Below are 57,671 nucleotides of genomic sequence, written 5' to 3' on the forward strand. Positions count from 1 at the left end.
TGCTGCGGCGCGCTCTGGCGCACGCGGCACGCTGCGCAGGGGACGCGCGGCAGGCAGCGGCGCCACCTGCGCGGGGCTGGCCGGCGCCGCCGTCTCCTTCTTCAGGGCGAAAGCCTGGCGGAACTGCAATGTCGCAAAGCCGTTCTGGCAGAACGAGGGCACTTCCGCATAGCCGGCCAGCAGCATGCCGTCGTCGGCCAGCAGGGCCGACAGGTTGTGGATCGCCGCGCGCGTGGTCGGCTTGTCAAAATAGATCAGCAGGTTGCGGCAAAAGATGACGTCGTAGTGGCGGCTGTAGCTGGCGGKATCGAACTGCAGCAGATTGCCCTGCCTGAAGGTGACTTGCTCGCGCAGGGAATCGATGATGCGGTAGGCGTCGTCGGCCACGTGCGTGAAATAGCGTTCGCGGAAGGCCACGTCCTGCGCGCGGAAAGCGTTGCGGCCATACACGCCCGCCTGCGCCCGCTCGATGCAGCCGGGGCTCAGGTCGTAGGCGTCGATGCTGAACGCCTGTTTCGGCACGCCGCCGTCGCGCAGCGCCATGGCCATCGAATACGGTTCCTCGCCGCCCGCGCACGGGATCGACAGGATGCGCGTGGCGCGCCCGCGCGCCCAGCGTTCCTGCACCAGTTCGACGGTGGCGTAGAACGCCTGCGGATCGCGGAACAGCCACGATTCGGGCACCACCACCAGCTCGATCAGTTGCGTCATTTCCGCCGGCGTGAGGGCCTGCAGATAGGTTTCGCTATCGCTAAAGCCCGTTTGCTCCATGCGCTGGTTGACGGCCCGCTCGGCCACGGATTTGGAGACGGACAGGCCGGTCGCGCGGCGCAGCAGCGCTTGCGCCGTCATGCCGCGCCCGCGTCCTGGAACAGCAGCGCGCGCACGTCCGGCGGCAGCAGGTGTTCCAGCTCGACCAGCTGCACGATGCCGTCGGCGTCGCTGGCCACCTGGCCCAGGAAGGGCGCCGTCGCCACGCCGCTGTCCTCAAGCTGGAGCGGGTCGATGTCGGCGATGCCGCGCACCTGCGAGGCCAGCAAGCCCAGCGCATGCATGGCGCCGTCCGGCGCGCGGTAGTCGACGATGACGATGCGCGTGTCGAACTGCGCCGCGGCGGGCGGCAGTCCGGCCAGGCGCGACAGGTCGATCACGGGCACGGGCGTGCCGTGCAAGTCCATCAGGCCGGCCACGTAGTCTGGCGTGAGCGGCAACTGTTTCAGCTCCAGCAGCGGCAGCACGCGCACGATGCGGGCCAGTGGCAGGCCATAGCGGTCGCGTCCGATGTGAAAGAGCAGCACTTTCATGGGATCAGATGGTGACGGCGAAGGTCGACACGCTCGACTGCAGGTCGCCCGCCGCATATTGCAGCTGGTGCACCGCCTCGCTGGTGGCTTTCAATGACTCCACCGTTTGCTGCGTGGCATCGTTGAGCTGCATCATGGTGTCGGAGATTTGCGAGGCGCCGATGGCCTGCGATTGCATGCCTTGCAGCACGGCATCGAATTGCGGCGTGAGTTTCTGCACCTGGTCCATGACGGACGACAGTTGCTCGGCCACCTGGCGCACTTCGCCCACGCTGCGGCGAATTTCTTCCGAGAATTTATCCATGCCCATCACGCTGGCCGAGACGGCCGATTGCATTTCCTTGAGCATTTGCTCGATATCCCAGGTGGAGACGGAAGTCTGGTCGGCCAGGCGGCGGATTTCCGTCGCCACCACGGAAAAGCCGCGGCCCGCCTCGCCCGCTTTTTCCGCCTCGATGGCGGCGTTCAGCGACAGGATGTTGGTCTGGTCGGCCACCTTGGTGATGGTGATCAGCACGCTATTGATATTGCTGGCCTTTTCCGACAGGGCCGCCAGCTTGGCGTTGATGGAATCGGTGGCCGAGACCATGTGCTGCATGGTCGAATCCATGCGCTTGAGGTTGTTCTGCGCTTCGGCCGTCGCATTCGTCGTGTAGTCGGCCACGGCGGTGGCGTCTTCCATGGTTTTGAGCAACTGGCTCGTGTTGGCCGAGATTTCCTTGGTGGTGCTGAGAATTTCCACGCTCGTTTGCGCCTGCTCGATGCCCGTGGCTTCCTGCTGGCGCGCCGAGGCGGCGATTTCCGTGGCGGACGTGGTGACCTGGATACCGGCCTTTTGCACATTGTTGAGCAGGCTGCGCAGGTTTTCGAACATCTTCGCCAGACCATTGCCCAGCTGGCCGATGGCATCGCTGCCCGTGATGCTGACCTTGCCCGTCAGGTCGCCCGAGGCCGCCTTGGAGACCACTTCCAGCAGCGAATCGACCTTGGCGCGCAGCGTGTTGGTAGCGGCCAGTTCGTTGGCCTGGTTGTCCTGGATGGTTTGCGCCATGCGGTTGAATTCTTCCGTGACCTTGCCCAGCTCGTCGCGCGAGAGGATGGCGGCGCGCGCGCCTTGTTCGCCGCCGGCGATGCGCCCGACGGCGTCCGTCAGGCTGTTCAGCGGGCCGAGGATGGCACGGCCCAGCAGGTAGGAAATGCCCAGCGCCAGCACCACGCACAGCAGGCCGCCCAGGGCCAGGGTCAGCATCATGGTTTCCTGCAATTTTGCCGTGGTGGCCGTGCGCTCGGCCAGCAAGCGGGTTTCCTCGGCGGCCACCTCGTCGAGCAGCTTGTTCGCTTGCGCCACGGCCGGGTAGCCGGTCGGCGGCATGGTGCGCGCCACCGCTTCCGTGGCGCCCGGGGCATTGCCCAGCGCGCGCCGTTTCTCGATCAGGGGATTGATCCACTCCTTGACCCAGGTGCTGGTCAGCGCGTCGATCTTGCGGAAGCGTTCCGACTGCACCTTGTTGTCGACCGTCATGGCAATGGCTTTTTGCGTGTGCTGGCTCAGCACGCCTGTTTCATCGGTTTCCGGCGTCAGCGACGCTTCGTTGCCGGTCAGGATGAAACCGCGCGCTTCCACCTGGATTTGCAGGATGGAGTTATGGATCTTGTCGATCTCGACCAGCACTTCCATCGTGTGGCGGTCCCATGCATTGGCCTCGGACAGCCGCGAAAAGCTGTTGTAGGCCACGCCCAGCAGGATCAGGATGATGGCCACGATGGAGCCGAAGCCCAGGTACAGTTTATTCTTGATACTCAGGTCTTTGAACATGGGAGGGCTCCGGAAGCGGGAAGGTCAGCACAATTGCACTCTAGCATTTTGCCATGCGGACAGCAAAATGGGGTGCGTGCAGGGTCGTAAATCGCGGCCGAGTGCGTTTCAAACGCAAAAAAGCCGCCCGTGGGCGGCTTGGCTTGGCGCGGGAGGCGGTGCCTCCCGGCAACTAGTTACTTCTGGCCCCGTTTTTCGCGGGCGATGGCGGCGATGCGCATGCGCAAGGCGTTCAGCTTGATGAAGCCGCCGGCGTCGGCCTGGTTGTAGGCGCCGCCGTCTTCGTCGAAGGTGGCGATGTTCATGTCGAACAGCGAATCGGTTTTCGAATCGCGCGACACGACAATCACATTGCCCTTGTACAGCTTGATGCGTACCCAGCCGTTCACGGTTTGCTGCGTGTGGTCGATCAGGGTTTGCAGGGCAACGCGTTCGGGCGCCCACCAGTAGCCGTTGTAGATCATCGATGCGTAGCGCGGCATCAGGTCATCTTTCAGGTGGGCCACTTCGCGGTCCAGGGTGATCGATTCGATGGCGCGGTGGGCTTTCAGCATGATGGTGCCGCCCGGGGTTTCATAGCAGCCGCGCGACTTCATGCCGACGTAGCGGTTTTCCACCAGGTCCAGGCGTCCCACGCCATGCTTGCCGCCAACCTTGTTCAGTTCGGCCAGCACGGTGGCGGGCGACATGCGCACGCCGTTGATGGCGACGATGTCGCCTTTTTCGTATTCGATGTCCAGGTATTCCGCTTCGTCCGGCGCCTTTTCAGGGCTGACGGTCCAGCGCCACATGGTTTCTTCCGCTTCGGCGCTCGGGTTCTCCAGGTGGCGGCCTTCAAAGCTGATGTGCAGCAAGTTGGCGTCCATCGAGTACGGCGCGCCGCCGTTCTTGTGCTTCATGTCGATTTCGATGCCGGCGTCTTCCGCGTACTTCAGCAGTTTTTCGCGCGACAGCAGATCCCACTCGCGCCATGGGGCGATGATCTTCACGCCTGGTTTCAGGGCGTAGGCGCCCAGTTCGAAACGCACCTGGTCGTTGCCCTTGCCGGTGGCGCCGTGCGAGATGGCGTCGGCGCCCGTGGCGTTGGCGATTTCGATCAGGCGCTTGGCGATCAGCGGACGGGCGATCGAGGTGCCCAGCAGGTATTCGCCTTCATACACGGTGTTGGCGCGGAACATCGGGAAGACGAAATCGCGCACGAATTCTTCGCGCACGTCTTCGATATGGATGTTTTCCGGCTTGATGCCGAATTTGATGGCCTTGGCGCGCGCCGGTTCCAGTTCTTCGCCCTGGCCCAGGTCGGCCGTGAAGGTGACGATTTCGCACTGGTAGTTATCTTGCAGCCATTTCAGGATGACGGAGGTGTCGAGTCCGCCGGAATAGGCCAGGACTACTTTTTTAATGTCGCTCATATTGCTTCCAGTTGTCGTTGTCGATATATGTATTGCGATGCTGCCAGGTTTTCTGCAATGTCTGGCGAATCAGGTGATTTTACCGAGTAACAGGTACTCGATCAGCGCTTTTTGCACGTGCAAGCGGTTTTCCGCTTCATCCCACACCACCGATTGCGGGCCGTCGATCACTTCGGCGGCCACTTCCTCGCCGCGGTGGGCGGGCAGGCAGTGCATGAACAGGGCGTCGGGCGCGGCGCGGGCCATCTTCGCGCCATCGACGATCCAGCCGTCGAAGGCGGCGATACGGGCCGCGTTTTCCGCTTCGTAGCCCATGCTGGTCCACACGTCCGTGTTGACCAGGTGCGCGCCCTCGCAGGCGTCGGACGGGTTGGCAAAGAAGGTGTAGCGCTCCGTCTTGACTTGCGCCAGGTCGATGTCGTAGCCCTTCGGCGTCGAGACGTTGACGTGGAAGCCGAACACTTCGGCCGCCTGCAGCCACGAGTACAGCATGTTGTTGGCGTCGCCGATCCAGGCGACGACCTTGCCGGCGATTGAGCCGCGGTGTTCGATATAGGTGAAGATGTCGGCAAAGACCTGGCACGGGTGGTGTTCATTGGTCAGGCCATTGATCACCGGCACGCGCGAATTGGCGGCGAAACGCTCGATGATTTCCTGGCCGAAGGTACGCACCATGATGATGTCGCACATGCGCGACATGACCTGGCCCGCGTCTTCCACCGGCTCGCCGCGGCCCAGCTGGGAATCGCGCGTGTTCAGGTAGATGGCGGCGCCGCCCAGCTGGTGCATGCCGGCCTCGAACGACAAGCGCGTGCGGGTGGAGTTCTTTTCAAAGACCATCACCAGGGTGCGGTCGATCAGTGGATGGTAGATTTCGTAATTCTTGAACTTGCGCTTGATCAGATGGGCGCGTTCGATCACATATTCATACTCTTCCAACGTGAAATCGGAGAACTGGAGGTAGTGCTTGATCGGTTTTTTTGTCGACATAATGACCACTTGAAGATGCGCAGGCCGCCGGCGGCGTGCCTTTCCCGCCGGGTTGCATCAGCGTACAACATCTCGTCTGATGACTGCCTCGCCCGGCGCGCTGCTGTGTTGATCGGTGCCCGCGCCGGTTTGTCGTGCGGGTCGATGCGGTTTGCCAAGTTGTAAATCATGCAATGGCAGGGACTTCAGCCATTCAATTATAAGGGTTTTGCTTTTAGATTGGAAAGACTGCCCGGACGGGTACTTGTGTAGACAAGTATCCGCTTCCAGTCACAGTCTGGCCGGCATCAATAGATGCTGGCCGGGCTGGCCGCATCGATCTGCGGCGCCACCAGGGGCAAGTCCAGCGTGAAATGCGTGCCGGCGGGGCTGCTGGCCACGTGGATGGTGCCGCCCAGCAGGGCCGTGACGATGTTGTAGCTGATCGACAGACCCAGGCCGCTGCCGCCCTGGCCCAGCTTGGTGGTAAAGAAGGGGTCGAAGATGCGCGACAAATGCTGTTCGGCGATGCCGCCGCCATTGTCGGCGAAGACGATGCGCACGCGCGCGCCATCGAGCGTGGCGGACAAACGCATGCAGCCCTTGCCCGCGCCGCCATCGTTGGGAGCGAGGGGAAAGGCGTGCAGCAGGGCGTTGTTGATCAGGTTGGTGATCACCTGGCCGAACGGGCCCGGATAGCTGTCCATGGCGATGCCGAAGTCGATGTCCGTTTCGATGCGGTGGCCCGAGCTGCGGATGCGGTTCATGACGGTGGCGATGATTTCATTGCTCACCTGTTGCAGGTCGAACTGGCGCCGCTGTTCGGTGGTGCGGTCGACGGCCACCTGCTTGAAGCTGTTGACGAGGTCGGCCGCGCTGTGCAGGCCGCGCATGACCAGCGCCGATGCCTTGCCCGCATCGTCGATATAGGCGGCCAGGTCCGAGCGCCGCAGGCCGGGGCCGTTCATCAAGCGTTCCACGTCTTCCGTCTTTTGCAGCATGGTGCTGGCGATCAGCAGGCTGTTGCCGATCGGGGTGTTGAGTTCATGCGCCACGCCGGCCATCAGCGAACCGAGGGCGGCCAGTTTTTCCTGCGATACCAGTTGCGCCTGGGCGTCTTGCAGTTGCCGGTAGGCGCTGGCATTGTCGAGCGCGATGGCGCCATACGCGCACAGGGTGCGGAAGATCAGGCGTTCGCGTTCGCCGTAGGCATGGGCATGGCAAGCCTGCACCGTCATCACGCCCAGCACGCGCTCGCCCACCGTCAAGGGCACATACAGCACGCTCTGGTTATGCAGGGTGCCGGGCACGGTGTAGGCGTGGCGCTTGGGCGGCACCTGGTCGATATACACTTCGCGCCGGCCCAGCAGGCAGCGCACGGAATAGGCGCGTGGGTTGCTCAGTGGAATGGCGTTGTCGGACAGGGGGCGGCCCGCTTCCATGCCGTGCGCGCGGCGCAGCGCCGTGCCCGCCGCATCGAGCATGTAGACGGCGAAGGTGTTGACTGGCAGCAAGGCATGCACATGGCGGTCGAGTACCTGGAACACCGCGCTGGCGTCGAGGTGGGTGGTGATTTCCTGGCCGATGGCCGACAGCCGTTCCAGCGTGTCGCTGGTCTGCTGCAAGACTTCGGCGCGGCGTGCTTCGGAGGCGGCCAGTTCGCGGTGGTGATAGCCTTCCGAGCGCGCATGTTCCGTCTGGTGGTAAACCTGCATGGCGGTGGCGCGGTTGCTCGCCTGCTGGGTGTGGCTTTTTTCGCGCGCCACGCCCGCCGCGAGGGCGATATCGTAGGCGCGCGCATAGTCGCCCGCATGCGCGTACTCGCGCGCCAGCGCATCGAGCAGTTCGCCCGGCGGCACATAGCCTTCGATGGAGTCGGCCACCTGCAGTGCCTGGTGCAGGAAATGCAGGGCGGGATTGCGTTCCTGCATGCCTGCCGGTGGCGGCAAGTCGTGGCGCGCGTGCAGCATGGCCAGGACGCGCAGCGCGGCTACCTGATGCATGGCGTCGCCCTGCGCGGTGGCCAGCTGGCAAGCCCGTTCGGCCGCCTGCAGCGCTTCGTCCGGGCGGTCCAGATAAGACAGCGCGTGGGCGCTGCCGCGCTGCGCCATGCTGCGGAAATCGGCCTGGCCCAGCGCTTCGGCGCGCTGCGCCAGGCGGCTGAAGGCGTCGAGCGCCGTGTCGTAGTCGCCCTTGTCCAGGCTCAGTTCGCCCAGGTGGAACAGGGCGTTGGCATAGGTGCGCGCGCCCGCCACGGGGGTCAGGATGTGCAGCGCTTCGCGCAACAGTGTTTCGGCGTCGGCCAGGCGCCCCAGCTTGCGCATGGTCTCGGCCGTATGCGTCTGGCAGGCGCCGATGCTGCGCGGCCAGCCGGTGGGGCGCGCCAGGTCCAGCGCGCACTGCATCCATTCGAGGGCCGATTCGTTGTCGTTAAGGCTGGCGAAACAGTCGCCGATATTGATGGCGGCCGTGATCGCGCCGCGCAGCTGGCCGCTTTCCAGCGCCGCCTCGTAGCTTTGCATGTAGTGGCCGGCGGCCGCGCCCAGGTCGCGCGAGGTGTGCGCCAGCAAGCCGCGAAAGTCGTGCACCCAGGCGGCCAGCGGCGCGGGCAGCTTGCCGCTGGCACCCTCAAGCTGGAAGTGGCCGCCCCATCGGAGCTGGGCGGCCGGCGCATCGTGCAAGACGGCCCAGCGTGCCGTGGCCGCGTCGGCCAGGCCGGCGCGTATCGCATCGCCGGCGCTACGTGCTTGCTGCGCCGCGGCCAGCAGTTCGGCATCGCAGCGGGTATGGTCGCCCCGGTCGACGGCGATCGAGGACAGCAGCCAGTGGGCGTCGGCGCAGCCGGCGCCGTCGCCATGCGCGCACAGGATGGCGTGCGCCGCCATGGCCAGGCTTTCGGCCGCATCGAGTGCGCCTTGCAGCCAGGCCACTTCGGCCTGCACCAGTTGCAGGCGCGCTTGGGCGCTGGCCAAGGCGGGGGGCGGCAGTTGGGCGTGGGGCAACAAGGCTGCCGCTTCGGCCGCATGGTGCAGCGCCTGTGCGCAGTTGCGCTGGCGCAAATGCCATGCCAGCAACAGCAGCAGCGGTACGCGCCCGGCGCCGCGCAACGGCAGCAATGCGCTTTCCCACTGCGCTACGTCATGTTCGAGCGCGAACATTTCCATTCAAGCATTCTCCCCGCAAACAGTGGCGCCAGCCTGCGACCGCACAGGCCATGCGTCATCGCATTGTAAGCTGCATTCAGGGGAATTGTTCAGTCCGCAGGGCAGAATTGTGCGTCCCGCCCGGCCGCCACGACAGGGCGTTTCCCCGGCCGTGCTACGGCCGGCCGCAGGCGTCTAGCGTGAAACGAGGCGGATGCTGGCGCTGCCGTTCGCGGCGCTGGCGCTGCGCAGGTCGGCAGGCATGCGCAAGCCGGGCAGGAACTGGGCGTCGTCGATCACCAGACGCTCGCCTGTATTGCTGAAGACGAAGCTCGAGCCTTGCCGGGTGATGAAGTGGCCGGGGCCGGTGGGGTAGATTTCCACGCTGGGCTTTTCCTGCCATTCGCGGTCATCGATCAGGCGGCCAAAAAAATGGCTGTCCTGCTGGTGTACTTCCAGCCGTTGTCCATTCGACAGGCGGTATTGCTGCTCGATGTCGAAGGCGTCCTGTGCCGTGACGTGATAGTAGGTGCCGGAGGTGACGCGCACGCTGTCCGCGGCTTGCGGCGCCATCGCGGTTTGGGCCTGGGCCGTGCCGCCGGCAAGGGCGAAGATAGCGGCGAGGAGGGGGAGTAAGCGTTTGGTATGCATGACATTCACCTTCGATCAGGATGGCTGGATGGGTGGAAGTTAGATCGTGTGGTCGCTGGCAGGTTTCCGGCAGGGACTGGTGTCAAGTTAGCAAGCGCGCCTCTCCAGCGCCAGCGACAGGCGACGGGGGGCATGTTTTGCGCGCTGAAACGCTGAAAACGCTGGATGAACGGTATTGGGATTAAAATCGAAAAGCAAGCTCGGCCGCAAAATTAAATTTTGCCGGCCGAGGCTTTGTTGTTGCTTTATTCGTGCCGCGGCGTATGGTCAATACAGCGTTTGCGCCGATTCGTGCAGCAGCTGGCCATACAGGGTATGGCGCATCTTGGCGATCTTGCCTTCCGACAATGCTTGCAGGATGGCGCATTGCGGCTCGATCAGGTGGCGGCAGTTATAGAACTTGCAGCCGCCGAGATACGGCTGGAATTCGCGGAAGGCGCGCTCCAGCATGCCTTCGGACAGGTGGTACAGGCCGAATTCCTGGAAGCCTGGCGAATCGATGATGGAGCTGTTCGGGCCCAGTTCATCGAGCTTGTACAGGCGCGTAAAGGTCGTCGTGTGTTTGCCCGTGTCGAGCGCGGCCGAGATTTCGCGCACGGCGATATCGGCGTCCGGCACCAGCAGGTTGATCAAGGACGACTTGCCCATGCCCGACTGGCCGATCAGGATCGACGACTGGCCCGCCAGCAGCGGCGCCAGGGTGGCCACGGCGTGCTCCGGTTCGGCGCGCGCCGACACTTCATCGACGGGATAGCCCATCGAGGAATACGGCAGCAGGCGTTCGCGGGCGCGCTCCAGCGAAGCGGTCACGTCCGTTTTGTTCAGGATGATGCGCGCCTCGATGCCGGCCGCGTCGGCCGCCACCAGCGAGCGCGAGATCAGGTCGTCGGCAAAGCCCGGTTCCGTCGCCACGACGATGAACAGCTGCGTCAAATTGGCGGCCAGCAGCTTCGATTTGTACTGGTCCGAGCGGTACAGCAGGGTCTTGCGTTCCTCGATGCGGTCAATGACGGCCTGGTCGTTTGACGTGCGCGTCAGGTGCACGACATCGCCCACGGCCACATTGGTTTTCTTGCCGCGCGTGACGCATTGCAGCTTGGCGCCCTCCACGTCGGCCAGGTAATGGCGGCCGTGGGCGGCGATGATGACGCCCGTCAACTTGCCTTCGCTCATGGAGCCACCTGGCTGCTCTGATAAATGAGGTCGGCCTTGGCGGCGCAGATGAAGTCGTTTTCGGACAGGCCGCCGGCGCCCTGGTTGACCGAGTGCGTGTCGTAGCGCACGGCGCAGGTTTTGTAAGTAATGATGAGCTCCGGATGGTGGTCTTGCGTATGGGTCATATAGGCCAGGGCGTTCACGAACGCCAGGGTCTGGTAGTAATTCTTGAAGCCGAAGTCGCGGCACAGCTTGCCATTTTGTACTGTCCATTGCGGCAGCAGCGCGTGCAGGGTGGCGACGCCGGTGTCGCCCAGCGCGTGCTGGCGTGGCGCGCAGGACAGTTGGGCCAGCTCTTGCAGTGTGGATGGCGTACTCATGCTGTAGCTCCTTTCAGGTGGCGGATGCGCACGCTGGCCGGCGGGTGGCTATCGTAAAAGGCCGAGTGCAGCGGGTCGGGCGTCAGGGTCGACGCATTGTCTTCATACATTTTCACGAGCGCCGAGACCAGGTCGTCCGCATGCGTGTGCGTGGCGGCAAAGGCGTCGGCTTCGAATTCGTGCTTGCGCGAGCTGAGCGAGGTCAACGGTCCCAGCAGGAAGGTGAAGACGGGCAAGGCCAACATGAACAGCAGCAGGGTCAGCGCGTCCGTCGGCTGGCCCGTGAGCGCCAGCGCGACGGGATCGACGCCGAGGCCCGCGTAGAACCACGGCTGCGTCTTCAAATAGCCCAGCAGCGCCAGAAAGCCCAGCGAGATGACGAACATCATGGCGATGCGCTTGACGATGTGCTTGAGCTTGAAGTGGCCCAGTTCATGCGCCAGCACGGCTTCGATTTCCTGCGGCGCCAGGCGCGACAGCAGGGTGTCGAAGAAAACGATGCGCTTGTTGGCGCCAAAGCCCGAGAAATACGCATTGCCGTGGGCGCTGCGCTTCGAACCGTCCATGACGAACAAGCCTTTCGAGGCGAAGCCCACGCGCTGCATCAAGCCTTCGATGCGGCTTTTCAGCGCTTCGTCGGCCAGCGGCGTGAATTTGTTGAACAGCGGGTGAACAAAGTTAGGGATGATGATCATCATCAGCAAGGAAAACGCGCTCCAGACGAGCCAGGCATAGAACCACCACAGGTCGCCACTTTTCGCCATCAGGACAAGAATGACCCAGAGCAGCGGCAGGCCAAGTACGGCCGTGATGCCTATATTCTTGAGAAAGTCAGTGAAAAACAGGCTCTTGCTCATCATGTTGAAGCCAAAACGTTGCTCGAGCACAAACTGCTGGTAGTAATCGAAGGGCAGGTCGATCAGGCCGGAAATGACGGCAAAGGCGGCGATCAGGCCGATCTGGTACAGCATGGGCGAACCCGCTCCCATCCATTCATTCAAGTGCAGCGCCAGCCATTGAAAGCCGCCCAGCAGGGTAAAACCGATCAGCACGGCATAGTTGACCAGCAGGGTCAGCAGGCCGAACTTGGTCTTCGCCACCGTGTAGTCGGCCGCCTTCTGGTGCGCGGCCAGCGGGATTTTTTCCGCGAATTCCGCAGGCACGGCGGCGCGGTGCGCCAGCACGTGGCGGATCTGCCGCGAAGCGAGCCAGAAGCGCACGGCCAGGGTCAAAACGAGGACGGATACAAACAAAATCGAAAACGCGAGTGAATACATTCTGTGCCTGTGAGAAAATGGCTGATTATTTAGTTTGATTAGGCCAAGAGAGAATTATGTCACAAGCGACCGACTTAACTGCATCCACCCCCGCACCCTTTGTCCCGGCACGTCCAAACGAGATGAACCTGGTCTGGGTCGACATGGAAATGACGGGCCTGGAGCCCGATACCGACCGCATCATCGAGGTGGCGGTGGTGGTGACGGACATGCACTTGAACCTGCTGGCCGAAGGCCCCGTGTTCGTGATTCACCAGTCGGATGAAACCCTGAACAAGATGGATGCCTGGAACAAGGGCACGCACGGCCGTTCGGGCCTGATCGACAAGGTGAAAGCGTCGACCGTGACGGAAGCCCAGGCGGAAGCGGAACTGATCGCCTTCCTGAAGAAATACGTGCCTGCTGGTAAGTCGCCCATGTGCGGCAACACCATTGGCCAGGACCGCCGCTTCATGGTGCGCGGCATGCCGAAGCTGGAAGCGTTCTTCCACTATCGCAATGTTGATGTATCGACATTGAAAGAGCTGTGCAAGCGCTGGAAGCCGGAAATCGCCACCGGTTTCAAGAAGCACCAGAAGCACACGGCCCTGGCCGATATCCTCGAGTCGATCGAAGAACTCAAGTACTACCGCGAGCATTTCATTAAATTGTAATGCGGGTGTCGGCTTACGCGCGTTGCGCTAAGCCGACACATCCGCCGGATCGAAAGCGAGGGCGGACCAAGCCCCATCCTCATCCTGCCACTCCAGCGCAAACGGCCCCGTTTGCCGTAAAGCCGTGATCCAGCGCACTTCGCCCGGCTGGCGGAAATATTCCACGCACTCGCCGAATGTCTGCTGCAGCCGGCACAGCACCAATCCCTCGCCCGCCACGGCGCACCATTGCTCATTGACGTCGATCAAGGCCACGGCCGGGTCGCCATAGAATTCGCCCAGGCTGGCGTGACGCCCATCGGCGGCCGTCACTGTGGCATGTTCGTATTCGTGCTGGACAATATAGTCGGCGCTGTGCGCCAGTTCCTGTGTCGTCATGCTGTCTCCACGGTAGGCCAGACGGTTTCCTGGTCGGCGCGCGCCTCGGCGATCAGCCATTCGCAAAACGCATGCACGAGGGGCCGCGTTTCCGCCTGAGGCGAGCGCAGCAGATAATAGCAGTGGGGGCCGCGCACGGCGTGTTCGAACACGCGCACCAGGCGGCCCGAGCGCAGGTCGTCGCCGATCAGGGGACTGGCGGCAATGGCCACGCCCTGGCCGCTGGCGGCCGCGTCCAGGCACAGATAGGTGTGCGAAAAGCGCGCGCCGCTGTTGCCGCTATTGCCGCTGTAATGCACGCCGCAGCTGTGCAGCCAGCGCGTCCAGTCGATTTCGCCGGGCAGGTGCACTTCCGGCTCGTCGTGCAGCAGCGGATAGCGCAGCAGGTCGGCCGGTTGGCGCAGGCTGGCCGCGTTGGCGCGAAAACTTGGGCTGCAGACGGCGGAAAACCATTCTTCCATCAATAAATCCACTTTCAGGCCCGGATAGCGGCCCGGACCCAGGCGGATGGCCACGTCGACGCCATCGCGCGCCAGGTCGACCGGGTGCATCGACGCCAGCACGCGCAGTTCGATCTGCGGATAGCGGTCGCGCAGCCGGCCCAGGCGCGGCATCAGCCAGCGCGAGACGAGCGAGCTGGTGGCCGTCACGGTGACGACCTTGTCGTCGCCCTGGCGCCGCGCCTGCTCGGAGACGTCGGCCAGCTGGTTGAGGATGGGCCCCAGCGAAGCCGCATAGCGCTGGCCGGCGCTGGTGAGCACCACCCCGCGCGGCATGCGCTGGAACAGCACGATGCCGAGCCACGCTTCCAGCTGTTTCACGTGATGGCCGATGGCGCCGGCCGAGACGTGCAATTCTTCGCCCGCGCGCTGGAAACCTTCATGGCGCGCGGCCGCCTCGAAGGCGTGCAGGGCGGCGAGCGGTGGCAAGGGACGTGACATGGCGTTCTTAAGAGAAGTGAGCCTCAGTAATACTCGGCCTATCCGTGAAGAATATTGGTTTGTTTCATTTTGCGCAAGCGAATATGATGCCGTCACTGCGTGAAGTAACCCGCAATAGGATTTACGCATGGATATTTCCCGGCCTGGCTGGGCATTTATATTTACAACGTTACAACGCCTGGGAAAACCGTCGCGAGCGGCAGTGATTTGTGGCTGAGAAGCGCAACCGTACTTCAGTACGGTGAGCATCGCCGGCCGCAAAGCGCGACGCGCAGCAGGTTTGCCCAGGCGTACTCAAAGAGGTTTAGTCATGTCTGATCGCCGCGCCGTTGCGCTGGTGTTGCTGTCGGCCGCCGGTTTCGGCAGTTCCGCAGTGTTTGCCAAGGCGGCTTATGCGTCCGGGGTCAACCCGTCGACCATGCTGGCCTTGCGTTTCGTCATTGCCGCCATGCTGTTGCTGCCGCTCGTGTGGCTCGGTGGCTGGCGCTTGCCGCGCGGCCGCCTGCTGGCCGGCTATATGCTGATGGGCCTGATGTACACGGCCCAGTCGCAAGGCTATTTCAATGCCCTCATGTATGCCAGCAGCGGCCTGTGCGGCATGTTGCTGTACGTGTATCCCGTGCTGGTCACCATCCTCGCGCTGGCGCTGGGCTGGGAAAAGCTGGACCGGCGCATGCTGGTGCTGATGGCGCTGGCCATCGCCGGCATGGCCATCACCCTGGGCGGCAAGCTGCAGGGCCAGCCCATCGGCATCGCCCTGGCCTTGATGGCCGCCGGCGTGTACGCCGTGTACATCCTGTTTGGCAACAGCCTGTCGAAAAGCCGCGAGAATATTCATCCATTGGCCGCTTGCGTGGTGATTCTGGGCACGGCGGGCCTGTCGAATAGCGCGATCGCCTTGTGGCAGGGCGTCTCCTTGCCTGGCACGGCGACGGGCTGGCTGGCCGTCAGCGCCATCGCCCTGTTCTCGACGGCCTTCGCGATCGCCGCCTTCTTTGCCGGCGTGGCGCAGATCGGCGCGGCCAAGGCGTCCATCATTTCCACGTTCGAGCCCGTCATCACGATGGCGTTCGGTGTGACCTTGCTGAAGGAATCCGTCAGCGGCACCCAATTGCTCGGTGGCGCCATGGTGCTGGCCGCCGTGGTCTTGCTGGCGCAGCGGCCCGCCGCCAAGCCGGTTTCCATGCCGGGCGTGCAAGCCAGCGCCTGACCCTGTTTTTCCCGAACGGATCGGCTGTCTCGATCGGTCTCCTTTGCGCCGCGACGGGTTTCCTGTCGCGGCGCTTTTTTATGCGCGCACAAATAAGACTTGATTGCGAATGATTCTCATTTATAATTAACGTCAATTTCCCCACCACCAGCCAGCCCATGCCAGCCAGTGTTCGCCTTGAAAGGAGACACCGTGTTGAGCACGTTCCCCATTTGCAATACCGAGCTGGTCGCCAGTGAATTTGCCCGCCTGCGCCGCGAAAAGAAGGCCCGCCACCGCGACATCGCCGAGGAACTGGGCATAGCCGAAGGCGAGCTGATCGCCGCGCATGCGGGCCTGTCGCTGGCCGATGGCGCCTTGCTGGGCGCCGAGCGCCTGCAGGCCGATTGGCCCGCCATCGTCCAGGCGCTGGAACCGCTGGGCGAAGTCATGGCGCTGACGCGCAATGCCTCGTGCGTGCATGAAAAGACGGGCGTCTACCGCAAGGCCAGCCACAACAACCACGTGGGCCTGGTGCTCGGCGGCGACATCGACTTGCGCGTGTTTTACCGCCAGTGGGCGCATGGCTTTGCCGTCCGCGAGATGGGGGAGAAGGAAGTGCAGCGCAGCCTGCAATTTTTTGATGCGGCGGGCCACGCCGTGCACAAGATTTTCCTCAAGCCGCAAAGCGACGTTGCCGCCTACGACGCGCTGGTGACGCATTTTGCCGACGCGGACCAGGCGGCAGGCATCGCCGTGACGGCGCCGGCGCCGCCGCCGGCGGAACTGCCCGATGCGCAGATCGACGTGGCCGGTTTTCGCGCTGCCTGGGCCGACTTGCGCGACACGCATGAATTTTTTACCGTGCTGAAAAAATATGCGGTCTCGCGCCTGCAGGGCCTGCGCCTGGCCGAGGCGCGCTTCGTGCAGCAGATCGACAAATCCTGCGTGCTCGACCTGCTCAACGATGCCGCGCTGGAAAAAGTGGCGATCATGGCCTTCGTCGGCAATGCCGGCATGATCCAGATCCATTCCGGCCCCGTGCACAAGATCGCCGTGATGGGGCCGTGGATCAATGTGCTCGACCAGCGCTTCAACCTGCATTTGCGCGAAGACCATATCGCCAGCGCCTGGGTGGTGAAAAAGCCCACTGTCGACGGCCTGGTGACGTCCGTCGAACTGTTCGACGCGAAGGGCGACACCATCGTCATGTTCTTCGGCGAACGCAAGCCGGGCACGCATGAATTGTGCGAATGGCGCCATATCGTCGACAGGGTGGCGCAGGAGGGCGAACTATGCGCCGCATGATCGCCGCCAGCGTGGCGCGCCGCATCGCGCTGAAAAAAATGGGGGCCGGAGCATTGGCCCTGGCCGCACCGATGCAGGTGCTGGCGGCAGTGAACGACGCGGCCAGGCCCGTGGCCAAGGCGCGGCGCATCGTCAGCGTGGGCGGCGCCCTGACGGAAATCGTGTATGCGCTCGAGGCGCAGGGCGAACTGGTGGGCGTCGATACCACTTCGCTGTACCCGGCCGTGGCGCAACAGCTGCCGCAGGTGGGCTATGCGCGCACCCTGTCGGCCGAGGGCGTGCTGTCGCTGGCTCCCACGCAGCTGATCGCCACCGAGGAAGCGGGGCCGCAAGTGGTGCTGCGCCAGGTGCGCGACGCGGGCGTGCCGGTGGCGGTGCTCAGCGCGAACAACCAATTCGAAGGCTTGCTGGAACGCGTAAAACAGGTGGGCCGGATCACGGGACGTGCCGACCCCGCCGCGCGCCTGGCGCAGGCCTTGCAGCAACAGTGGGACGGCGCCCTGGCCAGGATCCGGCAGCGCCAGCGTGCGCCCGTGCGCGTGCTGTTCATCCTCGCCCATGCGCCGAACCAGGTGATGGTGGGCGGGCACGGGACGGGCGCCGATGCCATGCTCGCGTATGCGGGCGCCGTCAACGTGATGGGCGGGCAGGGTGGATTCGCTGGCTACAAGCCGCTCACGCCGGAAGCCGTGATCGCCGCGCGGCCGGACATCGTGCTCGTCACCGATCAGGGCTTGAAAGCTTCGGGCGGCGTGGACGGCATCTTGAAATTGCCGGGCCTGGCGCAGACACCGGCCGGGCGCAAGCAGCGCATCGTCTCGCAGGAAGCCATGCTGCTACTGGGCTTTGGCCCGCGCATGCCGCAGGCGCTGGCGGAACTCGACGCCGCGTTCACCAAGGCCATGGCCGCATGAACGTGGCCTCCCTGGTCTCCGCCGCGCCCTGGCGCTGGCCTCGCTGGGGCACCGGCGGGCTGCTGGCCGCCGCTTTGGCTGGCGGCTTGATCATCGCCGTGCAGGCGGGCGCCGTGCCCGTGACCCTGGCCGACTGGCTGGCGCCGTTTCAAGCGGGCGACGAGGCGCTGTCCGGCGGCGCGTACGTGCTGTGGCATATCCGTTTGCCGCGCGCGCTGTTCGCCGCCCTGATCGGCGCCGCGCTGGCGCTGGCCGGCGGCCTGACGCAAGGGCTGTTTCGCAATCCGCTGGCCGACCCGGGACTGCTGGGCGTGAGCAGTGGCGCCGCCTGCGCGGGCGCGGCCACCATCGTCTTCGCGGCCAGCCTGCACGTGGCGCCCGAACTGCGCGTGTGGCTGCTGCCGGGGGCCGCGTTCGCCGGCGCCATGCTCATCTGCGTGCTGCTCGACCGGGTCGCCCGCTGGGCCACACCGGGTTCCATCGTCGGCCTGCTGCTGACGGGCGTGGCGCTGAACGCCATCACGGTGGCCGTCATGGGCTTGTGCATCTACCTGGCCAGCGACGACCAGTTGCGCACGCTGACTTTCTGGACATTGGGTTCGCTGTCGGCCGGCAGCTGGCGCCAGGTGGCGGCTTTGCTGCTGGTGCTGGCGGGCGCGCTGTGGGCCACGCGTTATCTGATGCGTTCCTTGAACGCGCTGGCGCTGGGCGAGGCGCAGGCGCTGCACGTGGGCGTCGACGTGGGCCGGCTGCGCACGCAGGTCATCGTGCTGGTGGCCGTGCTGACGGGGTTTGCCGTCGCCTGGTGCGGCGGTATCGGTTTCATCGGCCTGATCGCGCCGCATCTGGTGCGCACCTGGCTGGGGGCGGACCAGCGCAAGGTATTGCCGCTGGCGATGCTGATGGGGGGCTTGCTGCTGCTGTTGGCCGACACCCTGGCGCGTACGGTCGCCATTCCCGCCGAAGTCCCCGTCGGGATTTTTACGGCCTTGCTGGGCGGGCCATTTTTCCTGATGCTGTTGCGGCGCTTCCGCCACGGCAGCGCCTGAAAGGATGCGCATGACGCCTCTGCTGGAACTGTCCTTCGCCACTACCCAACTGGGCCAGCAGTATTTCGGCCCGTTCAATGTGCGGGTGGCGCCCGGCGAGCGCATCGCCATCCTCGGTCCCAGCGGCGCGGGCAAGTCGACCCTGCTCAAACTGATGGCGCGCGAACTGCAGCCGCAGGCGGGCCAGGTGGCGTTTGCGGGCCGTCCGCTGGCGCAGTGGCCGCTGGCCGAACTGGCCCTGCGCCGCGCCGTGCTGCCGCAAGGCTCGAACGTGGCCTTTGGCCTGCTGTCGGACCTGGTGATCGGCCTGGGAAGGGTGGCGCGCCTGGTCGACCCGCAGCTGGAGCGCATCGTGCAGGAAGCGGCCGCCTTGGCGCATGCCGCGCATTTGCTGGGGCGGCGCCTGGACACCCTGTCCGGCGGCGAACAGGCCAGGGTGCAGCTGGCGCGCATCTTCGCGCAGATGTGGGATGTCGAAGATGGCTTGATACTCGTCGACGAACCGCTGGCGGCGCTCGATCCGGGCCTGCAGTTCGAGCTGCTCGATAGCCTGCAGCGGTTTTGCGCCGCGCGCGGCCACGCCGTCGTCGCCATCCTGCACGACATCAACCACGCCTTGCTGGGCTTCGAGCGGCTGCTGCTGGTGCGTTCCGGCCAGCTGGTGGGCGATATCGCCAGCGATGCCGGCGCCGTGCCCGCGCTGGCATCGCTGTATGGCATCGCCCTGACGATGGCAACCAGCAGCGATGGCGACGTGTGCGTCATCCCCGCCAGAAGCGCGGTACGCAGGGCCGCCTGAATCCACTCACCACACGTCCGCCGCGCGCGGGCGCGCCATCTGGCCGCTGCCCAGCAGCCACACCATCAGGGCATCGGCCTGTTCGCGCGTGGCCGCCACTTCCTGCACGATACCAAAGGCTTTCATGGCGCCGGCCGCCAGCGCCTGCAGGCGCGCGCGCTGCTCCGCGTCCGTCTCGACCGACACCAGTCCACGGCAAATGGCGGCCAGCGCCACCTTGTTATGCTTGAGCCACAGGCCGCGCCGCTTGCGGTCGATGTGCGCTTCGTCGCCGCGTTCCGCTTCGAACAGCAGGACGAACGGCTCGCCATGGCGCAGCAGGGCGTCCATGTCGTTTTCCCACAGCGGGGCATAGCCGGTGACGGCCGTTTCAGGGCGAAAGCGCACGATGGGAAAGTCGCTGACGTCGTGGATGGAGAAATGTGCGGGATTCGGTTTCATTGGCTGCTTCCTTGCGAGGTGATTGAAAATGCTTGCCAGCCGCCGCCCAGCGCCTTGTAGACCTGGACCAGCGACAGCGAGGCGGTGGCGCGGCTGTCGATCAGCGCCGCTTCGTTGTTCAACAAGGTGTTTTGCACGTGCAGCACGTTGATCAAGTCCGTGCCGCCCTGGCGGTACTGCAGTTCCGCGCTGCCCAGCGCCCGCCGTCCCTGCCTGACGGCTGCATCGAGGCTGGCCTGGCGGCGGGCGTTGGCCTGGTAGCCCGAGAGCGCGTCTTCCACCTCGTGCCAGGCGGCCAGCACCGTCTGGCGGTAGGCGATGGCCGCTTCCTGCTGCTGCGCCTCGCGCAATTGCAGGCTGGCGCGCAGGCGGCCGCTATCGAACAGGGGCACGCTGAAGCCGGGGCCGAAGGCAAAGCGTTTGGCATCCCAGCCGATGTCGGACAACTGCATCGTTTGCAGGCCGATGCTGCCCGACAGCGTGATGCGCGGATAAAAATCGCCTTGCGCCACGCCGATGGCGGCCGTGGCCGCATGCAGCTGCGCTTCGGCACGGCGGATGTCGGGACGCCGTTCGGCCAGGCCGCTTGGCACGCCCAGCTGCACCTGCATGGCCACGGCCGGAATGTCCTGGTTCACTGCCAGTTCCGCCTGCAAGGCTTGCGGCGGCAGCGCCAGCAAGAGGGCGAGGGCATTGCCCAGGCGCGCTTCGCGCTGCTCCAGCGGCGGCAGGCGCGCTTCGATGGTGGCCACGTGGGCCGCCGCCTCGGCTTCGTCGAGCTGTGTCGCCACGCCTTCGCGCAGGCGGATGCGGGTCAGGTCCAGCGTATGGCGGGCGATATCGAGCAGCTGCCGCGTGATAGCCAGGGTCTGCTGCGCACCGCGCAGTTCGATGTAGTCGCGCGCCGTCTCGGCCAGCACGGCCAGCAGCACGCCGCGCTGCGTTTCCAGGGCTACGTCGACGTGTGCGTCGGCCGCTTCCACTTCACGGCGCACGCGGCCCCACAGGTCCAGCTCCCAGGCCGCGTCAAGATTGGATTGCCACAGGCTGTAGGTGGACTGGCCGTTGTGGCGCGACGGGTCGCTCAAGCCTTGCTCGCTGTTGCGCGCGCGGCCATAGCCGCCATTCGCGCCCAGCGACGGTCCTTGCGCGGCGCCCGCCACGCCGCGCGCGGCGCGGCTTTGTTCGAGCCGGCTGCCAGCCGCCAGCACGTCGAGGTTGGCGCTGGCGGCGCGCCGCAGCAAGGAGGACAAGGTCGTATCGCCGAAGCTGTCCCACCAGCGCTGCTCGATGGCGGCGTCCTGCTGCGCGGCGAAACGGGCATGCTGCGCCTCGCGCCATTGCTGCCCCAACGGCGCTTGCGGACGCTGGAAGTCGCTGCCCACGCTGGCGCAGCCGGCCAGGCCCAGGGCCGTGAAAAGTATCAGTGCTTTCATCGCGCGCTCACCTGTTGCACTTCTGGACGGCGCATGGCCGCAGCTGTACTAATGCGCACTTCGGCCGACATGCCCACGCGCAGGCGGCTGCCGTCATCCTGGCCCGCATCGAGCGCGATCCTGACGGGGATGCGCTGCACCACCTTGGTGAAGTTGCCGGTGGCGTTTTCCGGCGCGATGGCGGCAAAGGTCACGCCCGTGGCGGGCGCGATGCTGTGCACCGTGCCGCGCAGGAGCATGCCCGGATAGGCGTCGACGGCGATGCTGGCGCGCTGGCCCTGGCGCACGTGGGTCAGCTGGGTTTCCTGCAGGTTGGCGATGACGAAGCTGCGGTTCAGGGGCACCACGGCCATCAGGCTGGCGCCGGGCGCCACCAGGGCGCCGACGCGCGCGGCGCGGCGTCCGACGATGCCGTCGATGGGGGCGCGCAGCTGCGTATGCGACAGATCAAGTTCGGCCCGTTGCAGGCTGGCGCGGGCGCGCAGCAGGGCCGCCTCGGCCGCGCCTTGCTGCGCCTGCAAAATGTCCGTCTGCTTGCGGGTGGCGACGAGGGCGGCACGGTTTTGCGCCAGGCGCGCCCGGCTCACGTCGAAGCGCGATTGCGCCTGCTGCGCGTTTTGCACGCTGCCGGCGCCCTGGCCTGCCAGGTGGGTTGAGCGGGCCAGTTCCTGCTGCGCCAGTTTGTCTTCCGCCTGGTTGGCCTCGACCAGGGTCGTGGCTTGCTCGATCACCGATTGCTGGCGCTGCAAGGTGGCGCGGGCATTCGCCAGCTGCGCTTCGGCGCCGGCTACCTCGGCGCGGGCCGAGGCGGCGGCGGCCTGGTAGTCGCGCTCGTCGATGCGCGCCAGCAGCTGACCCGCCTTGACAGCCTGGTTGTCTTCCACCAGCACTTCGCGCACGATGCCGCCCACCTTGGGCGAGAGCACGGTGTAGTCGGCGCTGACGAAGGCGTCGTCGGTACTTTGTTCGTCGCCCCGGGCGCACAGCAGTTGCCAGGCGCAAAAGGCGAGGGCGCAGGCCAGCAGGGCCAGGCCGAGGAGGAAGGCGCGTGAGCGCAGGATGGGTGTTTGCATGGTGAAGCTCTTTCGTAAAAATAAACTCAGGCGGCGCGCGGCGGATAGACGCGCGTCGGCAGGGTGGGAATGATCACAATCATGGCCAGCGCGATGGCCGCCACGGTGAGATACAGATCGGACGAGGTCAGGGTGACGACTTGCGCATGCATGCGCTGCGCAAGTCCTGTCATATCCACGCCGGCCGGCAGGTTGCCCAGGCGTTCGCTGAGCACCGTCGAATGAAAATGGTTACGGCGCGTGATCAGCGCATCGAGCACACCAGTGGCGACGACGGCCGACATGCCCTTGATGGTGTTGAACCAGGCCGAGGCGAAAGGGCCGTCCTGCGGCGCCAGGCCCGTGGTGGCCAGCAGCAGCAAGGGGATCACGGCCATCGGTTGCGCAAAGATCTGCACCGCCTGCAGCAGGTAGAAATGCGTGCGTATCCAGTCGGGCGACATGCGCGCGCCGAGCACGCAGGACAGGGCCAGCAGGGCCAGGCCGGTGGCCAGCACCCAGCGGCAGTCGACGGCGCGGATATTGCACAGGGCCGCCACCAGCGGCAGCGCGACCAACTGCGGCAGCGCCACCATCAGCATCACGGGCGCCGTTTGCAGCGGACGGTAGGCGTGCACCTGCGCCAGATAGGACGAGGGGATCAGGATCACGGCCAGCAGCACGAACAGCACGCCGCCCAGGGTCAGCAGGGCGTGGCTCAGGTTGCGCCGCGACAGCAGCTGCAGCTTGAAGAACGGCAGCGGATGCGACCATTCATTGACAAAGAACAGCGCCAGCAGCAACAGGCCGCCGCCCAGCAGCACGCAGATCAGCGGGGAGGCGAACCATGCCAGGCGTTCGCCCTGCAGCATGCCGACCACCAGCATGCTGATGGCGGGCAGGCCCAGCAGCAGGCCGCGCCAGTCGAACTGGCGGAAACGCTCGAGACGCAGCGGGTCTTGCGGCAAGCCCCACGACACCATCAGCAGCGCGGCGATGCTGCCCGGGACGACTTGCCAGAACGCCCATTGCCAGCCCAGGTACTCGGTCCAGAAGGCGGCCAGCGGCGTGCCCAGGCTGGGGCCGAAAGTGGCGCTCAGCGCATAGCCGCCCAGACCATACAGCTTGATGTTCGGCGGCAGGAAGCGCAGCGCCACCGTCATCAACATGGGCGGCAAGGCGCCGCCGGCCGCGCCCTGCACCACGCGCAGGAACATCAGCACGGACAGGTTTGGCGCGAACGGGCACAGTACGCCGGCGGCCATGCAGACGAGGATGGCGGCGAGGGTGACGCGGCGCAGCGAGAAGGTGACGGAGCACCACGGCGCGAAGGCCATGGCCGACACCGAAGCGGCCGCATACAGGGCGACGAGCCAGCTGGCGTCGTCGCGCGCGATGCCCATGGCGCCGCGGATGTCGGCCAGCGCGACCTTGGTGATGTTTTCATTCAGGCCCGATACCAGCACGGCCAGCAGCACGCCGGCCAGGCCTGTGGCCAGGCGCAGGTCGAATGCGGGCGGGGCGGGTGGCGCCAGCGGTGAAGGGGGAGACGGCGCCATCGTCGGGATGACGCCGGGAAGCAATACAGCGGACACAGGGAACTCCGTGGATGAGAATCAGTCCACGCAGTATAGGTAGCCGTTAATCTTGTGAAAATTGATAATTGATGAAGTCTCAATTGCGTCTGGCGCAATGGTGGCTGTGCTCGGACGCTAAGCGCCCGGTGCGCTGCCGCACAGCGACTTGATCGTCGCGCGCAGCCAGCGGTGTGCGTGGTCGTGATCGAGGCGCGGGTGCCAGGCCTGGAATACATCGACGTTGTCGACGGGAATGGGCAGCTGGAAGGTGCGCAGCTTCAAGCCCAGGCGCTCGACGATGGGCAGCAGGGGCGTGGGCATCAGGGGCAGCAGCAGGCGCGAATCGGCCACGGCGAAGATGGCGGACTGAAAATTGGGCGTGATCAGCGAAACCCGGCGCATGTAGCCCCGCTCGGCCAGGGCCGTGTCGAAGGGGCCGCGCGCCAGGCCGCGCCGCGATACGCTGATATGTTCGTATTCGGTAAAGCTGTCCAGGTTCATGGGGCCGTCGAAGATCGGGTGGTCGCTGCGGGCGATGCCGACAAAGCCGCTGCTAAACAGCAGCTGCAGCTTGATGTCGGGCGCAAAGGCGCGCCGCGCGCTGATGTACAGGTCGATGCGGCCCGCGTGCAGGGCGTCGTTTTCCGTGGCGCCATCGCCTTCGGGTACGAAGCGCAGCACCGTGTTCGGCGCATGGCTGGCCAGCAGGTCGCGCAGCTTGCCGCCGTAGGCGCCGACAAATACGTCGTTGGCGCACAGGCTGAAAGTGCGTTCCAGCGTGCGCAGATCGATTTCACGGCCGGATGTGAAGACGGCGTGCGCCTGCTCCACCACGCCGCGCACCTGCTCGCGCAATTCCATCGCGCGCGGGGTGGGTGCCAGGCCGCGCCCGGAGCGCACGAAGACGGGGTCGCCGATGGCCTCGCGGATGCGCGCCAGGGTGCGGCTCATGGCTGGCGCGCTCAGGTTCATGCGCCGCGCGGCGGCCACGGCGCTGCCTTCCTCGAGCAGGATATCGAGGGCGACGAGCAGGTTCAGGTCGGGGAGTTTCATGCGCCGATTATAGCCCGGAGGCCAATGCCGACGCTGCGCCGGCAGGACGCCGGCGCAGAGAGAGATGCTATTGCGGTGTTACTCGGCTGCCGGCTCGGCGCCGCAGCATTTCTTGTACTTCTTGCCGCTGCCGCAAGGGCAGTCGTCGTTGCGGCCCACTTTCGGCTCTTCGCGTTTCATGGTTTGCACCGGTGCCTTGCGGCGCGGTACCCAGAAACGGTGGATGGCCGGCAGGTTCGCTTCCAGTTCCTGCGCCAGCTTGTGCGCCTTGACCGGGTCTTCCACCAGTTTCAGCTCTTCTTCCTTGATTTCGTCGGCGCCCAGCAGGTAGATCGGCTGCATCAGCGCGGCCACTTCGGAATCCCAGATTTCATTCCACGAACCGGGGCGCAGTTCCATGCCGTCCCAGAAGCCCCAGCACCAGGCTTCAGCGTCGATCAGGGTCTGGCCTTCGTAGTCGTGTTCGACGAACAGGGCTTCGAATTCCTTCGGCGCGACTTCAAACGTCACCAGCACTTCGTTCATGAAGCGCATGATCAGGTTGACGATGCGCTCTTCTTCCTTGCTGTTCTTGAATTTCGGCGCATCTTCGGCATTTTCGCCCCACACGCGCGGCAACCATTCGGCCGGCATGATCGGTTCCGGACCGATGGCGACGGCCGTCAGATAGCCGTGCAGCATATCCATGGTCATGGCGTCTTCGGAGCAGCGCTCCGACAACAGGAATTGGTCTAATTCGTCGAATTCTTTTTCTGATAATGGCTGTTCGAGTGACATGGCTTGCTCTTTGATGAAATGTAAGGCGCCAGTATACGCCTTGCCGCGCCTTGCCGCCGAAGTGTTTGCACCGGCGGCCCGCGCGCGCCTTACAATGTCGTTCATGCACAATGAAAACCAGCCGCACGAGGACGACCGGCCCGTCCATCCCTTTTCCGCACTGAGTCCCGATTGCGTGCTCGACGCCCTCGACAGCGTGGGCTTGCGCGGCGATGGCCGCCTGCTGGCGCTGAACAGCTATGAAAACCGCGTCTACCAGGTGGGCATCGAAGATAGCGCGCCCCTGGTGGCGAAGTTTTACCGCCCCGCGCGCTGGACCGACACGGCCATCCTGGAAGAGCACGCGTTCGTGTCCGAGCTGGTCGAGCGAGAAATCCAGGTGGTGCCGGCGCTGGCCATCAATGGCAGCACCCTGCACCAGTACCAGGGCTTCCGCTTTGCCGTCTTTCCCCGCCACGGCGGACGCGCGCCCGAGCTGGACGACCCGGCGACCCTGGAATGGATAGGGCGCTTCATCGGCCGCATCCACGCCGTCGGCGCGCTGTCCGCCTACAAGGAACGCCCGGCGCTCGACCACCAGACGTTTGGCGTCGAACCGCGCGAGTTCTTGCTGGAGGGTAATTTCCTGCCGCCCGAACTGCTGGCCGCGTATGCCAGCGTGGCGCAGCAGGCGCTCGATGGCGTCAAGCGCTGCTATGACCGCGCGGGCGACGTGGCCGTGCTGCGCACGCATGGCGATTGTCATGGCGGTAACGTGCTGTGGACGGACGCCGGGCCCCATTTCGTCGACTTCGACGATAGCCGCATGGGACCGGCCATCCAGGACCTGTGGATGATGCTGTCGGGCGAACGCGGCGACCAGGTACGCCAGATGAGCGACATCCTGGCCGGCTATGAAGATTTCTGCGATTTCGACCCGCGCCAGCTGTACCTGGTCGAAGCGCTGCGCACCCTGCGCCTGATCCATTATTCGGCCTGGCTGGCGCGCCGCTGGGACGATCCCGCCTTCCCCGTCGCCTTCCCGTGGTTTAACACGCAGCGCTATTGGCAGGACCGCATCCTGGAACTCAGGGAGCAGGTGGCGCTGATGGACGAGGCGCCTCTATGGCCAATTTAAGCGCGCGATAAAACGCCCATGGTGGCGGTGATGCCGTTCAGTTAAGCTGTCCGACGCATTGAAAGGCAAAGGTGTCAGGCGTAAAAACGTAAAAATGGCGGGCCGGAGACGCGAGCCCGAGAAAATGCCGATGGCGGCGTTGCAGCTCCTCGCCGTACATGCGTACTGTCTTCGTCGCTGCGCCTTGCCCTCGACATTTTTCAGGCTCGCTTGGCCCGGTACACCTGTGCGGGCGACTGGGTCTTTCATCCGTTTTGCAGGTCTACTGGTCGCGTAGGGGCGCTATCTGAACGGCATTACCATGGCGGCGTTGCATTGCCTAGGAGCACTATTTGTACTGCCTTCGGCAATGCGCCTTGCCCTGAGCATTTTCTCGGACGCTTAAATCCCTGGCAAATCCTGAAAAGAGCGGTAAAACAGGCTCTTCTTGTCGCGCTGATTTGTGCATGCCTGTTCGATAATGGTGCTAATAAATTCCTATAAGCAATGGAATTCACCCGAATAAGCGAGAAATCATGCAAGCACAGCAAAATCAGCGCCAGGCCGCCTCCCTCACCGTCGCGTATTGCGCCGACGACGAGTTCGACCAGGACAGCATCGTGTCGCTGCATGATTTCAAGGACCTGGAGCGCAAGGTCGAGGCGCCGGCCCCTGCGCCTGCCGCCGCTCCTGTCGCTCCCGCCACCGCGATGCCGGAAGCGCAAGCCGAGCCGGCAGTCGAAGCCGATAGCAAGGCATCGGCCGCCGAACGCCAGAAAATGGAATTGAAAGCCATCCACGAGGCGATCGCCCGCGTGGAAGCGGAAGCGAAGGCCACCTGCGCCGCCGAAAGCCGCGCGCTGGCCGAGGCGCGCGTGCGCTCGCTGGCCGAGGACCGCGCCGCCATCGACGCGGCCGCGGCCGCCGCCGCGCAGCAAAATGCGCAGGCGGCCGAGGAAGCGATCGCCGCCAACCGCGAACGTCTCGACACCATGCGCGCCGCCGCGCAGGCCAGCGTGGCCCGCCTGGAAGCCGTCAAGCAGGAAACGGCCGAACTGCGCGCCCGCGTGGAGTCGGACAATGAAATCCGACTGGCCGCCGAACAGCGCGCCCGCGCCGAGCAGGAAAGCCGCTTGCGCGCCAGCGAGCAGGTGGCCGTGCAGTCGGAACTGGCCGAGCAGGCCGCCCGCGCCGCCGAAGAATTGCAGGCGCAGACGGAGCAGGCGCGCCTGCAGGCCGTCGAGCGCGTCGCCGCCGTGCAGGCGGCCAAGGAAGAAATGGTCGGCATCGCTTCGGCCGACGCCCGTGTCGCCGTGCTGGCGCGCGAACGCGAGCGCCACGCGCACGGCGCGCGCCAGACGGCGCAGATGCTGGCCGAAGCGGAAAGCGAAGCGCTGGACTTGACGGTGCAGCGCGAGCGCGCCGACCAGATCGCGCTGGAATCGGCCTTCAACCGCGCCGCCGCCGAAGTGCGCGCCCTGGAAGAAGCGCGCGCGCTGGCGCATCTGGAACAGGAACGCGAAGCCATCGCGCTGGCGCAGGCGGAATCGGAACGCCATGCGGCGCAGTCGCTGCGTCTGCGCCTGCAGACGGAAAAGGAATTGCGCGACGCGGCCATCCACCGCGAGCGCCTGGAAATGGTCGCCGTGACCAGCGCGCAGGCGCGCCGCGATGCCGACGTGCGCATCCTGGCCGCCACCGAAGCGCGCATCGAAGTGGACCGCCAGCTGCGCGCCGTGGCGCTGGCCCGCGTGGCCGCCGAACAGGATGCGGAAATCGCCGGCCATGCCAAGCTGGAAGCGGAAACGGCGGCCCTCGAAGAAACCAAGGCCCGCGAAGCGGCCGAGCAGGCAGCCGCCGTGGCGGCCGCCCGCGAACTGGAAGAGCAGCAGCGCGCCGCCAGCCTGGCGCAGGAACGCGCTGAACTGGCGCGCCAGGCGGCGGAACTGGCCGCCAGCCAGAACGAAGCCGGGCAGGCCGAAGTCGATGCCGGCAAGGCTGCCTTGGCCGCGCAGGAACAGGCCGCGCAACTGGCGCAGGAAAAAGCCCGCCAGGCAGAGCAGCTGCTGCAGGCCGAGCAGGAGCGCCTGGCCGCCGAACAAGCCGCCATCGCCGCCTTGAAAGAGAAGCTGGAAGCCGAAGCGCTGGCCTTCAACGCGGCGCAGGAACGCATCGCCGCCGAGCAGGCGCAGGCGGAACTGCTGCGCGGCCAGCACGCGGCCGAACTGGCCCTGCGGGAAGCGGCGGACAAGGAAGCCGACGCCATTTGCATCCTGATGGACCAGGCGCTGGTCGAAGGTGAAAAAAAGGCCGCTGCCGCGCAAGCGGTGCAGGCGCAGGCGCGGCTGGCCGTGGAATTGGGGCAAGTGCATAGCGAGCGCGCCCGCGTGGAAGAAGAAAAAGCCCAGGCGGCCGAAGCGCTGCTGGCATCCGAGCGCGATTTCGTCGCGGCCGAACGCGAGTCGCTGGCGCTGATCGCGCAAAAACTGGTGCAGCAGCGCCAGACCAGCAGCGCCGAAGAGCGCGCCTCGCAAGCGATCGCCGGCCGCCTGGAAGCGGAAAAACAGGCGACGGCGGCAGCCGAAGCGCGCGCCGCCATGGAACAGCAGGCGTTTGACGCCATGCGCCAGCGCGAGCAGCTGGAACTGGCGGCGCGGCAGGCCGCCAGCGAGAAGCTCGACGCGCAGCAAGCCTTGCTGGCCAGTGCGCAAGCCCACGCCGCTCTGCAGCGCAAGGCTGCCGACACGACGCGCGCGATGGCGGCCGCCAAACAGCAGTTGCTGGAACGGGACATGGAGCGCGCGCAGCAGCAAGAGCGCGAACTGGCCGCCCTGCGCGCCAGCCTGGAGCAACCGCAAAGCGCGTTTTCCAGTTCCTTGACCGCCGCCCGCGCGAAAGCCGAACAGGTGAGCTCGGCCAGTCTGACGCGCGAAGTGATCGAGCGGCTGACGCAGCCGAATGATGCCGGCGCCGTCTGGCGTTCGCGTTAGGCAGGATACCGAACCAAATCTGCTGCGCGGCGCGCTTTGCGGCTGGCGATGCTCACCGGCCCGGCGTCCCCGTACTAAAGTACGGGGGCGCTTCTCCGCCACAAATCACTGCCGCTCGCTACGGTTTTGTTCGATATCGTTGCTTTAGCGGCAGAGCAAGATTTTTTACGTTTTTCCATCAGAATTTTCTCCCCACCCCCACCAAAATGACATCCGCATCGCGGTGGTAATCGGTCACCACCCGGTTCCAGGCGACGTGCGTCACCCAGCGGCGGTCGACGTGGTAGCGGGCCACGGCCGACAGCAAGCCTGTCAGGCGCGTGCTGTGGCCCTGGGTGTCGCGGCCGTCCCACGCCATGTAGGGCCCGCCGCCCATGCCGAATTCCACCTTTTCATTGAGCGAGCGGATCAGCCACAGCTGGGCGGCGATGCCGCGCCGGTGCGCCAGGTCGGTGTTGCCTTCGTCGAGGGCGGTGACCGTCCAGTCCACGTATTTTCCTGCCGCGCGCCGGTATTCCAGGGTGAACGGGCGCGAGGATTCCGAGCGCAAGCTGTTGACGATGGTGTGGCCGGTCGATAAGGTCAAGGTGTCGTCGTGGGCCCAGTTCTGCAAGTGCAGCTTGGCGCCCGGCACGCCGTCATAGCGGTAGCCGGCGCCGATCAGCAGGTGCGTGGTGTTGTCCTTGCCGTCGGGCTTGATGCGGTTGAGCTGCGCTTGCGCATACCAGCGATTGTCGAACTGCCAGCGCGCCTGCAGACTGACGATGGAACCCCAGCCGTGGTCATTGTCGAAGTTGTGCAGGCCGTCGTCGGTCCTGGCCGTGTCGAAGAAAAAGTAGCGGCCAGCACCGGCGCCCAGCATCAGGCCTTGCTCCACTTTTTCCGTGCGCAGCCAGACCTGGCCCGCCATGCCGTCGCGGTGATGGTCTTGCGGGTGGCCTTCATTGATGTACGACAGGCTGACGGCGCTGTAGTTGCCCACCGGCTGCGTGTAGCTGATGGCGGCGACAAAAGTGCGTTCATTGGTCGTGTTGACTTTCAGGGCACCGGCCATGCCGGAGATATCCTGTGCCTGGGAGGACAGGGCGAGCGACGCGGCCAGCAAGGCCAGGGCGGCGGGGCATATGCGCATGGTATTTCCGATAGTGGTGATACACGCTAATGGTGGGCTGGCTGGACGTGCTGCGTTAGCGCAAGCATCGTGCATTTTTACTACAGTAATGGAAAGTTCCAGTCAGAACTAATTGCGAGTGTATAAGAAAGTGAGAATGTGTGAGGCGCGCCATGTATTGCTTGCGTGAGCGGGCCGGCGGCGGGAGCGGAGGAGGGAGGGCGCCGGCACGAGTATGGCTGGCCGGCGCGGGACTGCTGGACTTGCGGTTGTCTTACTTTTTCTTGTATGACTGTCTCTCTTACTGGCTCAAGACGACCTTATCGGCAAAATACTCCGTCTCGCCGAAGCATTGCGTAGGCACGCCCTTGTGCTGGCTGTAGGTGACGAGGATGCGCTTGCCGGCGGCGGCCGTCAGCTGCTTCGCCACTTCCTCGTCGCGCACGCTGAACTGGAATTTTTCCGGGATGGTGCCCGGCAGCGCCGTCAGCAGCAATTCCCCCTCCCATGTCTTGCAGATCCAGCCCCGCTTGGAGAACTTCTGCAGGTAGCCCGCCCGTTCGCCTTCCGAATACGAGAAGCTGAGGGCCATCCACGTGTAGGCTGCCAGCAGCAGGAAGCCGGCCACGAGGAAGATGGCGAAGGCGAAGGTGACTTTTTTGGTCGTAGGGGTCATGGTAGGGTTGTTTAGGTAAAAAAATGGGGATGCTTAAAAATGTTCAGGGCAAGGCGCATTGCCGAAGACAGTACGACTAGTACGGCAAGGCAATGCAACGCCGCCATGGAATTTTTTAAGCGTTCCCTCAGTCTTTGCGGCCAGCTTTCCAGTTCAGGCCAAAATTGTATCGCTCGTCCATCGCCTGGTGCGCCGTGATTTTACCTTGGCCGCCGAAGTATTCCACCAATTTTGTCACCTGCAGGTTGCCGCCGTGGTTTTCCAGCATGGCGATGGCGCACATGGCGTGCTGGCTGTCGCTGTCGAGGCGCACTTCCACGCTTGGCTGGCCGGGAATCTCGATCGTCACGACGCCATCCGTGGCGGCCCAGTTCGGCACGCCTTCGTAGATGAAAGCGTAGACGAGCACGCGCTTGATCTGGTCGAAATGGGTGCCGTTGATGAAGATGTTTTCACCGCTGCTGACGCTGCCCGTGCGGTCGTCGCCTTCCAGGTGGATGTACGGTGGCCTGTCATACGCGCCCCAGCTGTTGCCCAGCGCCTGCACGGCGCTCTTGGCGCCATTGCTCATCTCGAACAGGCAGCCGATGTCGAGGTCGATGCCGCCCGCGCGGCCGGCCGGCTTGTTGAACAGCTTGCCCAGGAAGCCTGTGTCCAGTTTTGAGGCGGGCGCCTGGCCTTGCGAGGCGTTCTGGTTCCAGTTCAGGTTGACACGGATGCGGCCATAGCCGCCGCTGTCGCGCTTGTCGAGCGAGATCTTGTCGCCGCGTTTTTCCAGGCGGATCTTCGACAGCGAGATTTTATTTGCCGTCGGCGGGGCCGCCGGCGCGGAGACGGGAACCGGTGCAGGAGCCGGGGCCGATTGCGACGCCTCGCTGCCGCCGAAGTGCTTCAGCAGCGCCGCCAGGCCGCCCGCGAAACCCTGGCCCACGGCGCCGAAGCGCCAGCTGCCGTCGCGGCGATACAGTTCGCCGATGATGACGGCCCTTTCATCCTGGAAGTCGTTGCCCGTGAAGGCAAACGTGGCCGCCTGGCCCAGCGCCATGCTGGAGTTGCCCAGCGCGCGCATGCTGCCCTGTTCCGTCGCCGCCGTGAATACCAGCTTGTCGATCGAGGCGGGCAGGCGGGACAGGTCGATCTGGAAGGTGGAACGGGGACCGTTCAACTCCACCATGACGGCGTTGTCCGGCGCGCTTTTCTGGTTGTAGAACACCATGTAGCGGTCGTCCGACAGCTTGCCCGCCGCATCGACGCCGAAGCAGCTGACGTCCACTTCCATCGAGCCCGAAACGATATCGAGCGTGACGGCAAACGGGCCATTCAAGCCCAGGTCAGCCAGTTTGCCTTTTTGTCCGCGTGTGAAATTGTTCATGGTCGTGCAATCCCTTCGTCGCTTGAAAGTTGAGTCAATGAGGTATTCGAATGGTGCGCGGCGGCGTTATCGGCCGCATGGCGGATGCCGAACAGGCGCGCCTGCTCGATGATGCGCAGCGCCCAGCTGCTGTGCGTGGCCACTTCGCACATCGATTCCTGCATGCGGAACACGGCCGGGCTGTCGGGGTCGATGATGCGCAGCGCCAGTTCGATGTCCGACTGCGCCACTTGGTAGTGGCGCTCGATCTGCGGCACCTGGTCCGGGTGGATGGCTGTCTTGGCGATCATGCCGTGCGCCATGTCCTGCGCCACTTCGGCGTCCAGCCAGCTGCCCTGCGACAGGTGCTCGAAGACGGGCGCCGTCAGCTGGAAACCGTGCGGCTTGAAGATCGTCACCAGGCGGCCGATGACCTGGCCCAGCGGCGTTGAATAGATGGTGCCGCTGGTGGGGCGGCGCAGGCCCAGCAGGGCCAGTAAATCGTTGCCGCCGATGCGCAGGGCCAGGATGCGGCGGCGCACTTCCGGCGCCGACAGCATGACGCGGAACTGCTTCATTTCCTCGTCGTCGAACACTTCCGCCGTTTCCAGGGTCGGCATCAGCCAATGATGCGTGTGGCGCACCAGGTCGAAATACGCGGCGAAATTGTGGCGCGTGGATTTCGGCAGCACGAAGCCGCTCAATTTGTCGGCGCCCGGCATGGCCAGCACGCGTGCCAGCACGTCCAGATTGCGCACGCGCACGAAGCGCAAGGTGTCCGATTCGTCGGCCATGTTTTGCAGCGCCAGCGACAGGTTGAACAACGCGTAACTGAGGTCGCGTTCGGCGATGGCGTCTTCGGTGCAAAGGATGACCGAGCGCAAATGGCTGAATTTGTCGCCGTTGGCGATCGCCAGCAAGTCCTTGTGCGTGGTCGGCACGTACATGGAGGCGCCCAGCGCCGCTTTATGTTCGCTTTGCGGGTGTAGGGAGTTGTTATCCATCGACTGCGCTCCTGATAAGGGCGACCGCCTGATAAGGCAGTGCCGGTTCTACTGTGACGGGTATGGCTTTTTCCTGCGCCAGAAGCAGCAAATGTGCCACGTCCGGCGCATTCGTGTCGCGCACGATCAGGCGCTCGGGCACGCGGCGCAGCAGCACGCGCGTCGCTTCGCCGATGCCTGGCTTGATCAGGTTGATGTCGCTGATGCCGTATTGCTGCTGCGCGGCGGCCATGTAGGCTTGCGAGCGGGCCGCCATTGCGGGCGCGTCGCTCGCTTCGGCCAGCGGGATGCCGCTGCTTGCGGCAATGGCCATGGCGTCGGCCACCAGGCCGTCGGCGAAAGCGCGCGACTGGTCGTGCGCCTCGAACTGCGCGTAGTACACGCAGCCGTGGAAGTCGGCGGGGCCGATGGCTTCATTCAATACGGAGCGGCTCACCAGGCCCGAAACGGTGGCGTTCAGGATGCTCGACGGGATCAGGTAGTCGCTGGCCGAGGCGGCGCAGGCGGCCGTGCCGGCCAGGTCGGACAGCACGAACAGGCCGCCATCGATGGCCGTGCCATTGGCGGCATTGAAATCGTTCACCGTCTGGCGCAGTTCGCGCGAAATCACGCCCTTGCCCGTCCAGCCGTCGACGAAGACGATGGACTCGGGCGCATGGCCCTGCGCCAGGATGTGCCGCAGCGCGTTCGCATCGATGCCGCGGTCGCGGATGATGGAGACGGAATAGTGGCTGCAGTCGCGCTGGAACACCTGGCGCAGCAAGTGCCCGAGGATGACGCCCACGGGCGTGCCGGCGCGCGCCAGCGAGACCAGGGTGACGGGGCCCGTGCGCCGCGCCGCGATCAGGGCAGCCAGGCGCAGGCAGTCGCGCGCCATCTGCAGGCGGTTGGCGGCAAATGCGCTCTGGAACAGGGCCAGGTAGGCGGGCGAGGGCAGGGACTCCGGCGACAGCATTTCGCTGTAGTGGCGCTGGCCGGACTGGATCAAGCGCTCTTTTTCGGCCAGGTCGAGAATCGGTTCGAGCGCCATCGGCGTCAACAGAAACTCCACGTCCTCCTGGCGGTAGCTGCCGCTGAAATGCTGCGTGTCTTGCGTCATAGCGCCGCCACCGTGAGTGCCGCCAGCTGGGTGCCGTTGGGGATGATGGCGTAGTCGCAGGCGGCCATGAAGCGGGCGTCAGAACGGCTGTCGCCCATGCCGAAGCTGACGATGGGGCCGTGTTCGGCTTCCAGTTCCGCGCGCAGGTAGGCTACGGCGCGCGCCTTGTTCAAGGTTTTCGGCAGCACGGCCAGATTGTTGCCGTTGCGGTGGATGAAGTAGTCGGCGCCCTCGGCCGCGATCCACTGCTGCAGCACTTGCTCTTCGATGTCGGCCAGGCGCTCGCCGCGCGCTTCATGGTCCTTGACGACGATGTAGAACGGCGTGTTGTAATCCTCGATCAGGCGCGCGCGCGAAGGCATGCCCGTCTTGACCTGGAAATCGTCGATGATGCGCATGGCGTCCCGCAGGCCGGGCAAGGCCGTCTGCATGTCGTTCTGCATCAGGGACAGCCAGCCCGCGTCGAGCGCGCCGCCCGGCTGCAGCACGATGCCACCGTAATCGAGCACGCTGTAGCTGCTAAACGGCAGGTCGACGCGTCGGAAGGCGTCGCCGTTCCTCGCCGTCGCGGGAATCAGGGTCATGCCGCTTTGCGCGAATTCAAAGAAGGCGCGCTGGCGCGCCGTCGTAAACGAGCAGGCTTCGCCATTTTTCAGGTAGGCGGCCGCTTGCAGATCGGTCTCGCCAGGGCATTTTTTCGGGGTCTGGAACAGTGTGTCGTCCAGATCAACAAACAGGAATTTCTTCAATTTTGGTCTCTGACTGAAAGTGGAACAGGCGGCCATTCAGCTGGCCGGCGAGTTGCATGAGGGCCGGGTTGGCCGGGGTTTCATGGCAGATGAACACGTGCTGGTACTGGCCAGGCGCCACGTTGTACAGGTAGTTGGCGATGCCTTCGCCGTAGTTGTCGTCGCAGCGGACGATATGGCCGACAGCGCCCCACGACAGAATCGGCGAGCGCGTGGTCGACTGCACCACCACGTTCTTGCCCAAGGCTTCCAGTTCGCGCGCCAGCAAAAACGACGGGTGCATGAATTCGCCCGTGCCCAGCACCAGCACGGAGTCGCCGGCGCCGATTTCCTGCGCCAGCTGCACCGCCAGGCCTTGCGGCGCCGCCAGCGCGCGTCCCACGCCGATGCGCCCGAAGGCGGGGCTGGCGCCGCGTTCCGCATTCGCTTCGAAGCGCTGCGCGCTGGCCGCCACGGGAGCGGGCGCGGCGCCGGCCTGGAAGGCGTACTGGCCGGACAGCGCCGCGCCGATGGTCGTGGGCAGGCCGAAACGCTCGCTCAAGCCCGCGTTGGCGGCCTGGCCCATGAAATTGGTGATCACGCCCAGGTGCAGCTTTTCCAGTTGCGGATAGCGCGCGCGGCACACTTGCACCAGGTTGGCGAAGGTGTTGCCGGTCGACGCTTCATCGTCGATCAGCACCAGGCTGCGGGCCGTGGAAAACAGCGCGCTGGCCGCATCCGATAAATGTAAAAACTGGCGCGGCGCGTGGCTGTGCGATTCCTCGAATTCGAAGAAGGGCACCGTGCCCACACGGTAGCGCGAGCTGTGCAAAAACAAGGCCTTGCCGTTCGGGTTGGCGCGCAGCCAGGCTTCGAACACACCCTGGCCCAGGCCGACGGCCGTTTCCGCCATGGCGATGAAGACGACTGGGCCGGGCAGGCTGGGGGGAATCTGCGCGGCCAGGTCGTCGTGGATGGCTTGCATGGCGCGCGGCGTGACAGGCCAGTGCTTGCCCAGCACTTTCGACAGGAACAAAAAGCCGCGCTTGGCGTTGGCGCGCGCGGCAAAGCCGATCAGCCAATCGAGCGGGAAGCGCGCCTCGTCCACCTTCAAGGTCAGTTCGCCCGTGGGCATTTGCTGCTTGACGAGGTTCATGGCAGCTCCACGGCGTAGGCGGCTTCGCCCACGCGCATGCCTTCGCGGATGACGGGCACGGTGAGCTTGTCAAAGCCCTGGTCGAAGCCGGCCAGCGCCAGGTAGGGCAGGTTGGGGCCGGCCGCGCACGCCATGCCGATGCCGCCCGACATGCGCGGATTGATCTCCAACAGCGCCAGGCCATTGGCGCCTTCGCGGAACTGGATGTTGAAGACGCCATTGAGGCGGTAGTCGCGCGCCAGTTTGTCGCAGGCGGCCAGCAGGTCGGCGCGCAGTTCGATCAGCTGGCCGCTGCCGCCCGCGTGCAGTTTCTTGCGCGGCACGGCGCAAATGAGCTTGCCCTGGTCGGCGACGCAGTCGGCGCTGTATTCGTGGCCATCGAGGTATTCCATCAGCAGCAGGGGCTTGAACGATGCCATCTGCGCCAGGCCCGCGCGCAGCTCCTGCGCATTGATCTGGTAGGCGGCGCCGGTCAGCAGCAGCTGGGCGCTGCTGCGCTCTTCATCGAGCACGGCAAAGCCCAGGCCATACACGGATTCGGACGGCTTGATGCACAGCTTGCGGTGCAGCGGTCGCAGTTCGGCGTAGGCGGCGTCGTATTCTGCGATGCTGGTGACGGCGCGGTAGTCGGCCGGGCGCGCCATGGGCAGGTCGAGGCCGTCGCAGAAGCGCGCCTTGTCATGCATCAGGGCCAGCGTGTCTTCGCTGGCCACGCTGAGCACGCGCGTGCCGATGGCGGCGAAGCGCGCGCTGGCGCTGCCGATCAGGCCCGCTTCCTTGCCGGGCCAGAAAATCGTGATGCCCCGTGCGCGGCAAAATTCCAGGCACCACTCGACATAATCGAGGCCCGTCAGCCCCGACGGTTCGACCGCGTATTCGTGCGCCGACAAAAAGGCGGCCGCATGCGCGTTCGTATTGCTGCACACGATGTGATAGCGTGGCGCGCCACTGGTCGCGGCCATATCGGCTTCGCGGATCAGTCGCATGGCCGTGCCGACCGAGGAAAATGTTTTGTTGAACCAGACTCTTTGCATGTACGGGGACCGGGTGGAAATAGGGGAAGCCGCGCGCAGGTGCGCGCGCGGGGATTCTAGCTAGCCAGACTTAACCTGGCCTTAGAATTTTTTTGAACTACAACGTTGAGCAACAAACTAACAGCGCCTGACAAAACCGTAGCGAGCGGAAGGAAGAGGTGGCGGAGAAGCGCAACCGTACTAAAGTACGGTGAGTATCGCAGGCCGCCTATGCCGACGCGTAGTAGGTTTGGTCAGGTGCCTCTAGCCAGCTTTGCCGCTGGCTGTCCATTTTAAGAACGCATCGCGGTTGCGCGAGCAGATGAAGACCTTGCCCGAGCCGGAAAAGCGCAGCACGATACCTTCGCCGCTGGTCACGCTGTTGACGATATTGCCGAGGAAGCCGCCGATGCCGCCGCCGCTGGCACCGCCGCCCGTGGTGACGGAAATCTCGTATTTCAGGCTGTTGTCCCAGCACACCACGTGGGAATTGTCGATCACGACGTCCTTGCCCGGCTCGACGTCGAGCTGGAACATGGAGCCGAAGCCCGACACCACCACTTGGCCCGTGCCGGCCGTCTCCATGACGAAGAAGCCGCCCGACTGCGCGAACAGCGCGTTGCCGATGCTTTGCGTGCGCACCTTCATTTCCGTGCCCGAGGTGGCGGCGACAAAGGCGCCGTCGTTGAGCAGGTACTGGCGCGCGCCCACGTCGACCACTTCGATGGCGCCCGGCAGGGTGGGCGAGAGCAGGCAGTCGCCGCTGCCGCGCACCGCTTCGATGTGCTGCTGGAAGAACGATTCGCCATTCGCAAAGCGGCGCATGATGGCGCTGCCCAGGCCGCCCGTCATCTTGCCTTTCAAGTCCAGCGCCGTTTCCATCATCACCATCGCATCCGATTCGCAATAGATGGTTTCGCCCTGCTTCATGCTGACGTGCAGGAATGGGTCGACGTCGCCGGTGACACTAAATACTGGCATGATAAATCTCCAAAAAAAAGCCGCCTGAGGATATTCAGGCGGCAGTAATGATATGACAAAAGTGCAATTCACCTCGGAAAACCGTAGCGAGCAAGCGCGATTTCGGGTTAAGTCGCGCAGCTGTACGCAGGTACAGCGAGCAACGCAGGCCCGAAAGTGAGCGGCGCAGTAGGTTTAACGAGCGTGAATTTAAGCGTTGACGCCGAACGAGCGTGCGAGGGGGCCCAGGCCGCCGTTGAAGCCCTGGCCGATGGCCTTGAACTTCCATTCGCCGTTGTAGCGGTAGATCTCGCCAAAGATCATCGCCGTTTCCGTCGAGCTGTCTTCGGACAGGTCGTAGCGGGCGATTTCTTTTTCGCCTTCCGCGTTCAGGCAGCGGATGAAGGCTTTCGACACCATGCCGAAGTTCTGGCGGCGCGCGTCGGCGTCGTGGATGGTGACGGTGATGCTGATGCGGTCGATGTCGGCTGGCACGCGGGTCAGGTCGATTTCGATGCGCTCATCGTCGCCTTCGCCTTCGCCCGTGGTGTTGTCGCCCGTGTGCACGACGGAGCCGTCGGTCGACTTCAGGTTGTTGTAGAAGATGAAGTCAGAGTCGCCACGGACTTTGCCGTCGTTTTTCAGGAGGAAAGCACTGCCGTCAAGGTCGAAGGTGGCGCCGTCCGTCGAACGAGGATCCCAGCCGAGGCCGACGATGATCTTCTTCAGGTTCGGTGCTTCCTTGCTCAGGTTGACGTTGCCGCCTTTTTGCAAACTGATTGCCATGTGGTGCTCCTTAAAAAAATTAAACTCGATCATGCCTTCATGGGATGAGCGCATAAGACGCTCGTGCCATTACTCTCTCAATTGGGGATGAATTCCCCGATTTCAAGCTTGTGCCGCGTGCCGTTTGCGATAGCGCAAGGACGACCACAGCGAGACCAGGATGAAGGCCACGCCCGACAGGCCCGTGAACCACTCCGGGATATGGTACTTGACGGACGCCAGCATGATCAAGGCGAGGATGCCGATCGCATAATGGGCGCCGTGCTCGAGGTAAACGAATTCGTCCAAGGTGCCCTTGTGCACCAGGTACACCGTCATCGAGCGCACGAACATGGCGCCGATGGCCAGGCCCAGCATGATGATGACGACGTCGTTGGTGATGGCGAACGCGCCGATCACGCCGTCAAAGCTGAACGAGGCGTCCAGCACTTCCAGGTACAGGAAGCCGCCGATACTGCCGCGCGCCACCGTTTTCACCAGGTCGCCATTGCCGTTCTTGGCTGGCGCGGCGCCTTCCTCGGCGTCATCCTGCAGGTCCGGTTCGCCTTCTTCCAGCAAGCCGCTGATCCAGTTGACGCCGATGTAGACGGCGATGCCGACGATGCCCGACGCGAGCACGCTGTATTTGGCTTCCGCAGGGCCCATCGCCACGCAGGCGGCCACGGCGCCCATGGTGATCAGCACGGCCAGGCTTTCCGTGCCCAGCGCATTGACTTTTTCCTCGGCCCAGCCCAGCCAGTGCAATTCCTTCTCGTCGTCGAACAGGAAGTTCAGGAATACCAGCAGCAGGAAGGCGCCGCCGAAGGCCGCCACTTGCGCATGGTTGTCCGTCAGGTGTTTGGCATACACGTCGGGCGTGGTCGTGGCCATGGTCCACACGTCGACCAGGCCCAGGCCCGTGGCGACGGAAACGATGACGAGCGGGAACAGCAGCCGCATGCCGAAGACGGCCACGAGGATACCGACCGTCAAGAACAGCTTTTGCCAGAATTCATTCCAGTGGCGCAAGACCGAGGCATTCACCACGGCATTGTCGAATGACAGCGACACTTCCATGACGCCCAGCACGCCCGTGATCCACAGCGCATTGATCAGGCCGGGCATGCCGCCATGGCTGTAACCCCACCAGCCCGACACCGCCATCAGGACAAAAGTGACTAAAAAGGAAATTCTGAAATGCCGCATGAGTACCCCGTTGCAAGTTTGAAAGACGTTTGATTATCCGCGCCGCTGTGCGCGCCGCGCTCAGTGTTGATATACGTCAATTGTTGTATATGCCATGATTTTATATTAGTTGCCGCCGTGGGCGGCGTTTTATAGACCTACAACAGACAGTTCTGCTGGCGCGGACGATCTGCGATAATTGCGGCGCGCCCATTCGGCTGCCGCAATCTCTTGCACACTCTCGACATATATATAAGAAGGAATACCCCGTGGATATCGCTTACCTCGTCACGCCCCTGATCACCTGGATCCTGGTCGGACCGATCAAATTCCTGATCAACAGTGTCCGCACGCGGCAATGGGCGTTCGGCCTGGTCGGCAATGGCGGCTTTCCCAGCAACCATAGCGCCGTCGTGTCCAGCATGGCCACCCTGATCGCCTTGCGCGAAGGCATAGGCCATCCCGCCTTCGGCGTGGCCGTGACCTTGGCCTTCATCGTCATCATCGACGCCAACAGCCTGCGCCAGCACGTGGGCAAGCAGGCGGCCGCCATCAACCGCCTGGCCAGCGAAGCGGCCAGCGCCGCGCACAAGACCTTGCGTGAGCGCATGGGCCATACCCTGGTGGAAATCGCTGGCGGCCTGTGCACGGGCGTGGCGATCGGCTTCCTGATCAACACCGTGTTTGCCCGCTGAGCGTCCTTCCTCCTGAAACGCAAAACCCCGCTTCAAGGCGGGGTTTTGCGTTTCAGGGCGTAAAAACTACGTTTCATCCACCGATTAAAGCATTACAGGAAACGGCCGATTGACATGCCCGGACACGCTCATGGATACTTTGGCGCTTGTGGTTTTAATAAAAATAAACGCCTGCTAACGTCTTCAGTTCTATCCGGACTGCCGGGACGCTGGCGGTTCAATCTATCCGGAGAATTACCCATGTTGCGCAAAACCCTGTTTGTTCTGGCAATCGCTTCTGCCTTGGCCGCCTGCGGCAAAGAGTCCAAAGATCCCGGCAAGGGCGGCAAGGATGGCAAGGAACAGGCGGGCGCTAGCGTCAATCTGCTGGTGTCCCCGGAAGACTTGCTGACCATCCAGAGCAATGCGCTGGCATCGGGCCCCGTCATCACCGGCTCCGTGCAGCCCGAGCGCAACGCGGACTTGCGCGCCGAAGTGTCGGCCGTGGTGATCCAGGTGCTGAAGGAAAACGGCGAAATCGTCAAACGGGGCGACGTGCTGGTGCGCCTGGACGAAACGGCCATCCGCGACAGCCTCAATTCGGCCGAGGAAGCGAGCCGCGCCTCGAGCCAGGTGCTGGAACAGTCGGAACGCATGTTCCAGCGCATGAAAACCCTGCGCGCCTCGGGCATGACGTCGACGCAGGCGCTGGAAGACGCGGAAATCCGCCGCAACAATGCGCAAAGCGATCTGTCCGCCGCGAAGAGCCGCGCCGCCCAGGCCCGCCAGCAGTTGCAGCGTACCCTCGTGCGCGCGCCGTTCGATGGCATCGTCAGCGAGCGCAAGGTATCGAATGGCGATACGGCGCAAATCGGCAAGGAATTGATCAAGGTCATCGATCCAACCAGCATGCGCCTCGAAGGCCTGGTATCGGCCGACAAGATCGGCGTCGTCAAGGTGGGCCAGCCCGTGCTGTTCCGCATCAATGGCTATCCAGGACAGGATTTCACGGGCAAGGTGCGCCGCGTCGATCCAGCCGCCAACGCCGTCACGCGCCAGGTGGCCGTGCTGGTCGATTTCAACGACAAGGAACAGCCGCGCGTAGCCGGCCTGTACGCGGAAGGGCGCATCGAAACGGAAACCGTCAGCGCGCTGATGATCCCCGATTCGGCCCTGGTGAAGGCCGGCGACGTCACGTACACGTGGAAAGTCAAGGACAAGGCCCTGCATAAAACCACCTTGCGCATCGGCGCGCGCGACGTGCGCACGGGCCAGTGGGAAGTGCAAAGCGGCCTGGCCAGCGGCGATACCGTGCTGCGTACGCCCGGCTCGACCTTCAAGGATGGGCAGAAAGTGGAATTGACGGCTGGCAAAGCCGTGCCCGCCGCCGCCATGGCCAGCAGCAGCGCCGCCGTTGCCGGTAAAGGAAACTAAGCCATGTTCCTTTCCGATTTCAGTATCAAGCGGCCCACCGCCACCATCGTCCTGATCCTGGCGATGATGTGCGTCGGTTTGCTGGCGCTCAAGAAACTGCGCGTCAACCAGAATCCCGACGTCGAAGTGCCGTTCATCGTCGTCAGCATTCCCTATCCTGGCGCCTCGCCCGACACGGTCGAGCGCGAAGTGGTGAACCGCCTGGAAAAGTCGCTGCAGAGCATTACCGGCGTGACCGAAGTCAACAGCGATTCGAATGAGGGGGCGGCCAGCATTTTCCTGAAGTTCTCGTTCAATACCAATCTGATCGAGGCGTCCGACAATATCCGCAATGCGATTGCCGCCGTGCGCTACAAGTTGCCGACGGAAATGCGCGAACCTATCCTGCAGCGCATCGACCCGGCTGCCGAGCCGATCATGCAACTGGCGCTGTCGTCGAATACGCAAAGCCATGCGGAAATCTCGCGCCTGGCCGAAGACGTGTTGTCGGACCGTTTCCGCACCGTCGATGGCGTGGCGCTGGTCAACGTGGGCGGTTCGCTCAAGCGCGAACTGTCCGTGCTGCTGCGGGCGGAAAAACTGCGTGAATACAATGTGTCCGTCAGCGATGTCGTGACCGCCTTGCGCAACCAGAACACGAATGCGCCCGTGGGCAAGGTGCGCGGCACCCTGGACGAGAAAAGCATCCGCCTCGTGGGCCGCATCGAGTCGCCAAGCGACTTCGAGAAAGTGGTGATCAAGCGGCGCGGCGAGGAAATCGTGCGCCTGGCGCAGGTGGCGACCATCGAGGACGGTTTTGCCGAAGTCAACAGCCTGAGCGTGCGCAGCGGCAAGCCCAACGTGGGCATATCGATCACCCGCGTGCGCGACGCCTCCACCGTCAGCGTGGCCAACAAGATCCGCGACATGGTGGCGGAAATCAACAAGACCTTGCCGAAGGGCACCTTGTTGCAAGTGACGCGCGACGGTGGCGAAAACGCCCAGCATAGTCTGAACAATGTGATCGAATCGCTGGTGCTGGGCGCCGTGCTGACGATTTTCGTCGTCTATGCCTTCCTGAACTCGTGGCGTTCGACCCTGATCACGGCGCTGAGCCTGCCCACCTCCGTGATTGCCGCCTTCATCGCCGTGTGGCTGTGCGGTTTTACCCTGAACTTCATGACCCTGCTGGGCCTGTCGCTGGCCATTGGCGTGCTGATCGATGACGCCATCGTGGTGCGTGAAAACATCGTGCGCCACATGCAGATGGGCAAGGACCGCCGCACGGCCGCGCTGGAAGGCACGGCCGAGATCGGCATGGCCGTGGCCGCCACGACCTTCTCGATTATTGCCGTCTTCATTCCCGTGGCCTTCATGCCGGGCATCTCCGGCGAATGGTTCCGTCCGTTTGCCTTGACGGTGACGTGCTCGGTGCTCGTCAGCCTGGGCATCTCGTTTACGCTCGACCCGATGCTGTCGGCCTACTGGGGCGACCCGGTCGAGGAACACTCGGCGCCGAAAAAAGGCATCGGCCGCGTGCTGGAACGATTCAACCACTGGTTCGACCACCAGGCCGACCGCTATGGCCGCGTGATCGCCTGGGCCCTGCATCACCGCCGCTGGATGGCCGTGATCGCCTTCGGCAGCCTGGTGGGCGCCATCGCCCTGCACGCCACGCGTGGCGGCACGAGTTTCCTGCCGGCCTCCGATTCGGGCAATCTGATGATCAATGTGCGCACGCCATCGTCGAGCAGCATCGAGTATTCGCGTTTGAAACTGGAAGCGGCCGCCGTACTGGCGCGCACCTTGCCTGAAACCAAGGATACCAACAGCTCCATCAATGCGGGCGGCGGCCGCGTGTATGTCGATATCGGCAAGCGCAACACCCGCAAGCGTTCGGCCAAGGAAATCGCCACTGAGCTGCGCGAGAAGATGTCGCGCCTGGTGGGCGCCGAATACGTGGTGCTCGACGACCTCAGCAATGGCGCGCAGAAGCCGGTCCAGGTGGAATTCACGGGCCCCGATTCGCGTAAACTCATGGAGATCACCAACGCCTACATGGACAAGCTGCGCGCCATTCCCGGCGCCGTCGACGTGGGCCTGTCGGAGCAGGACCCGAAGAACGAGCTGCAGATTGAGCTCAACCGCGGCCTGGCCAATTCGATGGGCATTTCCGTCAACGATGCGGCGCAATCGCTGCGCGTGGCCTTTGCCGGCGTGGAAGTGGGCGACTGGGTCGATCCGACGGGCGAGACGCGCGACGTGGCCGTGCGCCTGCATCCCGACGACCGCGTGGCATCGGAAAATATCGAGCGCCTGCCGATCAGCGTGACGGGCACCTCGCAAATGGTGCCGCTCGACCAGATCGCCACCATTACCATGGGCAAGGGCCCGTCCGGTATCGAGCACAAGAATGGCAAGCGCACGATCACCGTGTCGGCCAACGCGCAGGGCCGCTCGAATGGCGAAGTGACGAGCGACGCCATGAAGCTGGCCAATTCCATCGACTTCCCGCCCGGCTACGGCCTGGCGCTCGGTGGCGCCGGCCAGGACCAGCAGGAGCTGTTCACGGAAATGCTGATCGCGCTGGTGATGGGTATCGGCCTGATGTATTTGATCCTGGTGATGCAGTTCGGTTCCTTCACGGCGCCCGTGGCCGTGATGATGTCCTTGCCGCTCAGCTTGATCGGCGTGGTGGTGGCGCTGGTGATCACGAACAATACCCTCAATCTGATGAGTTTTATCGGCATCATCATGCTGATGGGGCTGGTCGCCAAGAACGCCATCCTGCTGCTCGACGCGGCGCGCAAGCGCGAGGAAGAGGGCCATGGCCGCGAAGATGCGCTGATGTATGCGGGCCGCATGCGTCTGCGCCCCATCCTGATGACGACGTTCGCGCTGATCGCCGGCATGTTCCCCGTGGCGCTGGGCCTGGGCGAGGGCGGCGAGTTCTACCGTCCATTGGCGATCGCCATCATCGGCGGCACCATCACCTCGACGATCCTGACCCTGCTGGTCGTGCCGACCTTCTATGACAGCATCGAAATCGCCCGCGATGGCGCCGTGGCCAAGTTCCACCGCCGCGCCGCGCGCATGCCTGTGGCCGTGGCCATGATCCTGACCATGCTCGAGTGCGTGCTGACCCTGCTGATGGTGCGCTTTATCTATCGCATGCTGAAGAAGGCCGTGCTGTTCCTGATGGGACGCCGCGCGCCGAAAGCGGCGTCGGTCAGCCTGCAAAAGTAAGTCAGGCGGCCTCGGCTGCGCAATCCTTGTGCCAGGTCAAAGAGCCTTCTTCGGAAGGCTCTTTTTACGTCTGGTGCTCTACAATCGTAGGACGGGTGGGCGAGTTCGCCAGCCCGGAATCGGGATACTTTTGCGATATTTTTCAACGGCAATGTAGCATGGCAACGTAACGGACCAGCACCATGTTCTCCAGCATCCGGCAGCCCAGTCTCGGCATCCTCATGGCATGCCTGCTGGCCGCTTGCGCCGTCGGGCCGGACTTCCGGCCTCCCGCCGCCCCGGGCGGTGGCGACCGCTACACGCCGGCACCGTTGCCGGCGCAAACCGTGGCCGCGCCTGGTCCCGCCGGCGAGGCGCAGCGCTTCGTGCCGGGCCAGGATATCCCCGCGCAATGGTGGTCGCTGTTCCAGTCGCCGGCGCTGGACCAGCTGGTGCGCGGCGCCCTCGCGCGCAGCCCCGGCCTGGCGTCGGCCCAGGCTGCCCTGCGCCAGGCCGATGAAAATTACCGCGCCCTGTCCGGCCGCCTGTTGTATCCCGAGGTGGGCGCCCGGATCGGCGCCAGCCGCGAAAAAAACAGCAGCCTGGAGGGAGCGGGTGGCGTCCTGAATTTGTACAATGCTTCGGTGAATGTGTCGTATGCGCTGGATGTGTTTGGCGGCAACAAGCGCCAGCTGGAGGCCTTGCAAGCGCTGGTCGACTATCGGCAATATCAGCTGGAAGCCGTGTACCTGACCCTGACGGCCAACCTGGTGACGACGGCCATCCGCGAAGCATCGTTGCGCGCCCAGTTGCAGGCCACCGGCGAGATACTCGACGCGCAGCAGAAACAGCTGGACCTGATCGAGCAGCAATTGCGCTTCGGCGCCATCGCCCGCGCCACGGTGCTGGTCCAGCGCAACACGGTGGCGCAGACGCGGGCCAGCGTGCCGCCGCTGGAAAAGGCGCTGGTCCTGACGCGCCACCAGCTGTCCGTGTATGCGGGCCGCTTGCCCAGCGAGCCCGGCATGCCCGAATTCGACCTGGCGTCGCTGCGCCTGCCGCAGGACTTGCCCGTTTCCCTGCCGTCGGCCCTGGTGCGCCAGCGTCCCGACATCCGCGCCAGCGAAGCGCTGCTGCAGCAGGCCAGCGCGCAGATCGGCGTCGCCACGGCAGCCATGTATCCCCAGTTCACCCTGACGGGCAATGTCGGCGCGCTGGCCACCAGCGTTCCCGCGCTGCTGCACGCCAGTTCTGCCGTGTGGGGCGTGGCGGCCGGGCTGGCCCAGCCCCTTTTCAATGGGGGTGCATTGCGCGCCCAGCGGCGTGCCGCCGTCGCCGCCTACGAGGGCGCGGCGGCCGATTACCGCGCCACCGTGCTGGGCGCCTTCCAGAATGTGGCGGACAGCTTGCGCGCCCTCGAGGCCGATGCAGCCGCCTTGCAGCAGCAAGCCGAGGCGGAGGCGCTGGCCAGCGAATCGCTGGCGCTGAGTACGCAGCAATTCAAGCTGGGCGCCATCAGCTACCTGAGCCTGCTGGACGCCCAGCGCACCTACCAGCAAGCCCGGGTGGGGCTGGTGCAGGCGCAGGCGGCCCGCTATGCCGATAGCGCCGCGCTGTTCCAGGCGCTGGGCGGCGGCTGGTGGAACCGTCCTGCGCTGCAGGCCGTTTCCACGGCAGCAGACTGAGGGGCCGGCACGGCAAGGCCTTGCAACACGACAGGCGCAATGGCGGCGGGCAGCAATGACAAGGAGCGCATCCATGACGAAACGCACGAAACGCATGCTCATCATGCTGGGGGCGGTGGTGCTGTTGATTGCCCTGCTGGCGCTGGGATTTTTCCTGCACATCCGCCAGCTCATGGCCAGCTCCCCCAAGCCCGCGCCGCAGACGGTGTCGGCGACCATCATCCGCAAGGTCGAGTGGCAGCCGCACCTGGCGTCCGTGGGCACCCTCGTGGCCGTGCGCGGCGTCGACGTGACGAGCGAAATCGCCGGCCTCGTCAGGTCCATCCATTTCAAGTCCGGCCAGGAAGTAAGGGCGGGGCAAGTGCTGCTGCAGCTGAACGCGGACGCCGACCTGGCACAGCTGCGCGCCCTGGAGGCGGCGGCCGAACTGGCCGCGTCCGTGCTGGCGCGCGACCGCCAGCAGTTTGCCGTGCAGGCGATCAGCCAGGCGCAGATCGACAACGACGTGGCCGACCTGAAAAGCCGCAAGGCCCTGGCGGCCCAGCAGGCGGCGCTGGTGGAGAAGAAAACCATCCGCGCGCCGTTCGCGGGCAAGCTCGGCATCACCACCGTCAATCCGGGCCAGTATTTGAATCCCGGCGACAAGATCGTCACCTTGCAAACCATCGATCCCATCTACGTCGACTTCTATATTCCGCAAAAGCAGCTGAGCGGCCTGCAAGTGGGCCAGGTATTGAATCTGTCCAGCGATGCGCATGCGAACACGGTGTTTGCGGGCAAGGTCAGCGCCATCAGTTCCAAGGTCGATCCCGCCACGCGCAATGTGCAGGTGGAGGCCACGGTGGCCAATCCCCTGCGGCAGTTGTTGCCGGGCATGTTTGCCAACGTCAACGTGGAAGTGGGGGAAAAGAAACAGTACCTGACCTTGCCGCAAACGGCGATCACCTACAACCCCTACGGTTCGACCGTGTTCGTCGTGCTGCCGGCCCCGGTGCCCAAGGGGCATGCCGGCAATGCCGCCGCCGCGCCGCCGCCCAAGGCGGGCGACCTGGTGGTGCAGCAGGTCTTCGTGACGACGGGCGAGACGCGCGGCGACCAGGTGGCCGTGCTGACGGGGCTGACAGAGGGGCAGCAAGTCGTCACCAGCGGGCAGATCAAGCTCAAGAACGGCAGCCCCGTGGTGATCAGCAACGTCGTCGAGCCGCGCGACAATCCGCGGCCCACGCCGCAGGAACACTGAGGCGCCGCCATGAACTTCACCGATCTCTTTATCCGCCGGCCCGTGCTGGCGATGGTGGTGAGCCTGCTGCTGGTGGTGCTGGGCTTGCGCTCCCTGTTCAGCTTGCCCATCAACCAGTATCCGAAGACGCAGAATGCCGTGGTGACGATCTCCACCACGTATTACGGCGCCGATGCGCAGACGGTGGCCGGTTTCATTACGCAGCCGCTGGAATCGGCCATCGCCCAGGCGCAGGGCATCGATTACCTGTCCTCGTCCAGCAGCAGCGGCGTGTCGACCATCACGGCCACCCTGCGCCTCAATTACGACGCGAACCGGGCTTTGACGGAGATCAACACCCAGGTCAGCTCCGTAAAGAACCAGTTGCCCGCCCAGGCGCAGACGCCCGTGTTGACGGTGCAGATGGGGCAGACGACGGATGCCATGTACCTGGGTTTTTACAGCAAGACCTTGCCGACGAATAATGTGACGGATTACCTGAGCCGCGTCGTCAAGCCCAAGCTCGACTCCGTCAGCGGCGTGCAGACGGCGGAACTGCTGGGCGCGCGCCAGTTCGCCCTGCGTGCCTGGCTCGATGCGGACAAGATGGCCGCGTTCGGCGTGACGGCGGCCGAGGTCAGCACCGCCCTGGGCAATAACAATTACCTGGCCGCGCTGGGATCCAGCAAGGGCCAGATGGTGACCGTTCCCCTGACGGCGGGCACGGACCTGCATTCGGTCGGGGAATTCAGGAAGCTCGTCGTCAAGCGCAGCGGCGACTCCATCGTGCGGCTGGAAGACCTGGCTACCGTCGTGCTGGGTTCGGAAAACTATGATTTCAACGTGGCCTTCAGCGGCGTGCGCTCCGTCTTCATCGGCATCAAGGTGGCGCCGGAGGCCAATATCCTCGATGTGGCCAAGCGCGTGCGCGCCAGCTTCCCCGATATCCAGTCCCAGCTGCCGGCCGGGCTGACGGGCGAAATCGTGTACGACTCGACGTTCTTCATCAATACCTCGATCAAGGAGGTCATCAAGACCCTGGTCGAGGCGCTGCTGATCGTCACCATCGTCATCTATCTGTTCCTGGGCAGCCTGCGGGCCGTGATCGTGCCCGTGATCGCCATGCCGCTGTCGCTGATCGGCACGTTTACGGCCATGCTGGCGTTCGGCTATTCCATCAATTTGCTGACCTTGCTGGCCATCGTGCTGGCCATCGGCCTGGTGGTCGACGATGCCATCATCGTGGTGGAAAACGTGGACCGCCACATGAAGCAGGGCCAGCCGCCGCTGGAAGCGAGCCTGCTGGCGGCGCGCGAACTGGGCAGCCCGATTCTGGCCATGACGGTGGTGCTCATCGCCGTGTACGTGCCCATCGGTTTTCAGGGCGGCCTGACGGGGGCGCTGTTCACGGAATTCGCCTTCACCCTGGCCGGCGCCGTGGCCGTGTCGGGCGTGGTGGCCCTGACCCTGTCGCCCATGATGTGTTCGCGCTTTTTCCGTCCGGAACAGGACAGCGGCCGCTTCGTGCAAGCCATCGACCGCGTCTTCGGCAAGGTGCATGACACGTATCAGCGCCTGCTGCATGCGCTGCTCGACACCTGGGTGGTGCTCATCGTCATGGCGGCGCTATTGATGGTGGTGCTGGGGCTGATGTTCAAGATGTCGCAGTCCGAGCTGGCGCCCGAGGAAGACCAGGGCGTCGTGCTGTCGCAGGTGGTGGGCGACCCGACGGCCACGTCGGACCAGATGCAAGTGTATGCGGAGCAAATCTATCAGGTGGCCAAGGCCATGCCCGAATACAGCCAGATGTTCCAGATCACGGGTGTGCCGACGGTCAACTCGGGTTTTGGCGGCATGCTGATGACGCCCTGGGACCAGCGCACGCGCAGCGCCAAGGAAGTGCAGCAAGACTTGCAGGCGGGCTGGAACAAGATCGCCGGCGCCCGCGTGGCCGCCTTCCAGTTTCCCGCCTTGCCCGGTTCCTCGGGCTTGCCGGTGCAATTCGTCATCGCCACCACGGAACCGTTTGAAAATCTCGACACCATCGCGCAGCAGGTGCTGGAAAAGGCGCGTGCCTCGGGCAAGTTCTATTTCATCGACACGGACTTGAAAATCGACAAGCCGCAAGCGACCGTGGCGGTCGACCGCGACAGCGTCGCCGCGCTGGGCATGACGCAGCAGGATGTGGGGCAGGCGCTGGGCGCGGCCTTGGGCGGCGGCTATGTCAATTACTTTTCCATCGCCGGGCGCTCGTATAAAGTGATCCCGCAGGTGCGGCAGGTCGACCGCCTGAACCCGTCGGCCGTGCTGGATTTTCATATCAAGACGCCCAGCGGCACGATGATACCGGCCAGTACCGTCGCGCATATCCAGTACGACGTCGTGCCCGAGTCGATCAACCGCTTCCAGCAGCTCAATTCCGTGACGCTTTCCGGCGTGTCCGGCGCCTCGCAGGGCGAGGTGCTGGCCTTCATGCGCGACACGCTGGCCCAGGTGGCGCCCAGCGGCTACACGGCCGATTACGCAGGGCAGTCGCGCCAGTTCGTGCAGGAATCGGGCGGCTTCATCGTCACCATGCTGTTTGCCGTGGTGATCGTCTTCCTGGCGCTGGCGGCGCAGTTCGAAAGCTTCCGCGACCCCGTCGTGATCCTCGTCTCGGTGCCGCTGGCCCTGTTTGGCGCCACCATGTTCATCTTCCTCGGCTTTGCGTCGATCAATATCTACACGGAAGTGGGCCTGGTGACGCTGATGGGATTGATCAGCAAGCATGGCATCCTGATCGTGGAAGTGGCCAATCAGCTGCAAAAGACGGGCAAGAGCAAGCGCGAGGCCGTCGAGGAGGCGGCCGCCGTGCGCCTGCGCCCCATCCTGATGACGACGGCCGCCATGGTGTTTGGCGTGTTGCCGCTGGTGATCGCCTCGGGCGCGGGCGCGGCCGGGCGTCACGCGATGGGGCTGGTGATTTTTACGGGCCTGTCCATCGGCACCTTGTTTACCCTGTTCGTGGTGCCTGCCATGTATCTGTTCCTGGCCGCGGACCACCAGGCGCTGAGCGCTCGGGCGGCTGGCAAGGCGGTGCCGGCCCACTGACGCGCCGTGGCAGGGAGATTGTTGCGCTGTGCAATAAAAAGAGCCTTCGTCGGAAGGCTCTTTGTTGCGTATTTTGCCGCAGGCGTGCAACCTGGCCGTGCGTCGGCGCGGAATGGACGCGGCGTTTAGCTGTTGCGCGGCGGCGTGGCGCCGGTCCCTGTGCCCGTTCCGGTCCCGGTCCCGGTGCCTGTGCCGGTACCCGGCGTCGTGCTGGGGGGAGTGGCCGGCGGCGTGGTCGTGCCGTCGGGATTGGTGGTGGTGCCCGGCGCAACGGATGGGGTGGCTGGCGTGGTGGTGTCCGGCGTGGTGGTGCCGCTGGTGCCCGAGGTGCCGCTGCCGCCCGTGCCGGGCGTGGTGGCGGGCGTAGCTGGCGTGGCCGGGGCGGTCGTGGTTTCGTTATGCTTGTTGCAGCCGCCCAGCAGCGCGCAGACGATGGCGGTGCCGAGGACAAGCTTGCTGGTGCTAGGGAGTGGGGCCGTCATGATTCTTCCTTTCTCGTTGGAAAGCTGTCGTGGGTGATCCTACCTGCCAGGTGGCCTGCCACAGTGCCGGCAGGCCACCGCAGCAAGGCTGGCATCGCTTGCAAAAAATTAGAGTGGGCAGGTGCGCGCAGGTTCACCGGATTTACAAATCAGTGGCTATCGGCAGCAGGATCGGCGATTCGTTTTGATATGGCGCAAACGCGCCACGTGAACGAGAAAGAAAGGGCCAGGACAGGACGTCCCGGCCGCGGGCGAGGGCTTTATTTGGCGGCAGGGGCATTGCTCACTTCCACTTCCCAATCCACGCCTGACTCGACGTGGTGTTTGGCGGCGAAGTCGCCCTGGCTGATGGCCACGGCCACGTCGAGCAGGCTGTTCAGGTAAACCAGCGGCTTGCCTTTGGCGACGCCGCCAAACGTATGCTCGAACGGCGCCGTGACCTTGGCCACTTGCTTGCCCTTGTGCAAGATGCGCACTTGCAGCGGGTCGTGCAGTTTCACCTGCAATTCGTCGAGCAGCGATTTCGGGATATTCGTCCAGACATTGCCATATTTCACATCGAGCACGGGCACGATGCCGCGGATGGTATTGCCGTCGCGCACAGGTTTTTGATACGCGATCCTGACCACGGATTCGCTGGGCAATGTCGGACCCACCTGTTCATACGTGATGGCGCCAGACGCCAGGCGCGCACCGACATACGCGTACACGTCGCGGCCATGGAAGGTGTAGGACTCGGCGGAGCCGGCCAGGCGGTTGACCTTTTCATCGATTTCGCGCAGTTCGGCCACGCCGTCGCGCTCGGCGATCAGGGTAAACAGGCCGTTGTCCGGTCCCACGAAGTAGCGTCCGCCCTTGGTTTTCAGCACCACCGACTTGCGGTTGGTCCCCACGCCCGGATCGATGACGGAGACGAACACCGTGCCTTGCGGCCAGTAATTGGCCGTCTGGTACAAACGGTAGGCGCCCAGCCAGATGTCGTAGTCGGGAATCTGGTGCGTCAGGTCCGAGATGGTCAGATGGGGATCGACGCCATACGCGACGCCATGCATGGCGGACACGGCGCCGTCGGCCGTGCCGAAGTCCGTCATCAGCACCAGCGGCGCGGCGGCCTGGGCGCTGGACAGCAGCAGGGCGCTCAGGCAGGCGCCGGCGACGAGGTGGGAAATTTTCTGGATCATCATGGGCTCTTTGCGTGGTTTAGAAGGTGTAGTTCAGCTTGGCGTAGAAATACGCGCCATTGACGCCGATGGGATTGATGAAATTGTAGGGCAGCGCGCCGCCATAGGTGGCATTGTTCGTCTGGCGCACGCGCTGCGGATAGCGGTCGAGGATATTGTTGCCGCCCACGCTCACCGTCAGTTGCTGGCTCAGTTTCAATTGCCCTTCCAGGTCCAGCGACCAGACGGCGCCGAAACGCTGCGCGGGGATGCCGTCGATCAGGGGCGCATCGCTGTCGTAGGAAAAATCTTTCAGCTCGCCAAAGCGCGTGGCGCGCGCCTGCACGCCCCAGCCGGCCGCCTGCCAGTCGGCGCCGAGGATCACTTTGCTGGTGGGCGACGCATGTTTGATGCGGAACAAACTCGTCTCCGTCAGCAGGGCCAGACTGGGATCGATGGTGCTCAATGTAGCGGAACTCTGGCGCACCTTGTCGAGACTGGTCTTGTTCAGGTTCAGCGCCGCGTTCAGGTTCAGCTTGCCTGAGCTAAACGCCAGGTCGTGATTCAGCACCACGTCCAGGCCTTTTGTGCGCGTGTCGAGCAAATTGGCCAGGTAAGCCACGGACTGGATGTCGCCGCGTCCGTTGGCGGTCAGGTAGGCGGTGACGGCGTCGCTTTGCAAGTCGCTCGAACGCGTGATGCGGTCGCGGATGCGTATCACGTAGGCGTCCACCGTCACGCTGGTGGCGGCTGCCGGCTTCCAGGCCAGGCCCAGCGAGACGTTGGTCGATTTTTCCGGTTTCAGTTGTTGCGCGCCGAAGCTGCGTGCCAGCGGGTCGCTGGCCGGCAGCAGCGCCGATGTTTGCAGGGCCGTGCCATCGGCGTTGAAGTTCAGGGTGGCGAAGCGGAAACCCGTCTGCACGAGGGCCGGCGCGCGGAAGCTGTTCGACAGCGAGCCGCGTACAAGGAAGTTGTCCGTTACCTTGTAACGGCTGGAGAGTTTACCCGTGCTGGCGCTGCCGAAGTCACTGTAGCGGGAATAGCGGGCGGCGGCGCCCACCAGCAGGCGCGGCGTGAGGTCGCTTTCCACGTCCGCATACACGGAGCGGATCTGCCGGCCGCCGTCATACGCGTCCGACGGGCGCAAGCCCGGTCCCGCCTGCGCGCCCGGCGGCGCGTCCGTGAAGCTGCCGGCCGCATACGAGGCAGGATCGCCGGCCGAGCTTTGGTACGTTTCGCGCATCCATTCGGCGCCCAAGGCCACGCTCAAGGGGGCGGGCAAGCCGATGTCGAGGCTGCGCGTGGCATCGAGGTTCAAGGCGTTCTGGCGGAAGTCGAAACCGGCCAGATTGAAACGCGTGGGGCTGGCCGCGCCCAGCGAGGCGTTGACGGAGTGGCTCACGCCATAGTCAAAGCGGTCGCTGCCGTGGCGCGCGCTGGCGTCCCAGTTCCACTCGCCCGCGCTGCCGCGCACGCCGGCCACGATGCTGAGGTCGCGCTTGTCGCCATTGGTGACGGGGCGGTAGCCATTCGGATACAGGGCCGCGACGTTCGACGGGTCGCCCGGATAGCGGAAGTAGGCGCTGCCGTCGGACTTGCGTTCGTTGACGGTGGCAAACGAGTACAGGTCCAGGCCGTTGGCCAGGGTGAGCTCGGTGTTGTAGAACAGGTAGTGGTTGCGCTGGCGCGAGTCGCCCGACTTGAACACGACCTTGCCGTCGAGCGCCTGGTCGGCCGGCGTGAAGTTGTAGGAAGTCCAGCCCGCGTCGCTGGGGCCGGCCCGTTCCGTGGGCGAGCGGCGCCGCGTTTCCGCGCCGAAGCGGAAGAATCCCGCCTCGCCCAGCGGCACGCCGTAGTCGGCGTTGACGATGACGGTCTGGCCATCCGTCAGGGTTTGACCGGTCGGGTCGAAATGCGTGTGGTTGGCGCCATAGCTGACAGAAGCGGAGCCGCCCGTGCGGGCTTTTTTCAGCACGATGTTGATGACGCCCGCCACGGCATCGCTGCCGTACTGCGCACCGGCGCCGTCGCGCAGGATTTCGATGTGGTCGATGGCGTTCGGCGAAATGGCGTTGATATCGACCGGCACGGTGCCGGCAAAGCTGCTTTCCGTGTCGAGCACGGCGCTCGTGTGGCGGCGCTTGCCGTTGATCAGCACCAGCACCTGGTCCGGTGCCAGGCCCCGCAACTGGATGCCGCGTACGGAGTCCGACGCGCCGCTCGATTCGATGCGCGGGAAGTTGATTGACGGCGACAGGTTTTGCAAGGCCGCGCCCACGTCGCCCGAGGCCAGCGCATTGCTCACTTCGCGCGCGCCGAAGCGGTCGATGGGCACGCTGCTGTCGAACACCGTGCGGTTGCGCGCGCGCGAGCCGACGACGGTAACCTGGTCGATGCTGGCGCTGGCCGTGTCGCTGGTGTTGGCCGCAGTGTCCTGTGCCCAGGTCGATGGCGCACCGAGCATGGCGCAGCCCAGCACGATGGCGCGCAGCGGCGTGGCGGGAAGAAAGGGCGGCGAGGCGTATGAGTGGCGCAGGTGCACGGCATTATCCTTTAAGCTTGTTCATCTGAAAACAATTGATTGAGCTTAAGGGAGGTTGTTGCCCGAGCGAACGATTCTTTCTGGATATGCTTATGCTGTTGTTTTTATGCCGCCAGATTGCGCAGCAGGGCGGGAATCTCGGCCGGGATTTCGCGCGCCAGGTAGCCGAGGATGCCGAAGCGCAAGGCCAATTGTTCCCCCGCCAGCGCATGCAGGGCGATGCCCCAGGCGCACGCTTGCTCCAACGGTGCGCCGCGCGCGGCCAGGCCCGTGATGATGCCGGCCAGGGTGTCGCCGGAACCGGAGATGGCCAGGCCGATATTGCCTCCCGCATGCGTCCAGCTGTTGCCGTCGGGCATGGCGATGACGGTCAGCGCGCCTTTTAACGCGACGATGGCGTTCCAGCGCCGCGCCGCGTCCACGGCGCAGGCATGCGGGTCGGCCAGCACGGTGTCCTTCGACAGGCCCGTCAACTGGGCCAGCTCGCCCGCGTGCGGCGTCAGCAGCACGGGCTGGTCAAAGCGGAAGTGCGCGGGCCGGTGCACGACCTGCATGGCGCAGGCGTCGAGGATCAGCCGGCTGCCGGCGAACAGGGGTAGCAAATGGCGCATCAGCTCGCAACTGGCCGCCGTGTCGCACATGCCCGGCCCGACGAGCACCGCGTCGACCTTGCCGGCCAGTGGCGCCAGCTGGTGTTGCGCCTCGTGGCGGAAGCCGCCCAGCGGCGTTTCGTCCAGGCCGATGACCCGCGCCTCGGGCATGGCGACGGCCACTTGCGCCGCCACCGACGCGCCCGTCGCCAGGGTCAGCTTGCCCGCGCCCGCGCGCAGGGCGGCCGTGGCCGCCAGCACCATGGCGCCCGGCATTTCCTCGGAGCCGGCGACGATCAGCAGGTGGCCGCGCACTTCCTTGTCGCCATCGGGCTGGGGCATGGGCAGGGGCCAGGAGCGCAGCAGGGAGGGTGTGATGTCGGTGGCGTCCATGGATGATCTCCGAAAAACTAGGACTTGGGCGCCGCCGGCATGTCGGGCTGGGCCGTGACGGGTGTTCCGGCCGCTTCCAGCGGCGCGACGAAGTTGCACAGGTCCAGCTGCAGCTTGCCGTGCCTGCCCAGGGCGGGGTTGAAGGCGTACGAGGTGACGCCGCAGTTGGGCACGTCGGCGGCCTTGTCGATGGCCAGGATGGCGTGCTCGTCGCAGCGTTCCAGCAGGTAGCGGAAGCAGTTGACGATGACCTGGTGGCCGACGATCAGTACCCGTTCGCCCCGGTATTCGCGGGTGATGGTGTCGAGCACGCTGCGCAGGCGCAGGATGACGTCGCACCAGCTTTCGCCGCCCGGCGGGCGAAAATAAAACTTGCCGACGTGCTGGCGC

At 64.7% G+C, this 57,671-nt stretch carries 48 protein-coding genes (1 of these 48 running past the window's edge); 14 read left to right on the forward strand and 34 right to left on the reverse strand.

The genetic code is table 11. From position 1 onward, the window contains the following. From CBW66_RS19675 to CBW66_RS19720, 10 genes are all read right to left on the reverse strand, one after another. On the reverse strand, positions 1-852 hold an 852-nt coding region (locus CBW66_RS19675; RefSeq protein ID WP_086153662.1), incomplete at its 3' end, for a protein-glutamate O-methyltransferase CheR. Beyond that, positions 849-1,304, reverse strand: a complete 456-nt coding sequence (locus tag CBW66_RS19680) for a chemotaxis protein CheW (RefSeq protein WP_086140764.1) — start codon at positions 1,302-1,304, stop codon at positions 849-851. The genes CBW66_RS19680 and CBW66_RS19675, both read right to left, overlap by 4 nt. A 4-nt stretch (positions 1,305-1,308) precedes the next feature. Beyond that, on the reverse strand, positions 1,309-3,120 hold the full coding sequence (locus tag CBW66_RS19685) for a methyl-accepting chemotaxis protein (RefSeq protein ID WP_086140763.1): 1,812 nt from the start codon (positions 3,118-3,120) through the stop codon (positions 1,309-1,311). A 176-nt stretch (positions 3,121-3,296) separates the two neighbouring features. Beyond that, entirely contained in the window at positions 3,297-4,532 is a 1,236-nt protein-coding gene (locus tag CBW66_RS19690) for an argininosuccinate synthase (RefSeq protein WP_086140762.1), read from the reverse strand. Between the two features lie 69 nt (positions 4,533-4,601). Continuing rightward, positions 4,602-5,522: an ornithine carbamoyltransferase gene (gene argF, locus CBW66_RS19695; RefSeq protein ID WP_086140761.1), complete on the reverse strand. Its 921-nt coding sequence runs from the start codon at positions 5,520-5,522 to the stop codon at positions 4,602-4,604. 287 nt (positions 5,523-5,809) lie between these two features. Then, the gene (locus CBW66_RS19700; RefSeq protein WP_230492169.1) at positions 5,810-8,659 is read right to left on the reverse strand and encodes an ATP-binding protein; all 2,850 of its coding nucleotides are present in this window, start codon (positions 8,657-8,659) and stop codon (positions 5,810-5,812) included. A 180-nt stretch (positions 8,660-8,839) separates the two neighbouring features. Further along, entirely contained in the window at positions 8,840-9,295 is a 456-nt protein-coding gene (locus tag CBW66_RS19705; RefSeq protein ID WP_086140759.1) for a hypothetical protein, read from the reverse strand. A gap of 267 nt (positions 9,296-9,562) precedes the next feature. After that, entirely contained in the window at positions 9,563-10,468 is a 906-nt protein-coding gene (rsgA, locus tag CBW66_RS19710; protein WP_086140758.1) for a ribosome small subunit-dependent GTPase A, read from the reverse strand. Next, entirely contained in the window at positions 10,465-10,830 is a 366-nt protein-coding gene (locus CBW66_RS19715) for a 4a-hydroxytetrahydrobiopterin dehydratase (RefSeq protein ID WP_086140757.1), read from the reverse strand. Before CBW66_RS19715 ends, rsgA begins: the two co-directional genes overlap by 4 nt. Next, entirely contained in the window at positions 10,827-12,107 is a 1,281-nt protein-coding gene (locus CBW66_RS19720; protein ID WP_086140756.1) for a M48 family metallopeptidase, read from the reverse strand. The genes CBW66_RS19715 and CBW66_RS19720 overlap by 4 nt, the downstream gene beginning before the upstream one ends. A 56-nt stretch (positions 12,108-12,163) precedes the next feature. On the opposite strand from CBW66_RS19720, the gene orn reads away from it, so the two are divergent. After that, entirely contained in the window at positions 12,164-12,760 is a 597-nt protein-coding gene (gene orn, locus CBW66_RS19725) for an oligoribonuclease (protein WP_170932995.1), read from the forward strand. Between the two features lie 27 nt (positions 12,761-12,787). On the opposite strand, the gene CBW66_RS19730 is transcribed toward orn, so the two are convergent. Next, the gene (locus tag CBW66_RS19730; RefSeq protein WP_086140755.1) at positions 12,788-13,138 is read right to left on the reverse strand and encodes a hypothetical protein; all 351 of its coding nucleotides are present in this window, start codon (positions 13,136-13,138) and stop codon (positions 12,788-12,790) included. Beyond that, the gene (gene gcvA / locus CBW66_RS19735; protein ID WP_086140754.1) at positions 13,135-14,079 is read right to left on the reverse strand and encodes a transcriptional regulator GcvA; all 945 of its coding nucleotides are present in this window, start codon (positions 14,077-14,079) and stop codon (positions 13,135-13,137) included. Before gcvA ends, CBW66_RS19730 begins: the two co-directional genes overlap by 4 nt. A 310-nt stretch (positions 14,080-14,389) precedes the next feature. Between gcvA and CBW66_RS19740 the strand changes: the two genes are divergently transcribed. The 5 genes from CBW66_RS19740 to CBW66_RS19760 all read left to right on the forward strand — a co-directional run bounded on the left by CBW66_RS19740 (position 14,390) and on the right by CBW66_RS19760 (position 19,338). After that, positions 14,390-15,289 (forward strand): DMT family transporter, encoded by a 900-nt coding sequence (locus CBW66_RS19740; RefSeq protein WP_086140753.1) that lies wholly within the window; start codon positions 14,390-14,392, stop codon positions 15,287-15,289. 192 nt (positions 15,290-15,481) lie between these two features. Then, entirely contained in the window at positions 15,482-16,576 is a 1,095-nt protein-coding gene (locus CBW66_RS19745; RefSeq protein WP_329957615.1) for a ChuX/HutX family heme-like substrate-binding protein, read from the forward strand. Then, a complete protein-coding gene (locus CBW66_RS19750) occupies positions 16,564-17,490 on the forward strand; it encodes a hemin ABC transporter substrate-binding protein (protein ID WP_086140751.1) in 927 nt (308 codons plus the stop codon). The genes CBW66_RS19745 and CBW66_RS19750 overlap by 13 nt, the downstream gene beginning before the upstream one ends. After that, entirely contained in the window at positions 17,487-18,539 is a 1,053-nt protein-coding gene (locus CBW66_RS19755) for an iron ABC transporter permease (RefSeq protein WP_086140750.1), read from the forward strand. The genes CBW66_RS19750 and CBW66_RS19755 overlap by 4 nt, the downstream gene beginning before the upstream one ends. A 10-nt stretch (positions 18,540-18,549) precedes the next feature. Further along, positions 18,550-19,338 (forward strand): ATP-binding cassette domain-containing protein, encoded by a 789-nt coding sequence (locus CBW66_RS19760; RefSeq protein WP_086140775.1) that lies wholly within the window; start codon positions 18,550-18,552, stop codon positions 19,336-19,338. Between the two features lie 6 nt (positions 19,339-19,344). Here CBW66_RS19760 and CBW66_RS19765 read toward each other — a convergent pair whose 3' ends face one another. From CBW66_RS19765 to CBW66_RS19790, 6 genes are all read right to left on the reverse strand, one after another. Then, positions 19,345-19,779, reverse strand: a complete 435-nt coding sequence (locus CBW66_RS19765) for a hypothetical protein (RefSeq protein WP_205701179.1) — start codon at positions 19,777-19,779, stop codon at positions 19,345-19,347. Next, a complete protein-coding gene (locus CBW66_RS19770; RefSeq protein ID WP_086140749.1) occupies positions 19,776-21,215 on the reverse strand; it encodes an efflux transporter outer membrane subunit in 1,440 nt (479 codons plus the stop codon). Before CBW66_RS19770 ends, CBW66_RS19765 begins: the two co-directional genes overlap by 4 nt. After that, a complete protein-coding gene (locus CBW66_RS19775) occupies positions 21,212-22,288 on the reverse strand; it encodes an HlyD family secretion protein (protein ID WP_086140748.1) in 1,077 nt (358 codons plus the stop codon). The genes CBW66_RS19770 and CBW66_RS19775 overlap by 4 nt, the downstream gene beginning before the upstream one ends. A gap of 26 nt (positions 22,289-22,314) precedes the next feature. After that, positions 22,315-23,862, reverse strand: coding sequence for an MFS transporter (locus CBW66_RS19780; protein ID WP_230492168.1), 1,548 nt, complete (start codon positions 23,860-23,862; stop codon positions 22,315-22,317). Positions 23,863-23,979: 117 nt separating this feature from the next. Beyond that, positions 23,980-24,897 carry a LysR family transcriptional regulator gene (locus CBW66_RS19785; protein WP_086140746.1) on the reverse strand — a complete coding sequence of 306 codons (918 nt, stop codon included), beginning with the start codon at positions 24,895-24,897 and terminating at the stop codon, positions 23,980-23,982. Between the two features lie 78 nt (positions 24,898-24,975). Then, positions 24,976-25,674, reverse strand: coding sequence for a UPF0149 family protein (locus CBW66_RS19790; protein ID WP_086140745.1), 699 nt, complete (start codon positions 25,672-25,674; stop codon positions 24,976-24,978). Positions 25,675-25,777: 103 nt separating this feature from the next. On the opposite strand from CBW66_RS19790, the gene CBW66_RS19795 reads away from it, so the two are divergent. Beyond that, the gene (locus tag CBW66_RS19795) at positions 25,778-26,791 is read left to right on the forward strand and encodes a serine/threonine protein kinase (RefSeq protein ID WP_086140774.1); all 1,014 of its coding nucleotides are present in this window, start codon (positions 25,778-25,780) and stop codon (positions 26,789-26,791) included. A 515-nt stretch (positions 26,792-27,306) separates the two neighbouring features. Beyond that, entirely contained in the window at positions 27,307-29,760 is a 2,454-nt protein-coding gene (locus tag CBW66_RS19800) for a hypothetical protein (RefSeq protein ID WP_086148647.1), read from the forward strand. Positions 29,761-29,938: 178 nt separating this feature from the next. Here the strand turns inward: CBW66_RS19800 and CBW66_RS19805 are convergent, their stop codons facing one another. From CBW66_RS19805 to CBW66_RS19855, 11 genes are all read right to left on the reverse strand, one after another. Then, positions 29,939-30,892 (reverse strand): hypothetical protein, encoded by a 954-nt coding sequence (locus CBW66_RS19805; protein ID WP_086139717.1) that lies wholly within the window; start codon positions 30,890-30,892, stop codon positions 29,939-29,941. A 280-nt stretch (positions 30,893-31,172) separates the two neighbouring features. Next, positions 31,173-31,547, reverse strand: a complete 375-nt coding sequence (locus CBW66_RS19810) for a hypothetical protein (RefSeq protein ID WP_046682297.1) — start codon at positions 31,545-31,547, stop codon at positions 31,173-31,175. A 127-nt stretch (positions 31,548-31,674) separates the two neighbouring features. After that, the gene (locus CBW66_RS19815) at positions 31,675-32,919 is read right to left on the reverse strand and encodes a TerD family protein (protein WP_086139718.1); all 1,245 of its coding nucleotides are present in this window, start codon (positions 32,917-32,919) and stop codon (positions 31,675-31,677) included. After that, the gene (locus tag CBW66_RS19820; RefSeq protein WP_086139719.1) at positions 32,916-33,902 is read right to left on the reverse strand and encodes an HpcH/HpaI aldolase/citrate lyase family protein; all 987 of its coding nucleotides are present in this window, start codon (positions 33,900-33,902) and stop codon (positions 32,916-32,918) included. Before CBW66_RS19820 ends, CBW66_RS19815 begins: the two co-directional genes overlap by 4 nt. Further along, positions 33,895-35,001 carry a cysteine protease StiP family protein gene (locus CBW66_RS19825; RefSeq protein WP_086139720.1) on the reverse strand — a complete coding sequence of 369 codons (1,107 nt, stop codon included), beginning with the start codon at positions 34,999-35,001 and terminating at the stop codon, positions 33,895-33,897. The genes CBW66_RS19820 and CBW66_RS19825 overlap by 8 nt, the downstream gene beginning before the upstream one ends. After that, the gene (locus tag CBW66_RS19830; protein ID WP_086139721.1) at positions 34,998-35,750 is read right to left on the reverse strand and encodes an HAD family hydrolase; all 753 of its coding nucleotides are present in this window, start codon (positions 35,748-35,750) and stop codon (positions 34,998-35,000) included. The genes CBW66_RS19825 and CBW66_RS19830 overlap by 4 nt, the downstream gene beginning before the upstream one ends. Beyond that, entirely contained in the window at positions 35,728-36,885 is a 1,158-nt protein-coding gene (locus tag CBW66_RS19835) for a phosphoribosyltransferase domain-containing protein (protein WP_086139722.1), read from the reverse strand. The genes CBW66_RS19830 and CBW66_RS19835 overlap by 23 nt, the downstream gene beginning before the upstream one ends. Next, entirely contained in the window at positions 36,882-37,871 is a 990-nt protein-coding gene (locus tag CBW66_RS19840) for an ATP-grasp domain-containing protein (RefSeq protein ID WP_230492167.1), read from the reverse strand. The genes CBW66_RS19835 and CBW66_RS19840 overlap by 4 nt, the downstream gene beginning before the upstream one ends. A 291-nt stretch (positions 37,872-38,162) precedes the next feature. Continuing rightward, positions 38,163-38,879, reverse strand: a complete 717-nt coding sequence (locus tag CBW66_RS19845; RefSeq protein WP_035826041.1) for a TIGR00266 family protein — start codon at positions 38,877-38,879, stop codon at positions 38,163-38,165. Between the two features lie 189 nt (positions 38,880-39,068). Further along, the gene (locus CBW66_RS19850; RefSeq protein ID WP_070290657.1) at positions 39,069-39,644 is read right to left on the reverse strand and encodes a TerD family protein; all 576 of its coding nucleotides are present in this window, start codon (positions 39,642-39,644) and stop codon (positions 39,069-39,071) included. A 102-nt stretch (positions 39,645-39,746) separates the two neighbouring features. After that, positions 39,747-40,829 (reverse strand): DUF475 domain-containing protein, encoded by a 1,083-nt coding sequence (locus CBW66_RS19855; RefSeq protein ID WP_086139724.1) that lies wholly within the window; start codon positions 40,827-40,829, stop codon positions 39,747-39,749. A 248-nt stretch (positions 40,830-41,077) separates the two neighbouring features. Here CBW66_RS19855 and CBW66_RS19860 point away from each other — a divergent pair, with 248 nt between their 5' ends. The 6 genes from CBW66_RS19860 to CBW66_RS19885 all read left to right on the forward strand — a co-directional run bounded on the left by CBW66_RS19860 (position 41,078) and on the right by CBW66_RS19885 (position 52,114). Then, positions 41,078-41,503, forward strand: coding sequence for a divergent PAP2 family protein (locus tag CBW66_RS19860; RefSeq protein WP_086139725.1), 426 nt, complete (start codon positions 41,078-41,080; stop codon positions 41,501-41,503). A 240-nt stretch (positions 41,504-41,743) separates the two neighbouring features. Beyond that, positions 41,744-42,916 (forward strand): efflux RND transporter periplasmic adaptor subunit, encoded by a 1,173-nt coding sequence (locus CBW66_RS19865; protein ID WP_086139726.1) that lies wholly within the window; start codon positions 41,744-41,746, stop codon positions 42,914-42,916. Positions 42,917-42,919: 3 nt separating this feature from the next. Further along, positions 42,920-46,141, forward strand: a complete 3,222-nt coding sequence (locus CBW66_RS19870; RefSeq protein WP_086139727.1) for an efflux RND transporter permease subunit — start codon at positions 42,920-42,922, stop codon at positions 46,139-46,141. Positions 46,142-46,323: 182 nt separating this feature from the next. Continuing rightward, on the forward strand, positions 46,324-47,805 hold the full coding sequence (locus CBW66_RS19875; protein WP_086139728.1) for an efflux transporter outer membrane subunit: 1,482 nt from the start codon (positions 46,324-46,326) through the stop codon (positions 47,803-47,805). Between the two features lie 73 nt (positions 47,806-47,878). Further along, entirely contained in the window at positions 47,879-49,045 is a 1,167-nt protein-coding gene (locus tag CBW66_RS19880) for an efflux RND transporter periplasmic adaptor subunit (RefSeq protein WP_230492166.1), read from the forward strand. A gap of 9 nt (positions 49,046-49,054) precedes the next feature. Continuing rightward, a complete protein-coding gene (locus CBW66_RS19885) occupies positions 49,055-52,114 on the forward strand; it encodes an efflux RND transporter permease subunit (RefSeq protein ID WP_086139730.1) in 3,060 nt (1,019 codons plus the stop codon). Positions 52,115-52,239: 125 nt separating this feature from the next. Here CBW66_RS19885 and CBW66_RS19890 read toward each other — a convergent pair whose 3' ends face one another. From CBW66_RS19890 to CBW66_RS19910, 5 genes are all read right to left on the reverse strand, one after another. Beyond that, on the reverse strand, positions 52,240-52,596 hold the full coding sequence (locus tag CBW66_RS19890; RefSeq protein ID WP_086139731.1) for a hypothetical protein: 357 nt from the start codon (positions 52,594-52,596) through the stop codon (positions 52,240-52,242). Between the two features lie 260 nt (positions 52,597-52,856). Next, on the reverse strand, positions 52,857-53,780 hold the full coding sequence (locus CBW66_RS19895; RefSeq protein WP_086139732.1) for an S-adenosyl-l-methionine hydroxide adenosyltransferase family protein: 924 nt from the start codon (positions 53,778-53,780) through the stop codon (positions 52,857-52,859). A gap of 16 nt (positions 53,781-53,796) precedes the next feature. After that, complete coding sequence (locus CBW66_RS19900; protein ID WP_230492165.1) at positions 53,797-56,298, reverse strand: TonB-dependent siderophore receptor; 2,502 nt, start codon at positions 56,296-56,298, stop codon at positions 53,797-53,799. Between the two features lie 104 nt (positions 56,299-56,402). Further along, the gene (locus CBW66_RS19905; protein ID WP_086139733.1) at positions 56,403-57,281 is read right to left on the reverse strand and encodes an NAD(P)H-hydrate dehydratase; all 879 of its coding nucleotides are present in this window, start codon (positions 57,279-57,281) and stop codon (positions 56,403-56,405) included. 17 nt (positions 57,282-57,298) lie between these two features. Continuing rightward, positions 57,299-57,671 carry the end of a histidine phosphatase family protein gene (locus tag CBW66_RS19910; protein WP_086139734.1) on the reverse strand. Its footprint extends 392 nt past the window's final position, so 373 of the gene's 765 nt are visible here — the last part of the coding sequence; the start codon falls outside the window, past its right edge; it ends in the stop codon at positions 57,299-57,301.

Origin of the sequence: Janthinobacterium sp. GW456P (genome assembly GCF_002127655.1) — a bacterium.
Taxonomy (GTDB): Bacteria; Pseudomonadota; Gammaproteobacteria; order Burkholderiales; family Burkholderiaceae_D; genus Janthinobacterium.

Bases quoted from the DNA above. Each gene is read 5' to 3' on its own strand.
- CBW66_RS19680 (WP_086140764.1), bottom strand. From the start codon at position 1,304: ATGAAAGTGCTGCTCTTTCACATCGGACGCGACCGCTATGGCCTGCCA.
- CBW66_RS19685 (WP_086140763.1), bottom strand. From the start codon at position 3,120: ATGTTCAAAGACCTGAGTATCAAGAATAAACTGTACCTGGGCTTCGGC.
- CBW66_RS19690 (WP_086140762.1), bottom strand. From the start codon at position 4,532: ATGAGCGACATTAAAAAAGTAGTCCTGGCCTATTCCGGCGGACTCGAC.
- argF (WP_086140761.1), bottom strand. From the start codon at position 5,522: ATGTCGACAAAAAAACCGATCAAGCACTACCTCCAGTTCTCCGATTTC.
- CBW66_RS19700 (WP_230492169.1), bottom strand. From the start codon at position 8,659: ATGTTCGCGCTCGAACATGACGTAGCGCAGTGGGAAAGCGCATTGCTG.
- CBW66_RS19705 (WP_086140759.1), bottom strand. From the start codon at position 9,295: ATGCATACCAAACGCTTACTCCCCCTCCTCGCCGCTATCTTCGCCCTT.
- rsgA (WP_086140758.1), bottom strand. From the start codon at position 10,468: ATGAGCGAAGGCAAGTTGACGGGCGTCATCATCGCCGCCCACGGCCGC.
- CBW66_RS19715 (WP_086140757.1), bottom strand. From the start codon at position 10,830: ATGAGTACGCCATCCACACTGCAAGAGCTGGCCCAACTGTCCTGCGCG.
- CBW66_RS19720 (WP_086140756.1), bottom strand. From the start codon at position 12,107: ATGTATTCACTCGCGTTTTCGATTTTGTTTGTATCCGTCCTCGTTTTG.
- orn (WP_170932995.1), top strand. From the start codon at position 12,164: ATGTCACAAGCGACCGACTTAACTGCATCCACCCCCGCACCCTTTGTC.
- CBW66_RS19730 (WP_086140755.1), bottom strand. From the start codon at position 13,138: ATGACGACACAGGAACTGGCGCACAGCGCCGACTATATTGTCCAGCAC.
- gcvA (WP_086140754.1), bottom strand. From the start codon at position 14,079: ATGTCACGTCCCTTGCCACCGCTCGCCGCCCTGCACGCCTTCGAGGCG.
- CBW66_RS19740 (WP_086140753.1), top strand. From the start codon at position 14,390: ATGTCTGATCGCCGCGCCGTTGCGCTGGTGTTGCTGTCGGCCGCCGGT.
- CBW66_RS19750 (WP_086140751.1), top strand. From the start codon at position 16,564: ATGCGCCGCATGATCGCCGCCAGCGTGGCGCGCCGCATCGCGCTGAAA.
- CBW66_RS19755 (WP_086140750.1), top strand. From the start codon at position 17,487: ATGAACGTGGCCTCCCTGGTCTCCGCCGCGCCCTGGCGCTGGCCTCGC.
- CBW66_RS19760 (WP_086140775.1), top strand. From the start codon at position 18,550: ATGACGCCTCTGCTGGAACTGTCCTTCGCCACTACCCAACTGGGCCAG.
- CBW66_RS19765 (WP_205701179.1), bottom strand. From the start codon at position 19,779: ATGAAACCGAATCCCGCACATTTCTCCATCCACGACGTCAGCGACTTT.
- CBW66_RS19770 (WP_086140749.1), bottom strand. From the start codon at position 21,215: ATGAAAGCACTGATACTTTTCACGGCCCTGGGCCTGGCCGGCTGCGCC.
- CBW66_RS19775 (WP_086140748.1), bottom strand. From the start codon at position 22,288: ATGCAAACACCCATCCTGCGCTCACGCGCCTTCCTCCTCGGCCTGGCC.
- CBW66_RS19785 (WP_086140746.1), bottom strand. From the start codon at position 24,897: ATGAAACTCCCCGACCTGAACCTGCTCGTCGCCCTCGATATCCTGCTC.
- CBW66_RS19790 (WP_086140745.1), bottom strand. From the start codon at position 25,674: ATGTCACTCGAACAGCCATTATCAGAAAAAGAATTCGACGAATTAGAC.
- CBW66_RS19795 (WP_086140774.1), top strand. From the start codon at position 25,778: ATGCACAATGAAAACCAGCCGCACGAGGACGACCGGCCCGTCCATCCC.
- CBW66_RS19800 (WP_086148647.1), top strand. From the start codon at position 27,307: ATGCAAGCACAGCAAAATCAGCGCCAGGCCGCCTCCCTCACCGTCGCG.
- CBW66_RS19805 (WP_086139717.1), bottom strand. From the start codon at position 30,892: ATGCGCATATGCCCCGCCGCCCTGGCCTTGCTGGCCGCGTCGCTCGCC.
- CBW66_RS19810 (WP_046682297.1), bottom strand. From the start codon at position 31,547: ATGACCCCTACGACCAAAAAAGTCACCTTCGCCTTCGCCATCTTCCTC.
- CBW66_RS19815 (WP_086139718.1), bottom strand. From the start codon at position 32,919: ATGAACAATTTCACACGCGGACAAAAAGGCAAACTGGCTGACCTGGGC.
- CBW66_RS19820 (WP_086139719.1), bottom strand. From the start codon at position 33,902: ATGGATAACAACTCCCTACACCCGCAAAGCGAACATAAAGCGGCGCTG.
- CBW66_RS19825 (WP_086139720.1), bottom strand. From the start codon at position 35,001: ATGACGCAAGACACGCAGCATTTCAGCGGCAGCTACCGCCAGGAGGAC.
- CBW66_RS19835 (WP_086139722.1), bottom strand. From the start codon at position 36,885: ATGAACCTCGTCAAGCAGCAAATGCCCACGGGCGAACTGACCTTGAAG.
- CBW66_RS19840 (WP_230492167.1), bottom strand. From the start codon at position 37,871: ATGCGACTGATCCGCGAAGCCGATATGGCCGCGACCAGTGGCGCGCCA.
- CBW66_RS19845 (WP_035826041.1), bottom strand. From the start codon at position 38,879: ATGCCAGTATTTAGTGTCACCGGCGACGTCGACCCATTCCTGCACGTC.
- CBW66_RS19850 (WP_070290657.1), bottom strand. From the start codon at position 39,644: ATGGCAATCAGTTTGCAAAAAGGCGGCAACGTCAACCTGAGCAAGGAA.
- CBW66_RS19855 (WP_086139724.1), bottom strand. From the start codon at position 40,829: ATGCGGCATTTCAGAATTTCCTTTTTAGTCACTTTTGTCCTGATGGCG.
- CBW66_RS19865 (WP_086139726.1), top strand. From the start codon at position 41,744: ATGTTGCGCAAAACCCTGTTTGTTCTGGCAATCGCTTCTGCCTTGGCC.
- CBW66_RS19870 (WP_086139727.1), top strand. From the start codon at position 42,920: ATGTTCCTTTCCGATTTCAGTATCAAGCGGCCCACCGCCACCATCGTC.
- CBW66_RS19875 (WP_086139728.1), top strand. From the start codon at position 46,324: ATGTTCTCCAGCATCCGGCAGCCCAGTCTCGGCATCCTCATGGCATGC.
- CBW66_RS19880 (WP_230492166.1), top strand. From the start codon at position 47,879: ATGACGAAACGCACGAAACGCATGCTCATCATGCTGGGGGCGGTGGTG.
- CBW66_RS19885 (WP_086139730.1), top strand. From the start codon at position 49,055: ATGAACTTCACCGATCTCTTTATCCGCCGGCCCGTGCTGGCGATGGTG.
- CBW66_RS19890 (WP_086139731.1), bottom strand. From the start codon at position 52,596: ATGACGGCCCCACTCCCTAGCACCAGCAAGCTTGTCCTCGGCACCGCC.
- CBW66_RS19895 (WP_086139732.1), bottom strand. From the start codon at position 53,780: ATGATGATCCAGAAAATTTCCCACCTCGTCGCCGGCGCCTGCCTGAGC.
- CBW66_RS19905 (WP_086139733.1), bottom strand. From the start codon at position 57,281: ATGGACGCCACCGACATCACACCCTCCCTGCTGCGCTCCTGGCCCCTG.